The sequence below is a fragment of the Methanobrevibacter oralis genome (genome assembly GCF_001639275.1).
GTDB lineage: Archaea > Methanobacteriota > Methanobacteria > Methanobacteriales > Methanobacteriaceae > Methanocatella > Methanocatella oralis.
In genome coordinates, this window is the sequence record NZ_LWMU01000033.1 from 1 (window position 1) to 51478 (window position 51478).

Here is a 51478-nt window from a genome sequence, read left to right on the forward strand (position 1 = left end):
TCACAACAAGAAAAACAACAACTAATATTTAAATCTTTTCACAAACACAACAGAAAACACAAAAAGAATCAAAGAAAAATAAAAAAAACTAAAAAATATGTCAAAGAGCTAACAAATTGACAGTCCCTAAAAATATGTTACATCTTTCATTTTACTAATTATTTAATAAGGATAAAAGTAAATTAATAAACATGAAGAGCATTAATAAGATGCTTTGTTTGGTTGATGGTGAACATTATTTACCAGTAACACAAGAAGCTATCGATACTTTGAACAATTTAGAACATATTGAAGTAACTGCAGCTGTTTTTATAGGTGGAACAGAAAAACTCAGGGATGATTCAGAAGAATCTTACTCAAAAGTTCTCGGAGTACCTGTTCAATTTGCAAAAGACAAAGAAATACCATATAATCTTATTGTTGAAATGATAAGAAAATATAACATTGACACAGTTATGGATTTAAGTGATGAACCCATTTTAGATTATCCAAAAAGATTTAAAATAGCTTGTAAAGTTTTAAATGAAGAAATACCTTATGAAGGGCCTGATTTTAAATTTGAACCTGTTACTCAATATGAAATAATGGAAAAACCTGCAATTACAATACTTGGAACTGGAAAACGTATAGGAAAAACTGCCGTTTCAGGTTTTGTTTCAAGACTTATAGATAAAAATGGATATGAACCATGTGTAATAGCTATGGGTAGAGGAGGACCTGAAGAACCTGAAATAGTTCACGGTGAAGAATTAGAAATTTCTGCTAAATTCTTACTAGAACAATCAGAAAAAGGGGTTCATGCTGCAAGTGATCATTGGGAAGATGCACTTATGAGTAGAATCTTAACAATAGGTTGTAGACGCTGTGGTGGGGGAATGGCTGGTGAAGTATTTTTAACAAATATGCGCAAAGGTGCTAAATTAGCTAATGAAATTGAGTCCAAATTTGTAATTTTTGAAGGCAGTGGTGCAGCAATACCTCCAATTAAAACAAATAAAAAAATCACTCTTATTGGAGCTAACCAACCACTTGATAATTTAATAAACTATTTTGGACCATACAGGATTGCACTTGGAGATTTAATCATATTAACCATGTGTGAAGAACCAATGTGCGACGAGAAAAAAATTAAAGATATTGAAAATTTTGTAGCTGAAATAAATCCTAATGCAACTATTATATCAACTGTATTTAGACCTAAACCATTAGAAAATATTGAAGGCAAAAAAGTTTTATTTGCAACAACTGCTCCTGATAGTATAAAAGACAAATTAGTTGATTATTTGGAAGAAAATTATAATTGTGAAGTTGTAGGAGTTACATCTCATCTTTCAAATAGACCACTTTTAAAACAAGACATGGAAAAATACATTGATAAAGTAGATGTAATGTTAAGTGAACTTAAAGCAGCAGCTGTTGATGTAGCTACAAAAGATGCAATAAAAGCAGGCTTGAAAGTAGTATACTGTGATAATATACCAGTTAGGATAAATGGAAATTATCCTGATTTAGAAAAATCTGTTTTAAAATTAGTTGATTCAGCAATCGACGATTTTAAAAAATAAACGTGGAAGGATTAACCTTCCACCATAATCAGCTTACCCGTAGATGGATCTTTATACACCTTACCCATTTCAGTATAACCTTGACCAGAACTATTAGAAGTATCTGGAGTTTCATTTAATTCTTTACCTTGATTTACTTCAGTAACTTGTTTTTGCATAGCATCCATTACTGCTTGTTTTTCATCTTGTGACATATCAGAAAAAATAACACTTTGCATATTCCAACTTATGATTACAAAAACTAAAAAACCAACTGCAATAACTAACATTGCATCAACAAGATTAGATGTACCTGCCATCGGGTCTTCCTCTTGACCACCAAAGCGTTTTCTTCTTTGTTTTCTTACCATAAAATCACGAATTATTCATATAACTTAAAACCGCATCACTTAATGCATCTAAATCTGATAGGTAACGTTCATACCAACCTCTTCTTACTTTTGAAACAACATAACATAATGCACCTGAACCAATACCAACAATAGTTGTGTTAAATGCAACAGTTAATGATTCTGCAAGAGTATTCACATCACCAACACCTAAAGCTGCCAAACCTGGACCCATAGGAATTAATGTTCCCATTAAACCTAAAGTTGGTCCAACACGTGTAATTGTATCCGTTTGACTTAATGTTTTATCCATTTTTTCTTCTTCAAATTCTACTAATTTACGAGCTAAAGCTTCTCTTGAAGTTCTATCTAAAGCAGAAGAAGAAGCAATCTCTTTTAAAACCTTTTTTTGAGATTTTGGAATGGCTGAATCTGAAATAATACTTTTCAAATGATCAATAGAATCAGCTGAATTAATTTTATAAATTAAATCTCTAATCGTACTTACAGAAACTTTTTTCCTTGAAGTATACTCTGCAATTACACTACCCACTATAATAATCGAAATAATAACTATAACAAGCAAGATTATCAATACAGGAATTGTTAAACTTTGAGAAATAACATCTAAAGAACCTGTTAAATATTCTCCACCTGGAACGTTTAAACTCATTTAATATCACCTAATTTATTCTAAAATACTTTTGCTACGTTTAGTTAATACAATACCTAAAGCAACTAAAACAATAAATGCTAAAATAAAAGCAAGCATTGCCATAGGAGAACCAATAGAAACTGCTGCATGAGTTTTACCCATAACTGAAGCAATATTAGGAATTACAATAGCTGAAAGTAAGAAATATGCTCCTAATAACAACATAAAATTACCTAATATAATAGGATAAGGTCTATTTATATATTTAACAATAGTATTAGAAGCAAAATAAGTAATTGCAATAACTAATACTAAAGCCGCTGCAGCATACCAACTTAAATTAAATGCAGTTACACCAATTGTTGGAGCTACAATAATAACACTTGCAATAATTGAACCAAAACAACATGGACAAGGAGCAATAATAGCTATTGAAGTTGCAGTACTCGTATTTTTATCATGAACTTTCCACTCTCTTATTGTGAATAAACCAGCCACAATCATGATCGAAGCCATGATAATGTAAAAAATAGAATTATAATTATAAATAACTTGAGTAAGTGGTTCTGCATATAGGGAAGCCATAGCAGAAATCACTAACACTCCACCACCATATCCTAAACAGATAATAGCAAACAATTTTTTTGATAAATTAGCTAAACCAGAAGCTAATCCTATTTTTACACCAAAAACAATGATTGATGCAAAAATACCAAATTGCCACAATACATTCATCATATCCATATTAATTTCTCCATACATAATTTAATTAAATTACATTAATATTTTATACAACCAAATATATAAATATTAAAAGACAAATTAAAAATTAAATAAATAAGCCAAAAATTGATAAAATCTAATTTAGTAATACTTTTTATAATGGATTTTAATGAAAACAAGCATATGTCCTTTTTTAAAAAGAAAAATATGAAAAAAGTAATAATTTAAAAATAATTATCTTATTAAAAAGTTTAAAATTAAAATTTATAAACACAATTATAAAACAGATATATAAAATTAAAAACAAATTCATTAAGTATAATGGGAATTTCTCCCATTATACTAGAAATTTTAGCTCAAAACCTTTTGGAAATTTTAAAATAACCAATAATTGGTATTATGTATTAATCATATATAAATGTTTTGGATAGAAAATTTTATGATTTTTAGAAATACCCACTTTTATATAAATAAATTCTAACATTAACCTAACTACCTAAACACATACAATTTAAATAAATAATCAACAATAAAACAATTTTTCTAAGTTTATAATTAAAATTCATAAGTAAATTATAAAGTTGATAAAAATAAAATAATATACTATTTAAAAAAATGAGGGTAAATCAATGATGTGGAATGAAAAAATTGAAAGTATGCCAAGAGATGAGCTTGAAGAATTACAATTAAAAAAACTTCAAGCCACTATTAAAAGAGCTTTTAATAAAATACCTTATTATAATAAGAGATATACTGAAGCTAAAGTATACCCTGAAGATATTAATACATTAAAAGACATTGAAAAACTACCTTTTTTAACAAAAGATGACTTACGTGAAAGCTATCCTTATGGATTGTTTGCAGTTGATATAAAAGATATTAAAGAAATTCACTCTTCCTCTGGAACTACTGGAAAACCTGTTGTATCTGGATACACTGAAAAAGACTTAGATACTTGGGGTGAAACAATAGCAAGAGGATTAACAATGATGGGTTTTGATGAAACTGACATTATTCAAAATACCCATGGTTATGGATTATTTACAGGAGGATTTGGTGTTCACTATGGAACTCATAAAATAGGTGCTACAATTATTCCTATTTCAACCGGTCAAACAAGAAGACAAATTGAAATTATGAATGATTTTAAAACTACTGGACTCATTTTTACTCCATCATATGGTATTCACTTAGGAGAAGTTGCCCTAGAAGATGGAATTAACCCAAAAAAATTAGGAATTAAAGCTATTGGGTTTGGGGCTGAAATGTGGACAGAAGAAATAAGAAATAAAGTTGAAGATATCTTTGGTTGTAAAGCATACAATATTTATGGATTAACCGAACTTACAGGACCTGGAGTTGGTGTTGAATGTTCTGCACAAAAAGGTTTACATATTGCAGAAGACATTTACTATCCTGAAATAATAGATCCTAACACTTTAGAAACCTTAGGTCCTAATCAAAAAGGAGAATTAGTTTTAACAAACCTTGAAAGAGAAGGTATGCCTATTATAAGATTTAGAACTAAAGATTTAACTCAAATCACATATGATAAATGCAAATGTGGAAGAACACATGGAAGAATAAGTAGAATTACTGGTAGATCTGATGACATGATTAAAGTTAAAGGTGTAGCTATATTCCCATCACAAATTGAAAAAGCATTACTTAAAGTTAGTGATGTAGAACCTCATTACTTAATAATAGTCACAAGACCTGGAACTTTAGACGAAATTGAAATCCAAGTAGAAACATCCCAAAACTTGTTTTTTGATGGTGTAAAAGAAATGATGTCCGTTCAAAAACAAATTGAAAAATCAATTGAAAACGAAACAGGTATACGTGTTAAAGTAACCCTTGTTGAACCAAAAACAATACCTAGATTTGAAGGTAAAGCTAAACGTGTTATTGATAAAAGAGAATTACATTAGGTGATTAAATGAAAATTAAACAATTATCAATATTTTTACAAAATAAAATGGGAAGTATGTATAAACCCTTAAAAATATTAAAAGAAAATAATATTAACATAAGAGCTATGTCTATGGCAGATACTTCTGAATTTGCTATTTTAAGACTTGTTGTTGATAATCCACTAAAAGGAAAAGAAGTACTTGAAAAAAATAATTTTCTTGTTAAAATCATTGACACCATAGCTGTTGAAATGGATGATAAGCCAGGTGGTTTAACTCATGTTTTAGAAGTCATAAAAGATAATTTAATTGATTTAGAATATATTTATGCATTTACACATGAAAAAGAAGGGAAAGCTATTCTGTTATTACACTCTGATAATATGGATGAATTAATTACTGCATTAAGTAAAAGCAATATAACATTGGTATCTGCTAATGAAGTTTATAATCTATAAAACACTCAAAAAGAGTGTTTTTTTAACTATTCTTTATAAATAAATACTTAATTAATAGAAATATTTAAACGAGAATACTACAAAATAGTTGATTTAACATCATTCTACAAAAACTGGGTCAAAGAATATCTAGGTATAAATATTTAGTAATACACTATATATTAAATGAAGAGTTATGAGCTCTTTTTATTGTGCCATCAATTGAATATATGTTCAAAATCAGTTAAAACCTATTATCCAAAATAAGAATAAAAGCCATATTATAAAATCGATAAATTTGTTGAAAACAAACATTATAATCCCATAATTGTCCTATCCACTAGGTTCAATTCCCATTATAAATCATATTTATACAACAATTGGCACTGTCAATTTGTTAGCTCTTTGTCATATTTTTTTAGTTTTTTTCTTTTTCTTTGATTTTTTTTGGTGTTTTATGTTGTGTTTGTGAAAAGATTTAAATATTAGTTGTTGTTTTCTTGTTGTGATGGGTTTTAATATTAGTTTTTTGCGTTTTTTATTTCTTTTTAAATCTTTCTAATTTTTGATTAGCTTATTGATTTTTTTCTTAAATTATTTTTACCATATTTTTGTAATTATATTCTTAATTTGAGCAATAATAAGTTTTATATAGGTTGGAAGACAAATATTTATACATGAATACCAAAAACAAATGCCTTCCATATCTTATTTTTGGATGGCAACCAATATATATTTAACTATTTCGAATGTTGATCTTGTTAGAAAAAATGATGATGAAAGAGTGCAATGTAGTTTTGGTGATGAATACTGTTCAATTTTTTTTGTATATTGATGGTATTCTATGATGAAGATTGCGTTTATTAACAAAGATGGGGTTATTGAGTAATCCATGATCCTCATTGTAAATCATTGTTTTTCTCATGATGTTATTAAAAAATCTTATAATCGGCGTAAAATTTATTTAGAAAATGGAGTTAGTGTTATTATTAAAGTTAAGCGATATATTTTGTAGGAAATGTAGAAATATTATAGTCAAGTAAGGCTTAATAGGAATTTTATGAAGATTTCTGTAATTTTTCAACTAAAATGAAAAACAAGGCAATTGAGTTGCGAAAAAGAGGTTGGGATTCATTAAGAAATCTTTCTTGGACATTTAATGTTTTTAATAGCATTAATATGTCATATGAAACGATATAGAAAATCTCTTTTAACTTTCGATGGATTGTTATTATGTTAACACCGATATGAAATTTTCAGGCTATGCTGCTTATGATGTACAATGGATTAGAATTGAGCAAAAATGGTATTATAGACATATATTATATTGATTTAATTAATCGAATGCCTATTGCAGAGTTAATATAGTGAAAAAAGAATGATTCTGCAACAACAAAAAATTTTATAAAAAACAGCATCAAAGCAACAGAGTCCATTGCAATAGTAACGGATTTAAAACCAGAATATGATAAAATAATGAGAGAAATTGGATTTGATCACCAACACTGCACATTCCACTTATTATTAAATATCAATGAAGAACTTAAAGAAGAACTAAAGCAAATACGCAAAGAATATGAAAGCAATCTAAAAAAAAAACAAAACCCTAAACTCTCAGAAACACAAATCAAAAAACAATCCAAAAACATGGATAAACAACTACAAAATATGAAATCAACGAATATTTAAGCATATTTTACAAATTATTCAAAAAAGAAACCTACGAAGAAGCAATAGAATACATCAATTTCCTAAAAGAAAAATTAATAAACTTATCCACCAATTCTAGCAAAATACTTAAAGAAAAAATTCTTCCCAGAATACAAAAAATACATACACTTCCTTAAAAAAAGACACAAAGGAAAACTAGACTGTACTAACAATCAAATAGAAAATTACATTGGAAATACAATGCCCAAAGCACACAAAAAGAAATTTAGAACATTAAAAGGGATATTCAACCAGATAATGCACCAAAAAGATGGCTGGATCGAAAAACGAAAACAAGAGCTAACAAATTGACAGTCCCCAACAATTATAAACCTAGAATTTTATAAAACTAACTCCACAGAATCAGTAATTTTATTAATACTACCATAAAAAAATTAGTTTTATAATACTTTTAAGTATTAGAAGGAGGATTATCTACATTTGGTATTATACGTTCAATTTTAAAGTAATCCAAAGCATCATCCCACAATAACTGAAGCCATACATAACTTTAAATTCTTCTTCCATTTCCACATCATCCTTTACTAAAAATCATTCAAAATATAACAATTCACTACCATAATAACCAAAACACAAAAATTCAATTCAAAAAAATTATAAAATCAATTATAAATATATATTAATATAAATAGATTTCAATAACTTTAATTAAGAATAATAAATTATTAACAAACAATATAATAAACCAATGAAAATAATAAATAATAATTAAAATTGGTTGGAGTTTAACTATTAGAATTAAAAAAAGAAGAGAAATTCACATGAAAAAAATAATAAATTATAAAAATGAACACTATTTAAAAAATAGTATAAAAACAAGAGAAAAATGAAAAATTAATTAAAACTCAATAATTTCTGCCAACACTCAAGAAAATAAAAAAAATATGTCCAAGAACTAACAAATTGACAGCCCTGAAAATTATTTTTCAATAGTAAACCCATGATTTTGAGCTTTAGTTACTAAAACACGTGATTTATCCCCTACAATTTCTGCTGCTGCATCAACAATATCTTTGTTATCATCATCAAAGAAAGTGTAAAGAGTAGGACCAAATGAACTAATACCTACACCATAAGCTCCAGCTTCTTCAATAGATTTCATAGTAGGCAAAAAACTTGAATCAAGACTGTGTTCTAATTTATTAAATCCAACTTTTTGAAGTTCACTTACCGCCCATCCAAAGTTTTTAATATCTTTTTCTAACATGAATGGAATTAAATTCATTAAAATTAAATGAGAAACCTTTTCAACTTCTTCTTTTGGGATTGGACAATAAGTTTGGAATACATTTACTTCATCATCTCCTTCCATGTGTTTTTGAACATTAGGTTCTACAAGTAAAATGTTCCAATCTTCAGGAAAATCATATCTTGCAATTAAAGTAGCGGGTTTTGCATTTGATGCACCAGATGGTAAAAAACCAGATTTTTCTTCAACACTATGTCCCCCATCAACAATGAAACCACCTAAATCATGAGTATAAGTTCCAATTCCAGAGGTTCCTCCTCTTCCAACAATAGAACTTAATTGCCTACTTTCTACTTTTATTCCCATAGTTTCAGCAATTAAATGTGCAGTTGATACTGCAATTTGAGTTCCAGAGCCAAGTCCAGAATGTGGATGATAAGCTTTGTGAACCTTAAAATGAAAACCAGAATCAATATTAAAATGTTCCAATGTTTTTTGAGCTGCACTAGGTATTTTTTCCTCACACTCAATTATAGCTTCTCTATCATCAAAACCTTTTGCAAATTCAATAGTTATATCACTTTCTGTCTCTTGACTTTCTAATATAAATTGAGGTTCTCTAAGTGCAAGACCAATTCCTCCATCAATTCTTTTATATGATCCATTTAAATCTATAAGGGACATGTGAATTCTTGAAGGTGCTTTAATAATCATAATTTCACTCCATAATTTTAATTAACTTTAAAAATATTTGTTTTTTATAGTATATAAAATAAGACAATTTAAATTGAAAATAATCCCCTAGAACTTCTAGTTTCTTATTAAATGATTTTAAAAAATAAGATATAAAAAAATAAAAAAATGTATGTTTAAAACATACTTAATCTGCAGAAGGAGCACGAGTTGCGAGTTCTTTATTTAACTCGTATATTAATCTATTGTCTCCATCAGCTAATTTAATTTTTGCAAGTAAATCAGATGCATTTTCTTCTTCTTCAACTTGCTCTTCAACAAACCATTGTAAGAAATTATTTGTAGCATGGTCTTTTTCTTCAATAGCTATATTAACTAAATTATTAATAAGACTAGTTACATGTTGTTCATGAGCCAATACATTTTCAAAAGCATCAAGTGAACTATTCCATTTAGTTTGTGGTGCTTTAATAGAAGTTAAAGTTACAGAAGCTCCTCTTCTAATAATATAATCATAAAATTTCATTCCATGATCTAATTCCTCTTGTGCCTGTACTCTCATCCAATTAGCAAATCCAGCTAAGTCTTCATCTTCAAAATAAGCTGCCATAGACAAATATAAATATCCAGAATAGAGTTCTGCATTTAATTGTTCATTTAAAGCTTTTTCCATATTTTCAGAAACCATATTATCACAAAATAATATTTATAAGTTATACAATATAAAAGTTTATACCTACCACATAATAAAAAACCAATTAAAATTCAAATTATTAATAAATATCCTAATATATCAAATTATAAATAAAATAAGAATTTTATAACCTGAATTGGTTGTAAATATTTTAATTTTTAAAAAATAATTAACAAAATTTATAAAAAAAACAACAATTTTAATTAAGCCCAAAAATAAACTAATAAACATGATAGAAAAGTCTCTTTATGAAAATTATGAAATCAATTTTAGCGATTCTTACACAACAGATGATGAATCTTATTATTTTATTTATAATAATGAAAGAGAATTATATTTAACTGAATCTAAAGAACTAATACACTTTAAAAAAGATTTAGATAAATTTAATATTAATTTTATATTATATATAGGAAAATACAAAGATAAAGATGCTTTTGTTGTTAATGTTAAAAGTAATGAAAGTTTTAATACATTATATGACATTTACGAGTTCAACAAAGATTTATATCAAATAGCTTCTAGAGCAGTACTTGTAAATGATTGGTATGATTCATATAGATATTGTGGGCATTGTGGAACTAAAAACATCTTAGATGACAAAGATATGATGATGAAATGTCCTAATTGTGGACAAATGCATTATCCAAGAATAGCTCCTGCAATTATAGTAACCATATCTAAAGGTGATAAATTATTAATGGCTAAACACAGTTATCATAATCTTGATAGTTATACCTTGTTAGCAGGATTTGTAGAACCTGGAGAAAGTATTGAAGATACTGTTAAAAGAGAAATTTTAGAAGAAGTTGGAATTAAAATTAAAAACATCCAATATTTGAAAAGTCAAACTTGGCCATTTCCTAATTCATTAATGCTTGGTTTTAAAGCTGAATATGATTCTGGTGAAATAAAAGTCGATGGTAATGAAATTCTTGATGCTAAATGGTTTAGTAAAGAAGAAATAATAAAGTATTCATCAGACATTAGTATTTCATCATGGTTAATAGATTATTTTATTGAAAATCATTAATGGCAGCTTTTAATTTTTCTAAACCTTTAATTAAAAGTGTTTCAGGACATGCAATGTTCAATCTTAAAAATTGATCTCCATTTTGACCAAATTGAATGCCTGGAGATAAAAATAATCCATAATTTCTTCTTAAAAACTCACAAAATACCTTAGAAGATGAATTTAACATTGAAATATCAATCCATAACAGATAAGTTGCATTTGATGGAACTAATTTTAAAAAAGGAATTTCATTTTCAATAAAATCATTAACAATCCGCTTATTTTTAAATAGAACCTCTTTTAAATTATCTAACCATTCCTCACATTCCCTATAAGCAGCTATGGTAGCTATTGATGAAAATGCATTTGAAGATATGAAAAAATCTTTTACTAATTCCTCTTTAAGTTTATTATAAATCTCTTTATTTTTTGTGTGAATCATTGAACTTTGAAGCCCTGCAATGTTGAAAGTTTTAGTTGGTGATATACATGTAATAGCTTTATTATAATTAGATGAAAGTTCAAATGGATTATAGTTTATTCCAGGATCAGTTAAATCACAATGAATTTCATCAGAAACTATAACAACATCATGTTTTTTACATAAATCCCCAATCTTTTCTAAGTCACTTTTTGACCATATTTTTCCAATAGGATTATGAGGATTACATAAAAGAAATATTTTAACATTAGCTAATTTTTCATCTAAATCATCAAAATCAATAGAATATCTATAATTATCGTATTTTAATTTATTTTCAACAACCACACGATTATTATTTTCTATTACATGAAAAAATGCATGATAAACAGGTGTTTGAATTAAAAAATATTGTCTCCAACATCACTAAAAGTCCTTAAAATACTTGTAATTGAAGGCATTACTCCTATTGAAAACAATAAATCTTCTTTTTGCATTTTAAAATTATAACGTTTATCCCACCAATTAATATAAGCCTCAAATAATTCATCTGGAACTATTGAATATGCAAAAATTGGATGTGCGATTCTTTTTTTAATTGCATCTAAAATTGGAGGTGCAACTTTAAAATCCATATCTGCAACCCACATTGGAAGTTCATCATCAAATAAATCCCATTTTAAAGAATTTGTATTATGGCGATCAATAACACTTTTAAAATCATATTTCATTTAATACTCCTCATAATGTATTCTTGATTCATCAAATTTATCCATGAATCTATTTTCCCAACCATCAGCAGGATAACCTAAGGTAATTACACAAAAAGGAACTTGATTTTCATTATCTAAACCAAATAAACTGGCTACTTTTTCCATTGTTTCCTCAGTAGGAGCAACACCATTCCAAAGCCCACCTAAACCTAAGTTAACAGCTTCTAATAACATATTTTCAGCTGCAGCAGCCATGTCTTGTTGCCAATGAAGTTTATAAAAAGCTCTTTCAATATTAGCTACAAGTAAAATTGCAACGGGTGATGTTTTAACTCTTGGTTTTATTTCAGCAAGCTTAGACAATTTATCTTTATTTTTAATTACTACAAATTCCCATGGTTCACTGTTAAGTCTACTTCCAGGAGCTTGCATGCCTGCTTTTAATATTTTCAAGATATCTTCATCAGATACTTCTTTATTTTTATATTTACGAATACTGCGCCTTGTATTAATTATTGTTTCAAAATCACTCATAATATCACCACTATTTAAATAATAATTTTAATAAAGTATAAATAATTAATGGAGGTGAATAAATGGAGGTAAACAAAATTGGTGGTATATTATCTGTATTACTAGGTTTAATCTTTGTAATTTTTCCAATGTTTAGTGCTTCGGTTGTTTCTATAATTATTGGTTTAAGTTTACTTTTCTTTGGAATAATAATCGTATTTTCAGGAATTAATCTTAAGAATATTATTAATATATTATCATTAATTTTAATTATAATTGGAGTAATCTCTATAATTTTTGGATTTTTATTTATATTCTATATTGATGCAATATCTTTCTTATTTGGAATACAATTTTATATTGTAGGTATAATAATGGTTTTATTTGGTATCTCTGGAATCTTATCAAAATTCGAACGTATAACCCTTACATCAATTATGATTTTAATAATGGGAATTATAACTATTATACTTGGAGCATTTTCAATAAATAATCCTATATATGTAGCAATAATTATTGGAATTTGTTTAATAATAGAAGGAGTAGCTTTAATTTTATCCGATTAAATACTCCTTTTTTTAATTTATAAATCGTAATGAATGTTATGTAATTTATATAAGCATACTGAGCTACTAGATGGAAATGCATAAATCATATAATCAAGTTCTTCTAAAGTGACTTTTTTATTGATTATAAAAGTAAACATATTAACAATATTTTCAGCATCAGCAGCATAAATTTCAGCACCAACAATATTTAACTCATTATCGACAACAACCGTAACTTCAGCTGTTGTGTCATTTTTAAGTTCTAATGAATATGCTCTACCATATTGAAGTCTAAATACTTCATAATCATCACTTTCTAATGCCTTATAAACTGGAACACCAACAGTAGCAATTCTTGGTATTGTATATACAACTGCAGGTACAACAGGATATGTAATTTCACCAGCTTTGCCTAAAATTTCATCTATAAGATATTTAGAATGATGAATTGCAACAGTTACCAATTTTGCAAGACCAGTATCAGCAACATCTCCAGCAGCATAAATATTTGGGATTTTTGTTTGTAAGTGATTATTAACTGGAATACCATCTTTTGTATATTCAAGAGCGATATTTTCAAGGCCAATATCTTCAACATTAGCTTCTCTTCCAATAGCTGCAATAACATAATCTCCATTTAAACTAACACCACTTTCAGTTACAACAGTAAATCCATCTTCGTAAGCTTTATTTTCACTTTTTGCTTCTGGATCTTTAAATTCTTCATCTATGTTTATTCCTTTTTCAACATTTCCAACTTTAACTTGAGAATCAGAAATTCTATCATCGTTTTTAATTACTTCTTTAACATTTTCATTAAAATGGAATCTAATGTTTTTTTCTTCAAGTATTTTAATAATGTTTTGAACATAAGGTTGATGGAAATCTCTTAATGCCATATCAGAACGGATAATAACATCTGCTTCAAGACCTGCTTCAGCAATTATTGATGCAAATTCCATGGCAATAAATCCTCCACCTATAATAATAGTATGTTTAGGAAGTTCACTAATGTCTAAAAAATCATTACTATCATGCAAATATTCTTTTCCTTTAATATTAGGCATGATTGCTTTTAAGCCTGTACAAATTACTATTTTATCGGTATAATATTTTTTATCTTCTACTTGAACAGTGTGTTCATCAAGAATTACACCTTTAGCATTAGCTACATCAATATTATACTCATCAAATTTACCATCTAAAAATTTAGCCATGTTAGCTATACGTTTTTGCTTAAATTTCATTAATGCAGGCCAATCAACGTTGAAATTACCTGCTTTACCAACACCTTCAAAATTATCAATAGCTGCTTTTAATTCATATGGTGCATCTAATAATGCTTTTGAATTACAACCCCTATTTGCACAGGTCCCACCATATAAACCTTCTTCAACAATTAATACTTTAAGACCTTCTTTTACCAAAAACCTAGCACCTTGCCATGCAGCATTTCCACTACCAATATAAATTACATCATATTTGTCCATTGATAAAACCTCTTATTTTTTAGATTCAATTATAGTTTTCCCATCCATATATGGAACTAACACATCAGGAATTTTAATACAACCATCAGCTTGTTGATAATTTTCCAAAATACAACACATACATCTTTCAGTAGCTATTGCAGTACTGTTAAGAGTATGTAATGTCTTAGCATCACCAGAACCTGCTTTTCCAAAACGTGTTTTTGTTTTTCTTGCTTGATAATCTTTACAATTAGTACATGAAACCAATTCACGATATGCTTTAGAACCAGGGAACCAAGCTTCTAAATCGTATTTAATAGCTGCATTATCATTTAATGCAGAAGATACAATAGCTATAATCTGATAAGGGATCCCTAACTTTTTATAAATTCCTTCTGTAACTTCCATTAATTTTTCATGTTCATTTTTAGATTCATCAGGAGTTGTATAAACAAATTGTTCGATTTTTTCAAATTGATGAACTCTGAAAATTCCTAAGGTATCTTTTCCATGAGATCCAGCTTCTTTTCTAAAACAAGTTGAAAGAGCACAATATTTAATTGGTAAATCTTCTGGTTTTATAATTTCGTTTCTGTGAAGTGCAGCTAGTGTTTGCTCAGCTGTTGCAATTAAATACATATCTTCACCTTCAACTTTGTATAAAGTTTCTTTAAATTCACCTAATTCAGATGTTTCTGCAGCTACTTCACCCTTTACAAAAAATGGAGTTTGCATTGGAATATATCCTTGAGATTCAAGTTCATCTAAAGCAAATTGAATTAAGGCTAAATTAAGATGCAAAATATCTCTTTTTAAATAATAAAAACGAGCTCCTGCAATACTTGCTGCAGTTTCTAAATCAGCACCATCAATTTTATTAATCAAATCCACATGATTTAATGGTTCAAAATCAAATTTTGGTTTTTCTCCAACCGTTCTAATAACAACATTATCATCTTCAGTGTCTGAAATTGGAACCTCATCATCAATAATGTTTCCTACTTTATATCTATAATCATCCCTTAATTTAAGATATTCTTGTATTTTAGGACCTAATTCTTTAATTTCATTAGCTACTTCCTTAGATTGACTAATTACTTCATCTAAATTTCCGTTTTCTTTAGCTTTTTTAAAAGATTTAGATAATCTATTTTTTTCAGATCTTAAAAAGTTTAATCTTTTTTCTCCTTCTCTCCATAAAGTATCGTATTCAATGACTTTATTCACATTTTCAAAATCTCTAAATCTTTTCTTTTCAGAGCTTTTAATAATTTCTGGATTTTCTCTGAATAATTTTATATCTAACAAAAATTTGTCCCCTAATTTTTTTTAAAATAATCATTACATTATTTATTTTTACTGTGTTTTAAAGTTAATTGTTGACACAGAAAATCTTTTATAATTACTGAAAAACTCAAATAACAAAATAAATCCAAAAAAATATGCCATAAACCAACTCTATTTCTTGTAATTCACAATTAAAAAGTTTTAATCATTTAAATATATATTTAACTACATAAACAGGAATTAATATAGAATCAATTAAATTAAAAAAAAAGTTGCTAAGTATTATAATGTAGCTAATAACCATAAATAGATTTTAAAAATATTGTAATGAATTATTAAACAAACAATAGAATTAATGGGTTAATGTATGATGGAAGCCAATACTAAGCTGATGAAATGAAAACTATTAAAAAAACAAGTTGGTAAGATTGTTTTTACTAATGTTAGAAATAATAAACTTCTATTTTAAATTAAATAATTTTATTTCTTCAAATACTTTGAATCCTTTATCTAAAGATACTATATAATCTAAATTATAATTATTATAAATAGTAACGTGTGAACAATCAATAAATCCTATTTTAAACTTATTTTTATTATATTTTTTAAAAAGAGAAAATAGGATCATCATATTCAATAATACCTATTACATCATCCAAACTTACTTTTTTTCTAGGTTTAATTATAATTTCATTATTATCACTAATAAACCAATCAATGATAGTATTTTCAATATTTAAATCTTCAAATTTATTATGGATAGCTTTTGGAATGATTGTTAATTATTTCATCACTTTCTCAAGTCTAAAAAAATCACAATATTTTTCTAAAGGCATATCTTCTAGTCTATCCCTTTTTTGATGTGGATCTTTATGTTTTTGATTATAGAATTCAACAATTTTAAAACCACATCGATTAACATAAAAGTGGATATTCCTTCTATCAAAATAGGGCGTATGAGTCTCCCAAGTCTCTGTTTCTGGATGTAATTTTTCAATTGCCATCCAAATTCTTTTACCAACACCACAATTTTGTGAACCTGTTTTTACATAAAGCAGATGAAGTTGATTAAAATGTGTTTTCTTATCAATCGCTATAATTGTACCGCCTACTCGATTTCCATCAATTTCAGCAAAATAGGCTTCAGCTCCTAAAGTATTAAATGATTCCTCAATATCTTCAACAGGTAAAATTGTTTCTTCCCAATCCTCATATTCTTTAATATACGCCTTTTGAAAAGCTTCTTGAATTTCTTGAATAAATTGTTTTTTTTCTTCTAATTTAATTGCTTTTAATTTCAACATGCCCATTGACTTATCTCCACAACAACTAATTAACATTTAAAGTGGAAAATAAAAAAACAGATTATAAAAGTTTTTCTTCCCATTCTTTTACTTTAAATCCAACTAATATGATATTATCTTTTACAATTATTGGGCGTTTTACGAGCATTCCATCTGTTGAGAGTAAATCAAATTGTTCTTCCTCAGACATTTCTGGAATTTTATCTTTTAATTTTAATTCCCTATATTTCATACCACTTGTGTTGAAAAACCTTTTTAAAGGCAAACCACTTCTTTCATACCATTCTTTGATTTCATTAGCTTTAGGATTTTCTTCTACAATATGTCTAGATTCATATTCTATATTATGTTCATCTAACCATTTTTTAGCTTTTTTACATGTTGAACATTTTGGATACTGTACAAATAACATTATATCACCTAATTATTTATTTAGCACACAACATTATTTAATTTACCAACAATTTATATATAATGAAACATATTAAATACTCTGTTATTCATCATCGCTTTTTTAGTGACAAAAACCTTAACAACAGATCCAATAATATAATCATTGGATTAATCTTAAATTTTGTAGTTATACTCCTTATTTTATCTTATTGTGATTATTCAGCTGAAAAATCTTCAAAAGTTTTTAAAAAACCTAAAACTTACAATTATAATAATGATGAAGAAGACAAAGATAACTACACAAATCAAATGACATATTATCCATCATGGGATGATGCATGCTTTGAAAAACATCCTAGTACATAGCATTATGATGACAAGAAAAAAAATAATTATAAAAATGATTTGAAAAATTCTTCAAATTCAACATCATCCATTGGTTCTGGAGTTGTGTAAGAATTTTTATTCATAATATTTGAAGCTAGAGTCCTGTATTCATGAGCTTCATCAGATTCCGGATATTTTTCTACAACGGTTTTTGCATCTAATTCAGATTGTTGTATCAAATTACTTCTATGAATTGTGCTAAGTACATCAGTTCCTATTTTTCTGGCAAACTCGTTAACAATTTTTTCTTCATTATCAACATTACGACAATTACAAACAATACCACTTAAATTTCCCTTAAGCTTTTTAATTCCCCGAACAATATTATTTGCAGCATATAATGCCATATATTCACCAGAGGTAACAATAATAACCTCATCAGCGTATTTTTCACGCAAAGGAACTGAAAAACCTCCACAAACAACATCACCTAATACATCATAAACAACAACGTCTAAATCTTCATCAAAAATACCTACTTTTTCAAGTCTTTTCATAGCTACAATAACCCCACGTCCAGCACAACCCACACCAGGCTCTGGACCTCCACTTTCAACACATAAAATATCTCTATAACCTTTATAAACTAAATCTTCACGAGTAGGGTTTTTATTATTTTTAATGGTACTTACAACAGTTGGAATCCTTGAACCATATAATGTACGGGTAGTATCAGCCTTAGGATCACAACCTATAACTAAACAATTTAAATCATCACAAGCCCAAACAGCAGATAAATTAGCTACTGTAGTACTTTTTCCAATTCCACCCTTTCCATAAAATGCGATTTTTTTAATCATTTAAATCTCTCTTGATTAATTTATAAACAAAATCATTTACACGAAGTTTTATAGGTATAGCTACTCCTACATTTTGACCTTTTTTAGCTATTTCAATAGGCTTTCCATCTATCTGCATTGAATCAATAGTGTGAGTGATAGAACCTGTGGTTTCACCTTGTATAATCAGTTTATCACCAATTTTTAAATCATCCCATATTTTAATTTCGGCTACCCTAACCTTATTATAATAATTTACAATTTTTCCAATGTCTTTTTTTATATACTTCGATTGATTATTTTCACTTGTTTTAAAAGGAGTATTGAAATAAAAAGCAGTGTCAAATCCTCTATTAAATACACTTTTAAGCTTTTCAATCCACTCAGGATTTACTTTATAATCTAAAGGATTAGCTAAATATTCGTCAATAGCTTGCCTATATACTTCAGTTACTGTTGCACCATAATCTGCACTTCTAGATCTCCCTTCGATTTTAAAAGAAGCAACACCAGTATCTATAAGTTCAGGAATATGTTCTATCATACACATATCCCTTGGTGAAAAAAAATTAGTTCTATAACTATCATCATAACTTTTAGATATCATGAAAATCTCATTTTCATTGGATAAGTTACTCACAACATCATTACTGTCATCTTCAAAAGTTAAAGTCCAATTTTTACGACAAGGTTGCAAGCAATCCCCACAATTAGCACTCCTATTATATAAATCATTACTTAGAAAGCACCTACCAGAAATTGCCATGCACACTGCACCATGGATAAAAATCTCAGTTTCAATTGGAGATTTTTGTGTGATTTCTTTAATTTCAGATATTGAAAGCTCACGAGATAAAATTGCCCTTTTAGCACCTAATTTTTTAAGAGTTTTTAAAGCAAATGAGTTAGAAACATTTTCTTGAACACTAATATGAGCTTCAAGACCATTATCTCGAACATCTCTAATTAAACCAACATCTGACAATATAATTCCTGTAATATCTGCAGAAGCTATGTTTTCAAGTTGACCTTTCAATCGAATTGCATTATTTTCATTTAAAATTATATTACTACACAAATAGGTCTTAGCATCATATTCCCTAGCTATTCTTGATACTTTTGCTAAATCATTAATTGAAAAATTTTTAGCATTAGCTCTCATATTATAAGAATCTAAACCAAAGTAAACCTCATCAGCACCACTTTCTAAAACAGAACGAAGTGATATAAAATTCCCGGCTGGAGCTAATAATTTCACCATAATATCTAAGGTTTATAATAAGTTTCTGCTTCAATACCATCAGGAAGTTCAGTTGGGTAACATTCATTTAAACAACCTAAGCACAAATTCTCCTTTGGCATCCCGATAGCTTTAATAAGAGATTCTAATGTAATGTAACCTAATGTATCAACATCTAATTGTTCTCTAATTTCTTCTATAGTATAGTTAGCAGCAATTAATTCTTTTTTAGTTGCCATTGCTACACCATAAAAACATGGTGCTATAACCGGAGGACATCCAACTAAAAAATGGATTTCAGCAGGTTCTGCTTCTTTAACTAAATCAAGTAATTGTTTTGAAGTAGTTCCACGAACAACACTATCATCAATTAAAATAATCTTTTTACCTTTAATCGCTTCTTTAATTGGATTTAATTTCAGTCTAACAGCTAATTCTCTTTCTTCTTGAGTAGGCATGATAAAAGTTCTTCCAACATACCTATTTTTAATTAAACCTTCTCCATAATTAATTCCAGAAGCTCTAGCATATCCAATAGCTGCAGGAATTGAAGAATCAGGAACAGGTATAACTACATCTGCATCAATAGGATATAATTTATACAATTCATGGCCAATATTTAATCTTGTTTGATAAACATTTATCCCATCAATTGTACTATCAGGCCTTGCAAAATAAACATATTCAAACATGCAATGAGAAAGTGAAGTATTATTAACTATTTCTAACATGTGCGAATTAATTTCATCATTTTTAAAGTAAACAACTTCACCAGGTTTAATGTCTCTTATATAGTTAGCATTAATCACATCAAAAGCAACAGTTTCAGAAGCTAAAATATAATCATCTTTTCTTTTAGCAATAGCTAGTGGTTTAATTCCCATAGGATCACGTACACCATATAACTCACCATTAACAAGAATAGTTAATGCATATGATCCTACTAATTTTTTACAAACAGCTTCAATAGATTCAATAATACTTTTATTATAATAATAATACTCTTTTTTAAGCATATAACAAATTACTTCAGAATCAGTATCAGATTTAAAATCATAACCTTCTTTAAGTAATTCTTCTCTTAATAATTCAGAGTTAACTATGTCTCCATTATGAGCCATAGCTATAAATCCATCATCAAAATCTGTGACAAAAGGCTGTGAGTTTTCAAGTTTTGATTGGCCAGTTGTAGAATACCTTACATGTCCAATAGCTATATTTCCTTGAAGATTATGGATTTCATAATCCTTAAAAACATCAGTTATTAACCCCATACCACAATAATAATTCAAACCTTTAGTTGGATTAAAAGTAGCAATTCCTGCTGATTCCTGACCACGATGTTGTAATGCGTACAAACAATAATAAACAAATGATGCGACATCTTTAGAAGTATCCTTTGAGTGAATTCCAACTATACCGCACTTATCTTGCAATTCTCCTTGCATTTATAAACTCCCATAAAATTAAAATTTACAAAACATAGTTATAAATTATCTATTATGAAATGATATCTTTTTCATTATTAAAATAATTTAGGTTGAAAAATAAAATAGTTAGTATTAAATTTCATTAATAAAAAGTAATGCAGTTCTGACAATTTTCAACCATTCACATGCACTTTGTCTTGACTCAGCAGCAATGTAGTCTTGACCTACAATAATATTTTCTGGTTTTGACATTTCACTAGCTTCAATTACTCTATCTAAATCAAAATTTCTCTCATCAAATAATTTAAACCATAAGTCTTTAATTTTAAAAACCTCTAAAATATCCTTGTTGTAAATATTTTCATATTTAACTTTAAACTCATCAAACTCTATTTTGAGATTTTCATGATCTTTTTTAAGTTGTGAATATTCTAATTTTGATTGATTATTATCATTAACTAATTCATTGTAATCATCAAGTAAACTATTATATTTACGAGTGATTTCAACAACTTTACTTTCAAGAGTATGTACATCAATGAGATTTAATGAATAAGATAAAGTGGCTTTTATAATTGCATTAAAAATTTCTTTCTCAGCAAGTTTAACATCAAATGATTCGGTTTCATTAACAATATTATTATAATTAAGTAAAGCTACATGATTAAAATCGTTTTTTAAATCATTATACAAAATACTAAAGTTTTCACTTTCACCGTAATCACCAATCAAAATAATATCTGCACCATTAGCTACTTTTTTAGCTATTTCTAAATCATTAGTTGGTATAATAGATGAAACAATGACATTATAGCTTTCTAAATTTGCATTAATAATTGCTTTTGAAATAACTTCTGAGATGTTTAAATTAGAAACAATTATTCTAACATCCACTTTCAACGAATTATCCATAATTTTTACCCATGAATCTTTTGATGCCATTTCCAAGCAGATTCAACAATTTTTTCAAGATTATATTTAGGTTGCCAACCAAGTTGATTTTTAATTTTACTTGAATCAGCAATTAAAATATCAGGATCTCCTTCTCTTCTAGAATCAATTTTTACTTTAAAATTATTTCCAGTTACTTGTTTACACATATCAATTACTTCACGAACAGAATATCCCTCACCATTTCCTAAGTTAAATATATTAGATTCGTTTTTATCGCATAAATACTCATATGCTTTAATATGTGCATCTGCAAGATCATTTACATGTATATAATCTCGAATGCAAGTTCCATCAGGTGTATTATAATCATTTCCAAAAATAGAAATAGACTCACGCCTTCCACTAGCTGCATCTAAAATTAATGGAATTAAGTGAGTTTCAGGATCATGTAATTCTCCAATTTCACAATCAAAATCACATCCAGCTGCATTAAAGTATCTTAATGATACATAATTAAAGTCACCTTTTTCAGCCTCTCTCTCTAAAGCTTTTTCTGTAATCCATTTTGAATGTCCATAGGGGTTGATTGGTTTTAATTCAAGGTCTTCTTTAATTGGAACTTCTTTAGGATTTCCATAAACTGCAGCTGTAGAGGATAAAATAAATTTATCCACATTAAATTCTCTCATTATTTTTAAAAGGTTCAATGTATTTTTATAATTATTTTTAAAGTATTTTTGTGGTAATTTCATTGATTCAGCAACTGATGAAAAAGCAGCAAAGTGAATTACACCATCAATATCATATTTTTCGAAAACTTCACGTAAGTCTTTACTTCCAAAATCATAGTTTTCAAATTTTCCCCATTTAACAAAGTTTTCATAGCCTTTAACTAAATTATCTACAACAACAGTTTCATAACCTTGACTATTAAGAGCTTTGTTTGTATGAGAACCAATATACCCTGCTCCACCAGTAACTAAAATCATTAAATCACCTTAAATAAATTTACCTAATTTAAGTAATGCTTTTGGAGATATTTTAATTAGTTTTCTAACAATTTCAGTAGTTGAAATCTTCTCAAAGCTTTCATTTTCAAAAGCATGAGCAATACTATCTAATTCTTCATCAGATAATGTTAACAGGTATTCTTGAACTTTTTTATATCTTTTTATTTCATGATCAAGCTCATCATGTGCTAATTTATCATATTGTTTTAAGAATTTTTTAGAACAATCCTCTTTAATAGCTTGTGCTGCTACTTGACCAGCACACATTCCACCAATCATGCCACTGATTATACCTCCACCAGTTAATGGGTTTACTTGGCCTGCTGCATCTCCACAAACCATAATATTATCATCATAAAGTTTTTTGGTCATTCCACCAACAGGATCTCCACCAATATTTAATTCAACTGCCTGAGCATTTCTAGTATATGGGCATTTAGCTATGAATTCATCTAAGTATTCAATAGCTGTTTTTTTAGCTAAGTGAGGAAGAATTGCTAAACCAACATTAGCAATATCATCACCTTTAGGGAAAATCCATACGTATCCTCCTGGTGCAACACTTCCAAAGTAGAATTCAATAACCCCTTGTCTTTCAAATTCCACATTACACATTTCATATTGGACACCAGATTCCATTTCTTTAGCTTTAGCAGCTGGTCTAAGACCTGCCCATCTTGCAATATGACCTTCAGGACCATCGGCAGCAATTAATATTTTACATTTATAGGTTTCTTCTTTTCCCATAGATTCTGTAGAAACAATAAAACCATTATCAATTTTGTCAATACCTGTAACTAAGGTTTTAATTTTTATCTCAGCACCAGCTCTTGCAGCATCCATTGCCATGTACTTATCAAATACTTTTCTCTCTAAAATGTATCCTGCCTCAGGTAACTTAACTTCTTCACTAGTTAACCATACATCAGTTCCATCAGGTGCTTGGAGTCTTACACCTTCAATTTCTTGAGTAACCCAACGTGGATTAGGTTCAATTCCTAGCTTTTCAAGCCCTTGAATTGAAACTCCTTCTGCACATCTTTTTGGAGAACCAATTTCTGATTTTTTATCTATTAAAATAACATTTGCTCCACCTAAAGCAGCATGTTTTGCTGCAGATGAACCAGCAGGTCCTGCACCAACAACTATAACATCAGCTTCTATCATAAGATCAATCCTCTTTTTCTAATGCATTTATTGGACATGCTTTTATACATGTATCACAATCTCTACATTCATCATCATTAAAAACCAAATTATATTCCCTAACTTGAATTAAATTTCTTGGACATACACCAGCACATTCTCCACAGAATGAGCACCAATCTTTTACTATCATACATATCTCCTTTAATAAAAATAATTTATGTTAAGAGTACTAAGTTTTTTATAATATTTAAAAGTATAGGAAAAAATTCGATTATGAAAAATAAAAATAATGAATAAAAATTTTTTATTCAGACAACAAAAACTTAAAAACAAAAAAACGAACTATCTAACTAACAAAACTGGAACATCACAAGTTCTAAGTAATCTTTCAGAAACAGAACCTATTTGATTTTCACCAATTTTATTATTGTCAAAAGAAACAAATCTATTATTATCAGAACCAAATGCATGAATTACAACTAAATCTGCATTAGTTTGCTGAATTATAAATTTCATATCTCTTAATGCATCAGCAGTGAGTAAATGCTCCACCACTTCAACACCTACATCATTAGCTTTTTTAGTAATTTTAGCTAAAATTTCATCTCCAGAGTCTTCTTGAGAATCAAAACTGTTAAAGGAAAATTCTTCTAAAACATGAACTGCAGCTATTTTAGAATTAAACTTTTGAGCTATTTCAATAGCTATATCACTAGCTACATCACCATATTTTGATCCATCAACAGGAACTGCAATAATATCAAACATTTAATTATCCCCTTTTAAGTAATCAGCATGACAATAATCAATAAAACTAGCAACAATTTCATCTATATTTTCACTATCATCAATTATTTTACCATCATCCATAAATAGTGCCCTATTACTTAATTCTTTAATAAAATCAGTATTATGAGAAATCATTACAATAGTAATACCATATTCTTTAGAAATTTTTTTAAGGGCATTAGCTACATCTCTTAAAGTAATTGGATCTAAATCTCCAAATGGTTCATCTAAAAATAAAAATTTAGGTTTTGAAACTAAAATTAATGCAAGCATTACCCTTACTTTTTGACCACCAGATAACTCATAAGATTTTCTATATAATATATCTAAATCTAAATCCAAACTTTCAAAAATATCACTAACAGCTTCACGAGTAGCAGATTCTGGAAATTTTGGGAACAAATCATTTAATATCTCTGGAGCAAGTCCAACTTGTTCTAATCTATCTTTAGCTTCGGATTCTTGTAAATCAGTTAATAAATAAAAGGAATCTAATAATTTTTCATTAATACCTAATCTTTCAGCTCTTGCTCTAGCTTCTTTTACAACATCTTGATTTTTATAACCTAAACGAGTAGCTAGTTGATCAATTACGGTTGCATAATGGTTTAATGCAAATTCTTGATGCATAAATCCTAATTTAGATCTTATTTTCATACGATTAAGACCAGGTACTTCTATATCACTCCACTTTCCATCAACTAAATATTTAACATCACCATTATCAGGATTATCTAAACCAGCCAATATTCGAAGTAATATAGTTTTACCAGCACCACTTGGTCCAACAATACTTAAAATATTTTCTTTTTGAACTTTAAAATTAATATCTTCAATTTTTAAGACTTCACCACCATGTAATAAGTAAAATCTTTTATTAACATTATTAATATTAATTAAATCTTCATCACCAGACATGTTCTCAATATCAAATATATCATCCATACCTTCCATAAATTTATCAGTAATTTCTTCAGGACTACCTTCTTGTTTAATTTCACCATCTTCTAATAAAATAACTCTATCTGCTAAATATTTTTGAACATCAGGTAAATGAGAGACAAAAACAATAGTTATATTTAATTCTTGATTAATTTTTTTAACTGCATCAAGAATTTCTTGTTTAGTTTTAGGACATGCCATTGTTGCAGGTTCATCAAGAAGTAAAATATTAGGTTGTTTTGCAAGCTGACGAGCAATAATAAGTCTTTGTTTTTCACCACCACTTAAAACAGCAGCATAATGATCCTCTTTATGGTCAAGAGAAACTAACTTTAAAAGTTCATCTGCTTCTTTGCCAAATTCACTCTCCGCGATTTCAAAATCGGTACTTCCTTCATCAAAATATCTACGTGCATATAATTTTCTTAAAACATTTTGACGAACAGTTTCAGGCCATAAACCAAAAGATCTTTGAAGATGTATTGCAGTTACTTTTTTAAGTTCATTATAATAGAATTGAGATGATTGGGAATTAATACTCCTATCTCCAACAGTGATGCTTCCTTCATCAATATGTTCAACTCCCCTTAAAGCTCTTAAAAGTGTAGTTTTACCAGATCCACTTCTACCCATGATACCAAGAATTTCACCTTCTTTAACTTCAAAACTAACATTTTTAAGCGCACTTACAACACTAGCATCATCTAATTTGTATTCTTTACTAACATTTTCAACTTTAATCATGATTAATGCCCCAATTATTAATGATAATTTATATTAATAAGACTATTTATATTTTAATAAATTTAATACATACTACAACAATTTTTAAGTATCCAAAATATTTAAAAAAAGGTTTAATTTTCTTTTAAGAGAACATATAAATTTAATTATAATTAAAAAAATAAAATAAAAAGTATTTCAAGAGAAATACTTATTTTTGTTTAACTTTCGCTTCTACTTCTTATAAAACCATATCCAACAATAATACCTAAAATTATCATGAATATAATTACAGGAATGATATTATTAGAATCTTCTTTTTTATTTATTGATTTAGAAACTTCATAAGATTTTCCATCATTTGATCCATCACCACCTACTGCAAAACCATCATTACTAGCAATAGGATTTGTAGAAATACCAATGTTTGGATTAGTTCCACTTTGCAATGAATTATGGTTATTTTTTGAAGATGAACTACCATTACTGCTTAAACGAGTTTTATTAGAGTTTCCATGTTGAATATTAGTTTTCGGCTGGTTATTACTATTTACATATGTTCCATTAGTTTTTCCATCATTGTTATTTGGAAGAGTATCCGGTAAACTTCTAATATAATTTAATACATTAACTCCGTTCTTATCAGACTTTCCAGAAATAATTCTGTCATAATCTGCTTTAGTAATTGGTTTAGTAACTTCAAAGCTTAATGTTGGTCTAGATATAACATTACTTGAAGTATAATCTCCTTTTACAAATCTCATCCATTCAGCATATTCATCAGCCCCATCTTTAAGAATTGGATAACCAAATCGAATAATTGTTGCAGTTCCAGTATTAGTTTTTGAATTCCACTTAATAATAATATTAGAATCAGCAGTCCATAATTTTCCTGCATTCACATCTTCATTAGAATAAGCTAAATTATAATAGTTACCCATACCTGGAGATACAGCAAGTAATCTTGATAACATGTCATCTTTACAGTAAGTGTAAGTTGAAACTAAAACATAACTTTCATTTTCACTTAATGGTAACTCATCAAATATTTTATCTGCTATTAACATTCCTGGAGAACTGCCAGTACAAACATGATTATGGAATAACCATCCAATTAAAGCATCATATGGAGGGTCATACCTTAATGCACGATCTTGAATGTTATACTGCTGCAAACATTCATGAAGTTGGCCACTAGTTGAATTATATTTTAAACTATAAGTAATTGATTTATAAATATCAGACGTATTTAACCAATAAAATTCAATTATTAAATCTTTCCATAATGCAGTATGAACGGGTAATAAATTAGCTCTACTTAATCTAGCACCTAATACTTCTTCTATACCGTCAAATACCATTGATGTTGCAGTATCATTAATACGTACAAATCCAGCTCCAGTTAAAACATAGAAATTAGACATGTCCTTTTCTATAGTGACATTAATACTCTTAAAATAGTCTATAGCTTTTAAAGAAGCATTAATTCCAATTTGTTTTAATTGAGATTGTGACAAATGAGTATAATTAATGTTTTCAATTTCAGTTCCAGCATTTGGTAAATTTAAACTATTAATATACTCTAAATCTAATCCCCTAGCTGTTTTGTTTTGTGCAGCCCATAATTGATTACCAATTAATTCATTTTTCTGTTCTGCTGTAAGATCTTTATAAGCTGCCTCAATAGTAACTAAAGATTCGGGATTGTTCATTAAAGTAGTGACTAACCAATTTTGATATTTTAAATCTTCTGTAACACTATTATCGGGATTAATATTAGGATATAAATTTTTAAATGTCTTTTTTATCTTTGTTTCATCATAAGACATTATAACTAAAATTCCAGAATTTGATGAAGTGTTCCATCTAATAAATCCATTCATGTTTTTATTTTTCATTGAGTCGATACCAATATATGCCATTTTACCAGGAGTAACATCCATTGTCCATGCGAATGCATCATCATCAGAACCTCCTGGAACTCCCAAAACATAATAAGCAGTATTTTCAAGAGGTTGAGCACCAGTTTCACCACGAGGAGGATAATACTTCATTAAAGTATTAACCATAGCTTGACCACTAATTAAACCAGTGCAAACATGCCCATGATAAGAAGCTAAAGTTAATATATCAGGATATAGTCCTGCATTCCATGCATTAGCTATACTTACATAAGCATATGCTTCATCTGAGCCTAGTAATTCTCTTAATTGTTTCCATTTATTTGTATTTAACCCGATTCCTCCAATTCCAGAATATATTGGTGTTGTAGATCCATTTTTATAAAATGCCATTGTTAATGAATTTCCATTTTTAACAAAAAATGCAAAATTAGTAGGATCTGTTCTTATTGCAGACAATGTTAAAAGATTACCTTTTCCATAAGTAATATATCCATCAGCAGCATTATAAATACCATCTAATGCATTTTCTGTAGTAATATCATTGATTCTTGTCATCCCAGCTGTTGTAATGACTAAAACATCATCTGCCGATGAAAAGTGAAGTAAATTATCTGCAGATTTTGTAACATCATAACCTATCTTATAAATATCAGTAGCTTTAAGATTAAAAATAATATTAGCAGTTAATTGAGGGTTAATAGTTACATTTTGAATTTGTGTTATATAACCCCAAGCTGAAACTGAAATAGAATATTTTTCTCCAACATGCGAGTTATTTATATTAATTTTATAATTATTTGGCTGAACAATCTCTTTTTTATAACTTATATTGTTGTTATTATTCGATATTAATATTTCAGGATTAATTTCATCGTTATATTCATAATTAATTTCCAAATTTATATTTGTTGAATTTTCAGCTGATACAGCATTGATAAATGTAAAAATTATTAAAACACTTATAATGAAAACAGCTTTTTTATTCATCTGGTTTCCTCCTTTTTAATTAATCATTACCATTTTACAATCCCAATCATATGGAATTATATCATTATCAATTGGATTTACTCTTCTTTCATCTACATCATTTATATCATAAAATAAAGAAGGCATACCAATAACTATTGATACTCTCATCACTAAACATAGGTAATTTTTTAATAACAACTCCATCAATTAGCTTTTTTCCATAAAAACCAGGTATTTCTTGAACTCGAGGTCTCTCTAATCTTTCAAAATCATTTATATTATCAATCTTCATAATCTTCACCTTCATACATCCATTCTAAAGGATCTTTTCCATCTGGAAACATTGCACCAAATGTTTCAAATTTATCAATATCTTCAATAGTACAAAAATGCATTCCCTTATCTGATTCAAGCATCATTAAAGGTTTTACCTTATTTAAATCTAAAACACCAAATTTTTTATCTAAACAATCATCCTCCACTTCAAGATTCACTACTTCTCCAATTATTAGTAAGTAAGGAATTCCAATTGGATCTTTGTCCTTATAAATTTTTCTTAGCTTACATTCAATTTTAGAATAAGCACCTTTAATACCTGGTGCATTAATCTCTTTTGATTGAGTAGCTTCTAAATTTGCTAAATCATATTCATCTATATCAAAAGCAACATGAGATGAAGTTGGTATAACTTTATCAACCATATCTGTTGATATCATATTAATAACAAATTCACCAGTTTCTTCAATATTTACAAATGTATCCCTCATCATTGCAGAAGCTATACAAACAAGATTTGTAGGTCTTAATATAGTTACTACACATGAATAAGGAGCAATATTTCTGATTCCATCTTTACTAGCTGTGGAGATTAAAGTCACAGGAAGAGGAATCATATTTTCTCTTTTAAAATTTTTTAATTTCATAATTTCACCAACTATCTATAAAATTTATAATTTCATCAAATTTATCAATAGAAATGGGTTTCAATGAATTTCCTTCAAGATTTAACATGGTTATATCTGGAGAATATTCAATAGTTCCTAAAATATCAATATCAGAATTTAATTTACTTTTTAATAAAGTTTCTACTGTTTTATCAGTTTTATTTAGAATAACACCAAATTTTTTATTGTTTTCACAAGCCAATTCAAATGATTTATTAGCCAATAGTATTGCATCTTCAGAAGGATCAACAATAGTGATAATAATGTCAACACCTTCTAAAACACCTCTTCCAAAATGTTCAATGCCTGCCTCTGTATCAACTAAAATCCATTCACCTTTCTTAATTTTAATATGATTTAAAAAATCCCTTGATAGTGCCCCCATCGGACATGCACATCCTTCCATTGCATGTTCAATTTTGCCAATTTCTAAAAATCCTAAATTTTCATCCCAACAAACATATTCACTAGATAACTCATCTAATGACATTTCATCAAAAATATTAAGATTAGTTTCACCTTTCTGTACGATTTCCATTAATTTATCCCTAACAGCTATTTTACCTCCTAAATTACTCATTAATGTCTCTTTTGATTTTTTTATGCCTAAAATCTTATTTAAACCTAAATTTGATTCATCACTATCAACAACTAAAATTTTCCTTCCATTTTTTTTAAGTTTTTGAGCTAATAATGAAACAAAAGTACTTTTGCCACTACCCCCTCTTCCACTAACTAATATTTTTGGTATTATAAAAACCTCCTTCATAATTAATTATAACATGCTTAAAACATGTATTAAATTATTATAAAAAATAATAACACTAAATAGTTATGTTATTATTAATTGCTCAAAAAAGAAGAAATATTAATACTGCCAAATTTATCTTTGTTAAATTGATTTAAATAAAATAATAAAAATGTTTTTTGTTCAATATAATGATTGTTATATAAAAAATGTATTACTTTAATAAAATTAAAATTCAAGCTAGAAATGAAAAATAAACAAATGAAACGATACTAATTAAACAAAATAATGAGAGTATTACTAATTAAGTTAGTAATACTAAAAAAAATCAACTAGGTAAAATCAGAAATTATTAGAAAAAATTTTAAAATTAACATGATTCTAATGAAAAAAGTAAATTAAATTCAATGCAATTTATCATTAAAATTAGTGAAAATTTAATTTATATATAAATAAAAATGAAAACCATAATCATCATTATTTAACAAAATAAAACATCTACAATTTTTAATTATTACTTCCTGATTAAAGTCAAAAAATAATTATTCATTTAATATCCCTATTTTTAAAACTGCTTGATTAATTGCTTCATCAATTTTAAAAATTGCTACCTCTACACTTGTAGCACCATATAATGCCAATAAAAATCTCATTTATTGACTAATTTAACTGAAGAATTTTTAGCTTCATCAGTTATAATATTCTGTAATTTCATTATTGATTTCACCAGATTTAATAAATGGAGTTTTACCAACATAATATTCTCTTTTCGATAGAAAGAGTTCCTCCAGAATATGTTTTACCAATATCCTCTATTTATATAATTCCCAATTATCATCAAATCTTGTAAATCACAATTCTACTTAATTAAATAAAAAATAAAGAACATTAAACTATAATAAATAAAATTATCGATTATTCGATAAATTTAGAATAGAGTTAACTTTAATTCATAGAAATGATAATCTATATAAATTTTAATGATATGAATATAAGAAAAATTAATAATATTTAAAAAACATAAACTTAAATTGAATATATAACTTATTACTTCGATATTAGGTGATTTTATGATTTATACTATTGAAGAAATTAAAGAAAAAACTATCCCCATCGCTAAAAAGTATGGTATAGATAGTATGAGCCTTTTTGGATCTTATGCTCGTGGAGAAGCAACTGAAAATAGTGATGTTGACTTTTATATAGACAAAGGAGACATTAAAGGATTATTAGATTATATAGGATTTGTACAAGACTTAGAAGACATCTTTAATTGTCATGTAGACGTTGTATCAACAGGAATTCAAGATAAAACATTTTTAGCATTAATAAAAAAAGATGGAGTCCTTATTTATGAAAAACAATGATTATAAATTTGTTCAAAGAATTATCGAATATTGTGATATTATAAATGATTTGGTTGATAAACCTCTTTTGGAGCAAAGCTTTTTTCAAATTTTCTATTTCACCAATTGATTTTAATCATGATAATTATTTTATCAACTTCTGTATTCATGGAGAATTTGATTTTTATATTTTAAAAAGTAACAATATTGAAAATAATTATTTAATGAAACTATTTATATTTTAACTATAATAATTTAAAAATAGTGATTAGAATGGCTAGTGAAAATAAAATTCAAGAATATTTAAATGCATTAGAAGAAGAAAAACTTATGATTGAAACTCACTTTGTAAATATTGAAAAAATACTTAAAGATAATAAATCATTAGATAAAGAAAAAGTATTTGCACTACTTTCTAACTACAATACATTGAATATTCAATATGATCAATTATGTAATGATTTAATTACTTTTATTAAAATATTTAAAGGAAAAGATCAGGAAATCAGAATATATAAAACCGATGAACTACTTGTATTACTTGAAGATAAAGTAAAACAGGTTAGCTAATTGTATTCAATTGACACACTACCAAATACTTCTGAAGTTGTATTTTCAGCTACAACTTTCCCGTCCCTTAATATTTGAACTGTAAGATTACCTTCACCATAATCTTCTTTTTGAGCAAAAACACTAACTTTATCCCATGATGCACAATCAAGTGTAAATGATTGAGTTTGCCAACCACTTTTACTTACAAGATAATTTGGATCACCCATTTTAGAATACCAACTACCATCGTAGATGATTTTTGCTTTATAAGGATAAGCTGAACTTTGAAGATTAGACCCATCATCACTTACAACATTAAGAGTATCATTTTTAGAAGGTTGACTATGTTCATAAACAAAAGAGAATAATAAAAATGCAATAACAATAATTCCAATTACAACAATTATTTTTTTACCAATACTCATATTCCAACTATTATTTCTCTTTTTCATAGTAGTTTTAACATTATTTTCAGGATCTTTTAAGAGATAAGTGCATTTAGCGCAATATAAAGATTCTGAATCATTTTCATATCCGCATCGTGGACATTTAACCATAAATAATATTTCCTTTTCAATTATTATAAAGACTTTATTAAAATACTTATATTTAAATTTAATTGAAAAATAGGCTTTTTTTAAGAAAAATTAGTTATAATAATCAAATACATTTTGAGCAACTTTTTTATTCATGCCTTTAATTTCTGCTAAATCTTTAACAGAAGCCTTTTTAATATTTTCAATTGTTCCAAATGCCTTTAAAAGATTAATTTTACGTTTTTTACCAATTCCAGAAATATCATCTAATGAAGACCCACTAATATTCTTACTGCGAAGTTTTCTATGGTAAGTTATAGCAAATCTATGAGATTCATCACGAACTTGTTGAAGTAAGTGTAACGCTTTATTATTTTTAGGAATGACAATTGGTCGTTGTGTATTTGGAAGATATATTTCTTCAAATTCTTTAGCTAGTCCAATTATTGGAATATGAGTTAAATTAAACTTTTCTAAAACACCACAAGCCATACCTAATTGTCCCTTACCACCATCAATTACAATCAAATCAGGTTCCTCATCCGAATCAATCATTTTAAGTCTACGAGTCAGCAATTCTTCCATCATTGCAAAATCATTAGGTCCTGGAGTTTCCATCTTAAAATGTTTATATCCCTTTTTATTTGGTTTTCCATCTTTAAATGAAACTTTAGAACCAACAGCAAACTTACCTGAAATATTACTTATATCATAACCTTCAATGATTCTCGGTAATTTATCTAGTTTGAGATATTTTTTAAGTTCAATTAAAGAATTTTCCATTTTCTTTTTTTGATGTTTAATTATCTCAGCATTTTTTTGAGCCATATTAACTAAACGCAATTTAACTCCTTTTTGAGGTACCTTAATGTGAACTTTATTCCCTCTTAAATCAGATAGCCAGTCTTGTAGTAATTCTTTTTCATTAATATCTTCAGCTAAAAGGATTTGTTTTGGAATATGGCGATTATAATCATAATATTGTTGAATAAATGCAAATAATATTTCTGAATTAGAATCATATTCAGATGTGCTCATTAAAAAATCATCACGCCCAACAATTTTACCTTTTCTTATAGGCATTATAATAACTACAACCTCATTTTCACTAGGAGCAATAGCTATTACATCTTGGTCTAAATCATCGTCAATTAACTCAACAAATTGTTTTTCCATAATTTCTTCAATAGATGCAATCTGATCTCTAATAACTGCTGCTTTTTCATATTCCTGATTGTCAGATGCATCAATCATTTCTTTTTTAAGATTTTTAACAATTACAGAGTATTTACCTTGGAAAAATAAGTCAATTTTGTTTATAATTTTTGCATATTCTTCCTCTGAAATTTTTCCCTCACATGGAGCATAACATAAATCAATTTGTGAATTTAAACAAGGCCCATTCATATTTCGACAAGTTCTAATTTTAAATAATGATTTTAAAAACTTAACTGTTTGTTTAACAGAACCCACATCGGTAAAGGGACCATAATAAACACCATTTTTCACAATATTGCGTGTAATAACTACTCTTGGGAATTTTTCATTAGTAATTTTAACATAAGGATATCTTTTATCATCTTTTAGTTGGACATTATATCTTGGACGATGCTTTTTAATTAAAGTAGCTTCTAATATAAGTGCTTCTTTTTCAGAATTAGTTAAAATATACTCCAATGAATCAAAATGACTCATTAAAACTTGAGTTTTTGGCCTATCTAACTTTTCACGAAAATAAGATTGAACTCTATTTTTAAGATTTTTAGCTTTACCAATGTATATTATAGTATTCTCTACATCTTTCATGATGTAAACACCAGGTTTACTTGGTAAATTCTCTGGAGATTTTAATTTATTTGACATAAAAACACTATTTAAGTTCAACAAAGTCCTTTTCTAATTTAATTTTATTATCAGCAATCATTAAATCTAAAACACTATTAATCTTATTAGCAGTTTTTTTAGATGTAGATTTAAATCCAAAATTACGTGATGCCTCTTTAGCTAACTCTTTTGTTGAAAGATTATGTTTATGAATTAATAATAATTCAATGTTTTTAGCTATTTCTTCATTAGAAATTAGCTCTATGTCTGGTTTATCTCTTTTTCTTACAATAACATTATTATTTGAAGCATCATATAAAAAATCTCCAATTCTAATAATACTTCCTTTATTTTCTGCTTCATCAATGGCTGAATTAATAGCTTTTTTCAAATTAGAACCTGCTCTTTTAATATTACAACTATCCTTAACTCTCTTAACCACCTCTTTAACATGAATTGGTCCTTCAATATCTACAATATTATTAATTGATTTAGCTACTTCAGAGGGCGGTTGCTCGTAAATATCTTTCTGAGAATTTAAACCAAAATCAATAGCTTCAACATAGTCAATAATCTTATCTTCAATTTTAACTTTACCTGGAAGTTTATTATCATCAAATGCTTTGAGTTTATTATTTTGTTGGAATCTTTCTTTTTCTATTTCTTTATAATCCTCATCTGCATTTTGAATAATATTTTCAAGAGCTTGATCTTTAATATTTTGCCTTCTTTCTTCTTCATGAACTGGAATTATAACATTTTCATCATCAGCTATTTCTTTTTTAAGAGCTTCCATCATTAACTCATCTTCATATCTTTTCTCTTCTCTCTCAGCAAAGGTTAATTCTTCATTTTCATTTATATATTCTTCCTGATTGTTTTCATCTTCTGAAGTTAAATAATCATTAGGATCATATTCTTCAGTTCTATCTACAACAGAAACATATTCTGCAGGAGTTGGATTTTGAATTTCATTTAAAGAATCATTTATGTAGCGAATATCTTTTTTTAGATTTTTAAATGAACTTTTAACAGATTTATCTTTATGATCTTCATAGTAAACATTATTCTTTTTAAGAGGGTTACTAATATCACTAACTCCCTCATAATATCCAATTTCCTTAGCTGATGTAGATTCATCAACTTTTTTATCATTGGTTTCATTTATATTTTGAGTATTCTCAATTGATGATGCTTCATTTACAATACTTTCAGAATTACTTTCATTATTTTTTAGCTGAATATCATTATCTTGCATTGTTTCTTTGTTTGTATTATTCTTATTGTCACTTTTGAAAACATCATCTAAAACTTCATCAACTGAATTTTTATTATCACCTACAAATTCGGCTTCAACAACAAATTCATCTTTTGGAGCAGGCCTATGTAATGGTTCACCTTCATCAATGTATTCTCCCTTAACAATTTTAATTTCTTCAGGTTTTAATTGTGGATCTGCACGAATAGCTTCAGATAATGAATCCATAATCTTACTACGAGAATTACGACCTTTTTCAATGATTTTTTCTTTAATAGGTTTTGCTTTAACTTCTTTTAATTCACTTAAATTATTATCTTTCGAAGAATTATCATTTTCATTAGTCTCATCATCACCATGATCAACATAAACATAATCCTCATCAGAACCTAAATCAACCCTATCCTCACCATCACCATGATCAACATAAACATAATCCTCATCAGAACCTAAATCAACCCTATCCTCACCATCACCATGATCAACATAAACATAATCCTCATCAGAACCTAAATCAACTCTATCGTCTTTTGTATTTTTATATGAATCATTTTTGGCATTATTAGGTTTTAGATTTGTTTTATTCTTAGAAGTCTTTTTAGTTTTCTTTTTTCTTGGTTTAGATTTTGGAAATTTATCCTCACCATTATTCATTGTTACTGAACTACCGAAAACTACATCTTCCGTAGCATCTATTGAATCATCCATTTTTTCAGATTTGTCTTTAACTTCATTAATTACATCCTCAACAATATCATTTACTAAATTGTCTTCTAATTCATCATCCAATTTTTTTGTGAATTTTAAAGATTCAAAAATTGTTTTTTTATCATTATCATCATTTTTCGGTTTTAAATGTGATTTAATCCCGTCTTTTGTTGAATTTGAATTTTCATCTGGTGTATTTTCATTTGTATCTTCCCAAATCTCTGCATTGTCATTGAAATCATCATTATCATCTTCTAATTCCCATACCTCTTTTTCTTCAAATGAATCATCCTTTTGAGCATCTGGCTTAATTACTTCAAAATCCAAATCATTAATAGGAGTTTCAGCATCAACAAAATTATCATCAATACGACCTTTACTATTATCGTTGAAATTTAAATTAGATGTATTATTATCATATTCTACTTCAACAAAATCTTCTGGACCAATGTTTTCAGGCATATCAAATGATTCTTCATTTTCCTCTTTTTGTTTTTCTTCAGCCAACTCTCTTTCACGAGCTAAACGCAACTCTTCAGCTTTTTTTTCAGCTTCTCTTTGCCTTTCTTCGGCTAATTTCTTAGCTTCTTCGGATTTACGTTTTTCTTCGGCCCGATAATCTTTAATTGTTCTTTCAACAAAGTCTAATAATTTTTTACGACATAAATCCCTGTTTCTATACCAATCAGTAGACCATAAATGATAAAGTTTCCACCCTAAACCAGTTAATACTTGTTCACGAAGTCTATCACGGTCACGAGCTACTTTACTCGAAGAATACATTTTTCCATCAGTTGTAATTCCCAAAATATATTTTCCAGGATTTTCTTCATCAACGATTGCTAAATCTACTCTAAATCCTGCACATCCAATTTGTTTATCAACTTGATAGTCATTTTCAACTAAGAAATTATAAATTGCATCTTCAAATGGTTCTTTTGTTTGTTGTTCTTTAATTTCAGTTCCTAATGTTAAATTTTCAGCATAACTTAAAAATTCTTTTAAAGCTTTTACACCAAAAGGAGGATTAGCTGTTAAATGCATATCATATGCTTTAAAGTTAGAAAATACTACACATTTCTCTCTTGCACGTGTAATTAACACATTTAATCTTCGTTCTCCACCATCTTGATTTAATGGACCAAAGTTTAAAGACATCTTTCTATCATTATCAAATCCATATCCAATACTAATTAGTATAACATCCCTTTCATCCCCTTGTATTGTTTCAAGGTTTTTAACAAAGAAATGTTCATCTTTATTATCAGAGAATAACGGTTCAAGTTCGGGACGTTCTTTTCTTCTTAATTCTAGCTCTTCCAATATAGCATTTTTTTGAGCAACTGAAAATGTTCCAACTCCTAAACTTTTTGTATCTCCAAACTTATCAAAGTGATTAAATATTTCATCGACAACATCTTTTGCTTCAAGTAGGTTTGCAGATGATGAACCTCTATCATATGCAGTATTTGGATTGTAAATAAATTTTAAACCAAGTTCTGGATCATTATGAGAAGGTGAAGGATAAACTAATAAATCATTATCATAAAATTCTTTATTTGAAACTGAAATTAAAGACTCGTGGCGACTTCTATAATGCCATTTAAGCATTTTAACTGGAAATGATAATTTACATAAATGCAAGATACTTTCCATATCAAGCGATGTTGCAACTTCTTCTTCACTTTCTCCTGTTGACATTTGATCAAAAAATGAAGTTGGAGGTAATTGTTGAGTATCACCCATTACTACAGCTGTTTTTCCTCTCATAAATGCACCTAATGCATCTTCAGGTTTGACTTGGCTTGCTTCATCGAAAATTACTACATCAAATTGTAGCTCCTCATTAGTTGGATCTAGATATTGTGCAACAGATAATGGACTCATCATAAAACAAGGTTTAATCTGTTTTATTAATCCACCAGCTTTTTCAAGTAGTTTTCTAACAGGCATATGCCCACTCTTTCTTGTAAATTCACCAGCTAATATTTTTACTTGTGGGTTTTCAGTGTGACCAAATATTTGTGGAATACTACTATTTAATTTATAAAATATTCGTTTTCTATTAAGTAAAAGTATTTTTTTGTCTAAATCTTTAAATTCATCTATTCTATTTTCATGAAGTTCACCAATAAAAGTAGCTAATTCTTGATTTTCTACAAATAATATATTAAGTAATGAATCTGCAAAGTTACCCTCAACTAATGCTTTAACATCATCTTTTTTAACATTCCTTTTTTCAATAGATTCAATAAACATCTCTGCATAAGAACCTTTTAGAGCGTTTTTTGTATTTAAATACTGAGACCATAAATGAAGACTTGAAAGTTGTCCTCTCCAATTGTATAATTGTTCTCTCCAATCTTCAAATGCAACATCTCCTGTTTCTCTTTTAAAAATTAATTTACTTCGAGGATTTAATTTAGATTTTAAATTTGACAATACTTTTACAAATTCTTCGCCAGAATCAATATACTCAGCTAAATCCCTTTCAGGTTTAATATCATACAAATCCTTAGATAATATGTCAATAGTATTTTGTGAAAATGTTCCTTCATGAACTAAAGCTTTAAATTCACTCATCCAATTAGCTATTGCTTTTAAATCATTTATATTTGCTCCCACATGCCAATAAACACCATAATAACTTTTACCTAATGAATTATTAGTTTCTAAATCTTTTCTTAACTTAATAACATCTTTAACTTCATTTAAATCATTAATAATATCCTCAATACTTCCAGGAATATTGGCTCTGTAAAACCTCTCAACAAGCTCAATATGTTGTTTGTTATTAAAAAACCTGAATTTTTTATTATATAACTGTCTTAATTGATTTATTAACTTATCAATATCAACATGATAAATACTGTTGTTAAATTTATTTAAAATAACTGAATTCTTTTGATATTGTTCTAATTGTGAAATCAATTTAAAAGCGTCATTATTGTTATTGTCCCATGCTCCTGATTTTAAGATATTTCCATCAATTAACTCAGCACTTTGTGATTTTATAATTTCAAAAGCTGAAAGTGAGTTTTGAAACTCATTTAATGTATCTGGCTTTTTAATACCATAAGTATCGTAAACTCGTCCTCTTTCAACTAAAAAGTTATCTAATGATAATAATGTATCATTAATTAACATTTCAATTTCCCTTAAGTCAGCAGGAAGTAAACTTTTTGGAGCACATTTACTCCAAGGATTCTCTTTTGAAATAGTTTGATGTAATTCGGCTAAATTTTCAAGAGATAAAGTTAAGTCATCTAAATCTTTTAAAGTTACATTTTCAGGATTTGAAAATCTAACCAAAGGCATTATACTACCTTTACGTGAAAAATGATCATCTGCCCCTTCTTTCATACCATACAATTGAAAAGGAGACAAATTAACACTGAAAGACGGTTTATGGATAATTTGAGAATAATCATCAAGTTGACGGCGTAAAGTTTCTAATTTTCTAATTGTTTGGTCTATATTTAATGGTTCTTGAGACCTTACATTAGTAGCTTTTTCCAAATCTTTTAAAAACTTTTTACGCCTTGTTTTATGGGAATGTAATTCTAAAATAAACTTGCCTAATCCCACACCAGTCAACCTATCTTTAACAACATCAAGTGCAGCCATTTTTTCTGAAACAAATAAAACTGATTTTCCCTCAGCTAAAAGTTCAGCTATTAAGTTCACAATAGTCTGAGACTTACCCGTGCCTGGCGGCCCTTCAACAACAAGATTCCTACCTGCTTTAACATCTTCAATAGCTGCAATTTGTGAAGAATCAGCATCAAGAACCTGATACATATTTGCATATTCTAATCTTGAATCAATATCTTCCTCTCTAAATGCCTCTTGAGTATTTTTGCTTGGATTAAAAATTGCTTGAATTAATTCATTTTTAGTCAAATCAACATTGTCCGGCCATGCTTCAGGATTTAAATCATTATACATTACAAACTTAGTGAAACTAAAAAAGCCAAGTGCAACATCATTATTTACCTTCCAGTTAGGCATTCTATCAGTTGCATGTTTAATTTTAGCAATATAATGATCAACAACCTCACCATATTTTTTAAACTCAAAATCAGGAATTTCAATACCCGCTTCTAATAATTTAGCCTTAAGAGAAATATTGGTTTGAATATCTTCACCTGTCCATTCTAAATTAAATGATTCACCTATCTTTTTTCTCTCAATAGAAACAGGAATTAAAACTAAAGGAGCTTTATTTACTTGTTTTGGTTTAGTTTTATCAACCCATTCTAAAAATCCAATAGCCAAATACAAAATATTATATCCTTGCTCTTGAAGCATTGTTTTAGCTTGATTATTAATATAATACAATCTTTTCTGGAGTTCTTTTGGAGTTAAATCAGTAGCTAATTTTTTATCCCCCTCAGTAAACTTTGAAAAATCAAAAGAAATATGATCCCAAACGGAATTAGATTTATCAGATTTCTTATCTTTTTTATTAGCTACAAAATACATTTTATTTTCTTGTAAAACTAATGTCTGATAAAGGTTGATTGGAGATTGATTAACTATAGTAATAGTTCTAGCTCTAGATTTAAAATTTAAAAGCTGATTTCTTAAAGTTAAATCCAATAACTCTTTACGTAAGTTTTCAAACTCTTTTTCGATTATATTAGAAGATTTAGATAACATGATGCCCCTTTATTATATGAAAAAATTTAGAAATTATATATTAGTATTAAACTATACATTAATAAATATTTCTAAAAACTATTAAAAACTTATAATATTGACCTAAATTAAAAATAAAAAGAAAGTTAAAATTAAAATGTTAATATTAGGTTAATAATTGCAAATTTATTAAATCATCACAATATAACAAAAATAATTTAAGAATTCTATAAATATAAGAATCATAAAAGAAAATAAAAGTGTAATATGACTAATTATCATAAATTGCTAATAATTTTTTTTAATTTTGATTTGTTTCTTTTACCTGTTATTCTTTTTATATAAAATTTAGCTCCAGAATTATCTGGATCATTTTCTAAAACTTCATTAAAACATTCTATCGCATCATCGTATTTATTTTGAAGATATAATATATTTCCTTTTTTAAATAATAAAATATTGTAATCATAATTAGAATCTAAAAGTAATTCATTAATCCTATTTAATAAAGTATCCAAATCATTAAAATGATCATATAAAATAATCAAATATGTTAAAACATGAAAAATTTCATAATTTTTACTTAATAAATAATCATATATTTCTAAAGATTTTTTATAGTTTCCTTTTTCTAATTGATTAAATGCTTTATTATACATTTTTAAGTAATTAATTTTAATAATAATTTAAAACACCTCTTCGATTAAATTGTCTTTTGCTTCTTGAATGTTCCCTTTTAGAAAATTATAATTATCTAAATATTCATCATGAATTTTTATTGCTTCGTCATATTTACCCATTACCTCTAAGGCATGGTCATAGGAAAGATAATAAATATTAAATACTTTTACATTATCATGTTTGATTTTTGAAATTCTTTCAAACCCCTTTAAACTTACCTCAAAATGTCCCAAATCAGCTAGAAGAGAATATTTATAAATCAAAAAAGGAAAAGAATCATCTATTTTAATATATTTATTAATTTCAATTAGAGCATTGGAATAATCTTCTTTTTCCATGTTAAAACAATATTTACTTAGAATAGTAAATGAATTATCTGTATCGATGTTTAATGCTTTATCCAAATACTCTAAAGCAAGATCCATATCACCCATATATAAATAACAATTCCCAACATGTGTTAATAAATCAGTATTTTCTGGTTTTTCTTTTAAAAGCTTATTAAAATAGTGAAATGCACAGTCATAATCACGAGAATAATAATAATAATAATAATAACCTAAAGAAATTTCAAATAATTTTTCAGAATCATCATAATGATAGTCTAAAACTCTATTAAAACAATCTAATGCCAAATCATAATCCATTAAATATATGCATTTTTTTGCTTTTTGAAAATAAAATCTATACTTTGCAATTTTTTTAAAAACTAAGTCATAACATTTAAAAGAATTTTCCTTATCAAAAAGACAAGAATAAAAAAGACCTTTAGAGGATAATGCATCAACATTATCTTTATCAAATATTAATATTTTATTAATCGTTTCAATAGCCTTTTTATTTTTAAATACCCTATAGTAATTCAATGATTTATTCACATAATAATCAACAATCCTATCCTTAATATACATGCAAAATCATCCCTTTCTTATGAGTCTTATTTAGAAATTAATTTGACTATTTTTTCTTTTTCTTCTTGAATTTTTTCTTTTGGGAAATTGTAATTATTTAAATATTCATCATAAACTTTAATAGCATCTTCATATTTTCCCATCAATCCTAAAGCATGACCATAATGAAAATAATATAAATGAATTATAGCCCAGTCATCAAATTCTTTTATTGGGATTTGTTCAAAACCATTTAAACTATCTTCATATCTTCCCAAATCAGCAAGAAGAGAATATTTATGAATTAAACTTGGTAAAATTGATTCTAATTCAATACATTTATTAATAATTTAAAGTGCACTTGAATAATCGTTATTTTCCATATAAATATGAAATTTTCTTGCAAGTCCCAATAGATTATCAGGATTCTTGTCTAATGCTTTATCAGCATATTCCATTGCAAGATCAAAATCACCCAATTCTAAATAACAACCACTTATATTAATTAATACTTCAACATTATCCGGTTGGATTTTTAAAAGATTATTAAAATAATGATATGCTTTATCATAATTTTCAGAGAAATAGTAACACAATCCAATTTCATTTAATGTGTCAAAATTTTCACAATTATAGTCTAAAACTTTATTAAGGTAATCTAGTGCCAAATCATATTCATCTAAATTCATGCAAGCTCTTGCCTTTTGAAAATAAACATGATATTTAAGTCCATTTTTAAAAGCTAAATCAAAACACTTAAAAGAAGTTTCCTTATCAAAAAGACAGGAATAAAAAAAACCCCTAGTTATTAATGCTTCAACATTATTTTTATCTAACCACAATGCCTTATTAACCGTTTCAATTGCTTTTTTAATTTTAAATATTCTACAATAAGCAAGAGACTTATCTAAATAAAAATCAACAATTTTATCCTTAAACATGCAAAATCATCCCATTTTATAGATCTTCTTTAGAAAGTTCAAATATACATATATTCACCGAAAACTCAACTACCTCCATAGTTTCAAATTTTAGAAATAATACAATTAATTCCAATGAATAATGAGCTTTAGCAAATTCCAATTTTTTACCTTCAGCTTTTACAACCTTATATCCATCATTATAGAAATATATCTAGTAAATTTACCTAAATACTATTGTATGGTCATTGAGTATGTGTTTAATTTTAACTAATCGCTAATGATATATAAAATACCCCATATTGTTTTAAATTTGTCACACCCCCATGTAATAAAAGTAAGGGAAGATTATAAAAATTTAATATAGATTAATAACAATGCATTAATAATATTAAACCTCCTACAAATAAACTAAAAGATATAATAAAAAATTTTAACAAACCATCTGTGGTTTTAAGATCAAATGGTAAGATTTTATTTGCAATATCTGGAGATAAACTAAAACAAACAATTAATAATGAAATTATAAAAATCAATAAATTGTTATTTAAAAAGTTATTATTTAGAAAAATACTTTCAAACAAATGCATTAAAGATATGCCTATTAAATGAGTGCTAAGTGAAATACCTAATAAAAAATAAGGAATAGGCATATATCCCGAATCTTCATCATTAAAATTATTTTCCATAGTTATTTTTTCACTAAACACATTTAATCTTAAAAGCATGAAAATTGCAGGAAATGCTGCTGAAAGACTAAATGAAAAAGCACCATAAATATTCCCTTGAATTAATGCTGTAGGAAATATGAAAAAAGGCAGTACAATAGATATAGAAACCATGAATATTAAAATTCCTTGATATGAAATTCTATAAAATATTCCATTTTTATAATAAAAAAATCCAAATTTATTATCAAACCAATCTCTTTTATAAGATATAATTGAAAAATATAAGGAAAATAATGTAGATCCTAAAATAAAAAATAAAATAGACCAAAAAACATTAAGAATAGAGTAAACTACAAATGAGAAAATCAATCCGAAAAATTCACCCATAAAAAAGCATTTAATTGCCAACCTTTTAAGTTCAATTTGACTCATATATTTCCAATTATTTCTACTCCAATAATCATTATCCATGACGACCAATTCCATAAACAGTATATATTTGATTAATAATCACCAATTAAATTAAGAAAAAAATAATTTCAATTGAATAATAATATAACTAATACTTAAATATTAATACAATTTCAAAAGTTTTAAATGATAATTATTTTTTTAGATAATATTAAAATTAGGAAATCAAAAAAGGACCCGATTTTTCAAGTTTACAACTTGATATTTTTGAAGCAAAATCCCCTGATTCTTTAATATTTCCACCTTTTAATCTTTTAGAAATATATGCAGCCATATATGTATCTCCACAACCTGTAGAATCTGCAACTTGACTGCATTCAACAGCTTTTATTTTTATTTCATTTCCTGAAATAATCCTAGACCCTTTACTTCCATTTGTAATTACTATTTCTGATGCTTCAACATCTCCTAAAATAGCTGCTTCATCTTCATCTAGAAATATCCCATTTATCCCTGAGAGGATATTATCTAAATCATCAAAGCGTTTTAACTTAATTGTATAATAATCATTAAATTTTTCATGAGGACAACGTAAAAATCCCTGAATTGACAAATATATTGGTACATTAAATGATTTTAAATATTCAATTGTATCCTTAGGAAAATCATAGCGATTTAGTGGATTTAACACAATAGCATCAATTTTAAGGTTTTTTAAAATATTTTCTAAATCCTTTTTTAAAATTGGAATTTTGGCGAAATTACTTAATTGATGTCTTAAGTCCAAATTGTCCCTTTTAGGATAATGATTTATAAAATAATGAGTATCTTCTTTTAAAAGCACTTTTACTTTAGATATATCTGGAAATTCATTAATTAACTCTTTTGAAGAGGTATTTACAATAGCCAAATAATCATTAAAATACTCTTCAAAAACAAAACTTTGAAAATAAGTTGCTCCTCCAACCTTAAATGATTTTTCACTGCCAACGATGATTAAATCTTTAGTTACAGGACCAATACAAATAAGTGTCATATAAAAAAAAAGTAAAAGGAGTTTAAATTCCCCTATCTTGCATCCTATCAGCTTCTGTTAAATTTGACATTTCTAAACCTTTCATAGCTTCGCCTAATCCTTTGGATACTTCAGCTAATACATCTGCTTTGTCATAATTTGCAGTTGCTTCAACTATGGCTTTTGCAAATGCTTGTGGATTATTAGATTTAAAGATTCCTGAACCTACAAATATTCCATCTGAACCTAATTGCATCATAAGTGACGCATCAGCAGGAGTAGCTATACCTCCAGCTGCAAAGTTTACTACAGGTAATTTACCTAATTCTGCAGTTTTTTTAACAAGTTCAATTGGTGCTTCAATATCTCTTGCATATTTCCAAAGCTCTTCCTCTTCTAAACCTTGAATGGTTCTAATTTCACCCATTACTATTCTCATATGGCGAACTGCTTCTACAATATTTCCTGTACCAGGTTCGCCTTTAGTACGAATCATAGCTGCACCTTCATCAATTCTCCTTAATGCTTCTCCTAAATTACGTGCACCACATACAAATGGAATAGTAAATTCTTTTTTGTTTATGTGGAATTGTTCATCAGCAGGCGTAAGTACTTCACTTTCATCAATCATATCTACACCTAATGTTTCTAAAATTTGTGCTTCTGCAATATGACCAATTCTAGCTTTAGCCATCACAGGAATAGAAACTGCATCTACAACTTCTTCAACAATAGTAGGATCAGCCATTCTAGCTACTCCTCCAGCAGCCCGAATATCTGCAGGCACTTTCTCCAAAGCCATTACAGCAACAGCTCCAGCATCTTCAGCAATTCCTGCTTGTTCTGCATTTACTACATCCATAATAACTCCGCCTTTTGTCATTTTAGCGAAGCCTTCTTTTAAAACATCAGTTCCTTTTACCATGAAAACTCTCCATTTTACCAATTTGTAAATTATAACAATTGTATTAATTAGTACTATATATTCTAATATTTGGAATACATAATATAAATTATTTATTTGAATTTAAAAGTTTATATAATTTAATAATCTTATAAATAATGTAGTGATTTATTATGGCAGTAGTTGGAACAACAATATTTTCCCACATCTTACCGGTAATTTTTGGATTTTTTTCATTCTTATTAGTGATATCTGGAATATTAGATGACAATAAACCAAAATTAGGTTTAGGTATTGCATTATTTATAATTGCATGCATATTCCCTTATATTGTATTAAGAGCCTTCATCTAAGACTTACTTCACCAGAATGTAAACTAGTACCTATCAATACTTTTTTTATTCCTAATTCTTCAAGTTCTTCTAATGAATCTTTATTCAATCCACCAGCTATTATTAATTTGTCTTTTAAACCTCCAAATTTATCTAATAATTCTTTATTATATCCCTTCTCACTACCAACACTAGAAATATCTAATAAAATAACTTCAGATGGATCTAATTCTAATAATATATCTTTAAAATCTTCAATAGAAATGTTAAGGTTTTTAGAGAATAATTCATTGTTTTTAACATCAACACTAATTACAATTCTATCTTTAGGATATTTTTCAAATATTTTATATATCTCATCAATGCTTTCGATAGTTTCAGTTGGAACAATTATTTTATAAGCATAATCAAGGAAAAATTCAAATGAATCAATATTTTTAACACCAGCATCTAATATAACTGGTAAAATTGTGTTAATCATTTTAATTTCATTTATATTATGACCTTTTGAATCTATTAAATCTAAATCTGCAACATATATTTCTAAAGCTCCATTTAATTTAAGTCCACTAGCTATTTCAATAGGATTGGAAGAATGGGCATAAATAGTATTTAATGAAGTGTAACTTTCCCTTTGACCAGATTTACCACTTACAGCTTGACCATTTTTTAAATCTAATACTGGTACTTTATTAATCATATTAATCACTTAATATAAAATTTGACAAAAGTCTTATTAAAAATTTGTTAAAAAATGGCACTTTCAAAAACTTAAGTGATAAATTATTTTTTGATTAATTTATGCACTTAAATTATTTCACAATAAACGGTTTATTAGCTTTAAATTATAAAAATAAAGCCAAATATCAGGAAAAAGTTTTTAGTAAAAGACTTGTTTAAAGTGAAATCACCTAAGTTTTTGAAAGTGCCTCTTAGATTTGAATTTGATTTTTCGTAAGTTTTTTTTATATGATTTGCAGGATGGGACATGATTCTCATTAATTTTTAAAATTTTTTTCGTTTATTTTTCCTTTAATTTTATATATTATGAAGTATAATCTTTTATTATAGATATTAATATTTATGGTTGTTTTATTTATGGTTTTAAAAGATGATACTATTAATCAGACTATGTTGGTGCCTATGGACTTGAGTAATTTGATTCCTGAAGGTCATCCGTGTTATTTTATTAAAAATGTTGTTGATCAAATTGATTGTTCCGAAGCTAACAAGGAGTTTTTCGTGATAAGCCTGGTGAACCTGCTTATCCTCGTGAAATGTTGCTTAGGATTGGTTTGGATGAGTGTTATTTGATGGTGGATTGTCTTCTCCTAATTGAGAGAAGAACAAGAACTGAATATTGCTTATATGTACTTTAGCAGGCATGCAAAAGCCAGTTTATAGGGACAATTTTTAAAGATTCAAATTGGATTATACTTGATTTAATTGATGAAGCTTTTAAAACAACTTTTAAAGATTTGCAAAAGAATAAAATCCACCATTTAATTTTTAGATGGAACTAAAGTAAAAACATCTTTAAAAAATATAACTGATGAACAACAATTAAAAAATAATCATGGAAAGAACACTTTGGAAGAAAAGTATTATTATTGGATCAAGAAGAAGATTTGGAATTGGGCGATGAATCTGGAAAAATTAGTGTTCCTGAATCATATTAACAAACAAAGAAAAATTCCAAGAAACAGTAAGAGAAAATCAATAAAAAAAATCCTTTGAAAAAATGATGGAGACCAAAGATAAATTGAGAGCTTCAAGTAAAAACCTCTTAAAACAATCAGAAGAAAAAATCCTGGAAAAAATTTATAAAAAAGCTTGAAACACTTGAAGAAAAGCTTAAAGAATCCTGGAAAAAATGATGTAATTAAGTGTAAGTGATCCAGATTCAAGATTTTTATGATTAATAAAAAAAAGAGGTAAAATGGGGAATTTGGATTACAATGGAGAGATTGCTGTAGACTCACATAAAGGAATAATCCTAGCATCATACATAACAATACAATCCAACAGACCATTACGAACTTGTTCCATTAATAGGAACAAGTACAATCAAATTTAACAGGAATATAACGATGAAAATGCCTGTTAATTACCAAGTAAGTGCAGATAATGACTATTCAACAGATGAAAACACAGAATATCTTGAAAGAACATGGACCTTGACGGTTACATATCCTCACGAAAACTCTCAAGAAAAAAGAAAAAAAATAGTAAATAATTGTCCAAAAAACCATTTTTCCAAAAGATAAATTATCAACTATGATCACGAAAATGATGACCTATATCTGCCTATTGGTCAACCACTATAGAAAAAAAGCGAATACCAATACAAAAACAAAACAAGAATCACACATTGGATCCAAGAATGCAAAAACTGCCCAGTACAAAAAATATTGCAGTAAAAACACAACGATACAGAATAATCAGTGACTATGGAAAACATTTCCCAAAAAAAAAATAAAAATGCAAAGAAAAATAGAAAACCACAAAAGCCCCACCAAAAAAAATCTACAAAAATACGCTCAAAAAAAACAGCAGAAACTACCATTTACAAACATGAAACAAAACATAAACCTAACAAAATTCACAACAACAGACTTAAAACAACTAAATACAGAATTTAAACTATACACAATAAGACACAACTTAAAAAGAGAATATACAACGAAATAAACAATAGAAAACAACTGAAAAATAAAATTATTGCAAAAAATTTTTAAAATAAAAAAATTCTATGAAAAATTAAAAAATTTCATGTCCCATCCTGCTTTGAAAAAATGATGGAGACCAAAGATAAATTGAGAGCTTTAAGTAAAAAAAAACCTCTTAAAAATAATCCAGAAGAAAAATCCTGAAAAAAAAATTTACAAAAAAGTTTGAAACACTCGAAGAAAAGCTTAAAGAATTCTGGAAAAAATGATGTAATTAAGTGTAAATGATCCAGATTCAAGATTTTTATGATGGGTGTTCGCCAAAAGTAATTTTTTTGATTCAAATTTTTCTTTGTTTTTGAATTATAGTTAATTACTAAACTTTTGATATAAATGTTTCACACCAATGTATTGTAATATTGTTCTTTTCAATATTTTCATTGAAGGTTTTTTTGACTAGTTCTTTTAGATGTTCTCTGGATTTTAGGTTTTCATTGCGAATTATATTTTTCATTATTCTCCAAAGCTGTTCTATGGGATTTAAGTGTGGAGAATAAGGTGGGAGATTAATTAACTCAATATTAAGAATTTTAGCTATTTTTTTAATAAATGCAGAT

The 51478-nt window shown here is 27.4% G+C and carries 48 protein-coding genes; 11 read left to right on the forward strand and 37 right to left on the reverse strand.

The features are described 5' to 3' along the window. Positions 1-191 precede the first annotated feature (191 nt). Positions 192-1565: a P-loop NTPase family protein gene (locus MBORA_RS00665; RefSeq protein WP_042694344.1), complete on the forward strand. Its 1374-nt coding sequence runs from the start codon at positions 192-194 to the stop codon at positions 1563-1565. A gap of 11 nt (positions 1566-1576) precedes the next feature. Here the strand turns inward: MBORA_RS00665 and MBORA_RS00670 are convergent, their stop codons facing one another. The 3 genes from MBORA_RS00670 to MBORA_RS00680 are packed head-to-tail and all read right to left on the reverse strand — an operon-like array spanning position 1577 to position 3293. Next, complete coding sequence (locus MBORA_RS00670; protein ID WP_042694341.1) at positions 1577-1915, reverse strand: DUF2149 domain-containing protein; 339 nt, start codon at positions 1913-1915, stop codon at positions 1577-1579. Between the two features lie 4 nt (positions 1916-1919). After that, on the reverse strand, positions 1920-2567 hold the full coding sequence (locus MBORA_RS00675) for a MotA/TolQ/ExbB proton channel family protein (protein WP_042694339.1): 648 nt from the start codon (positions 2565-2567) through the stop codon (positions 1920-1922). A 15-nt stretch (positions 2568-2582) separates the two neighbouring features. Beyond that, positions 2583-3293: a DUF2162 domain-containing protein gene (locus tag MBORA_RS00680; protein WP_052331853.1), complete on the reverse strand. Its 711-nt coding sequence runs from the start codon at positions 3291-3293 to the stop codon at positions 2583-2585. 608 nt (positions 3294-3901) lie between these two features. Between MBORA_RS00680 and MBORA_RS00685 the strand changes: the two genes are divergently transcribed. From MBORA_RS00685 to MBORA_RS00695, 3 genes are all read left to right on the forward strand, one after another. Continuing rightward, complete coding sequence (locus tag MBORA_RS00685) at positions 3902-5203, forward strand: phenylacetate--CoA ligase family protein (protein WP_063720087.1); 1302 nt, start codon at positions 3902-3904, stop codon at positions 5201-5203. Between the two features lie 8 nt (positions 5204-5211). After that, on the forward strand, positions 5212-5643 hold the full coding sequence (locus MBORA_RS00690) for an acetolactate synthase (protein WP_042694338.1): 432 nt from the start codon (positions 5212-5214) through the stop codon (positions 5641-5643). Between the two features lie 1455 nt (positions 5644-7098). Then, entirely contained in the window at positions 7099-7311 is a 213-nt protein-coding gene (locus MBORA_RS00695; protein WP_063720088.1) for a hypothetical protein, read from the forward strand. A gap of 961 nt (positions 7312-8272) precedes the next feature. Here the strand turns inward: MBORA_RS00695 and MBORA_RS00700 are convergent. Beyond that, positions 8273-9256 (reverse strand): beta-ribofuranosylaminobenzene 5'-phosphate synthase, encoded by a 984-nt coding sequence (locus tag MBORA_RS00700; protein ID WP_042694335.1) that lies wholly within the window; start codon positions 9254-9256, stop codon positions 8273-8275. A gap of 166 nt (positions 9257-9422) precedes the next feature. Continuing rightward, positions 9423-9923, reverse strand: coding sequence for a ferritin (locus MBORA_RS00705; RefSeq protein ID WP_042694332.1), 501 nt, complete (start codon positions 9921-9923; stop codon positions 9423-9425). Between the two features lie 235 nt (positions 9924-10158). Between MBORA_RS00705 and nudC the strand changes: the two genes are divergently transcribed. After that, entirely contained in the window at positions 10159-10962 is an 804-nt protein-coding gene (nudC, locus tag MBORA_RS00710) for an NAD(+) diphosphatase (RefSeq protein ID WP_042694330.1), read from the forward strand. On the opposite strand, the gene MBORA_RS00715 is transcribed toward nudC, so the two are convergent. Genes MBORA_RS00715 through MBORA_RS00720 form a run of 3 tightly spaced genes read right to left on the reverse strand, consistent with a single transcriptional unit; the run spans position 10946 to position 12612 of the window. Then, on the reverse strand, positions 10946-11767 hold the full coding sequence (locus MBORA_RS00715) for a MalY/PatB family protein (protein WP_346172388.1): 822 nt from the start codon (positions 11765-11767) through the stop codon (positions 10946-10948). The genes nudC and MBORA_RS00715 overlap by 17 nt on opposite strands. Beyond that, on the reverse strand, positions 11767-12096 hold the full coding sequence (locus MBORA_RS11030) for a beta C-S lyase family protein (RefSeq protein ID WP_231476015.1): 330 nt from the start codon (positions 12094-12096) through the stop codon (positions 11767-11769). Before MBORA_RS11030 ends, MBORA_RS00715 begins: the two co-directional genes overlap by 1 nt. Next, the gene (locus MBORA_RS00720; protein ID WP_042694329.1) at positions 12097-12612 is read right to left on the reverse strand and encodes a nitroreductase family protein; all 516 of its coding nucleotides are present in this window, start codon (positions 12610-12612) and stop codon (positions 12097-12099) included. 62 nt (positions 12613-12674) lie between these two features. Between MBORA_RS00720 and MBORA_RS00725 the strand changes: the two genes are divergently transcribed. After that, positions 12675-13157 (forward strand): DUF308 domain-containing protein, encoded by a 483-nt coding sequence (locus MBORA_RS00725; protein ID WP_042694328.1) that lies wholly within the window; start codon positions 12675-12677, stop codon positions 13155-13157. A gap of 17 nt (positions 13158-13174) precedes the next feature. Here MBORA_RS00725 and MBORA_RS00730 read toward each other — a convergent pair whose 3' ends face one another. From MBORA_RS00730 to MBORA_RS00745, 4 genes are all read right to left on the reverse strand, one after another. Continuing rightward, complete coding sequence (locus tag MBORA_RS00730; protein WP_042694327.1) at positions 13175-14629, reverse strand: dihydrolipoyl dehydrogenase family protein; 1455 nt, start codon at positions 14627-14629, stop codon at positions 13175-13177. Between the two features lie 12 nt (positions 14630-14641). Then, positions 14642-15919, reverse strand: coding sequence for a serine--tRNA ligase (gene serS, locus MBORA_RS00735; protein WP_063720089.1), 1278 nt, complete (start codon positions 15917-15919; stop codon positions 14642-14644). A 761-nt stretch (positions 15920-16680) separates the two neighbouring features. Continuing rightward, positions 16681-17238, reverse strand: coding sequence for a GNAT family N-acetyltransferase (locus tag MBORA_RS00740; protein ID WP_248845826.1), 558 nt, complete (start codon positions 17236-17238; stop codon positions 16681-16683). A gap of 25 nt (positions 17239-17263) precedes the next feature. Then, positions 17264-17614: an arsenate reductase family protein gene (locus MBORA_RS00745; RefSeq protein ID WP_042694322.1), complete on the reverse strand. Its 351-nt coding sequence runs from the start codon at positions 17612-17614 to the stop codon at positions 17264-17266. A 62-nt stretch (positions 17615-17676) separates the two neighbouring features. Here MBORA_RS00745 and MBORA_RS00750 point away from each other — a divergent pair, with 62 nt between their 5' ends. After that, positions 17677-17961 (forward strand): hypothetical protein, encoded by a 285-nt coding sequence (locus tag MBORA_RS00750; protein ID WP_063720090.1) that lies wholly within the window; start codon positions 17677-17679, stop codon positions 17959-17961. Between the two features lie 26 nt (positions 17962-17987). On the opposite strand, the gene cfbC is transcribed toward MBORA_RS00750, so the two are convergent. The 13 genes from cfbC to MBORA_RS00810 form a co-directional block, all read right to left on the reverse strand. After that, entirely contained in the window at positions 17988-18782 is a 795-nt protein-coding gene (cfbC, locus tag MBORA_RS00755; RefSeq protein WP_042694320.1) for a Ni-sirohydrochlorin a,c-diamide reductive cyclase ATP-dependent reductase subunit, read from the reverse strand. Next, positions 18775-20022 (reverse strand): U32 family peptidase, encoded by a 1248-nt coding sequence (locus tag MBORA_RS00760; protein WP_063720091.1) that lies wholly within the window; start codon positions 20020-20022, stop codon positions 18775-18777. The genes cfbC and MBORA_RS00760 overlap by 8 nt, the downstream gene beginning before the upstream one ends. A gap of 5 nt (positions 20023-20027) precedes the next feature. Beyond that, positions 20028-21449: an amidophosphoribosyltransferase gene (gene purF, locus MBORA_RS00765; RefSeq protein WP_081738407.1), complete on the reverse strand. Its 1422-nt coding sequence runs from the start codon at positions 21447-21449 to the stop codon at positions 20028-20030. A 114-nt stretch (positions 21450-21563) separates the two neighbouring features. Then, positions 21564-22343, reverse strand: a complete 780-nt coding sequence (locus tag MBORA_RS00770; RefSeq protein ID WP_042694449.1) for a hypothetical protein — start codon at positions 22341-22343, stop codon at positions 21564-21566. A 5-nt stretch (positions 22344-22348) separates the two neighbouring features. After that, a complete protein-coding gene (galE, locus tag MBORA_RS00775) occupies positions 22349-23314 on the reverse strand; it encodes a UDP-glucose 4-epimerase GalE (protein WP_042694318.1) in 966 nt (321 codons plus the stop codon). A gap of 9 nt (positions 23315-23323) precedes the next feature. After that, on the reverse strand, positions 23324-24502 hold the full coding sequence (locus MBORA_RS00780; protein ID WP_042694317.1) for an NAD(P)/FAD-dependent oxidoreductase: 1179 nt from the start codon (positions 24500-24502) through the stop codon (positions 23324-23326). Between the two features lie 4 nt (positions 24503-24506). Then, positions 24507-24674: a 4Fe-4S binding protein gene (locus tag MBORA_RS00785; protein WP_042694315.1), complete on the reverse strand. Its 168-nt coding sequence runs from the start codon at positions 24672-24674 to the stop codon at positions 24507-24509. Positions 24675-24826: 152 nt separating this feature from the next. Further along, the gene (locus MBORA_RS00790; RefSeq protein ID WP_042694313.1) at positions 24827-25252 is read right to left on the reverse strand and encodes a universal stress protein; all 426 of its coding nucleotides are present in this window, start codon (positions 25250-25252) and stop codon (positions 24827-24829) included. Then, the gene (locus MBORA_RS00795; RefSeq protein WP_042694311.1) at positions 25253-26959 is read right to left on the reverse strand and encodes an ATP-binding cassette domain-containing protein; all 1707 of its coding nucleotides are present in this window, start codon (positions 26957-26959) and stop codon (positions 25253-25255) included. A 200-nt stretch (positions 26960-27159) separates the two neighbouring features. Next, a complete protein-coding gene (locus MBORA_RS00800) occupies positions 27160-29829 on the reverse strand; it encodes an FmdE family protein (RefSeq protein WP_063720092.1) in 2670 nt (889 codons plus the stop codon). A gap of 106 nt (positions 29830-29935) precedes the next feature. Next, positions 29936-30103: a hypothetical protein gene (locus tag MBORA_RS10930; RefSeq protein WP_197017442.1), complete on the reverse strand. Its 168-nt coding sequence runs from the start codon at positions 30101-30103 to the stop codon at positions 29936-29938. Further along, a complete protein-coding gene (locus MBORA_RS00805) occupies positions 30093-30734 on the reverse strand; it encodes a flavin reductase family protein (RefSeq protein ID WP_063720093.1) in 642 nt (213 codons plus the stop codon). Before MBORA_RS00805 ends, MBORA_RS10930 begins: the two co-directional genes overlap by 11 nt. A 4-nt stretch (positions 30735-30738) precedes the next feature. Beyond that, entirely contained in the window at positions 30739-31524 is a 786-nt protein-coding gene (locus MBORA_RS00810; RefSeq protein WP_082853368.1) for an ATP-binding protein, read from the reverse strand. 1049 nt (positions 31525-32573) lie between these two features. Between MBORA_RS00810 and MBORA_RS00815 the strand changes: the two genes are divergently transcribed. Next, positions 32574-32870: a nucleotidyltransferase family protein gene (locus MBORA_RS00815; protein ID WP_063720094.1), complete on the forward strand. Its 297-nt coding sequence runs from the start codon at positions 32574-32576 to the stop codon at positions 32868-32870. Positions 32871-33122: 252 nt separating this feature from the next. After that, positions 33123-33419, forward strand: a complete 297-nt coding sequence (locus MBORA_RS00820; protein WP_042694307.1) for a hypothetical protein — start codon at positions 33123-33125, stop codon at positions 33417-33419. On the opposite strand, the gene MBORA_RS00825 is transcribed toward MBORA_RS00820, so the two are convergent. From MBORA_RS00825 to pdxS, 10 genes are all read right to left on the reverse strand, one after another. After that, positions 33416-33958: a zinc ribbon domain-containing protein gene (locus MBORA_RS00825; protein ID WP_042694306.1), complete on the reverse strand. Its 543-nt coding sequence runs from the start codon at positions 33956-33958 to the stop codon at positions 33416-33418. The two genes, MBORA_RS00820 and MBORA_RS00825, sit on opposite strands and share 4 nt — an antisense overlap. 90 nt (positions 33959-34048) lie before the next feature. Further along, positions 34049-35800 (reverse strand): excinuclease ABC subunit UvrC, encoded by a 1752-nt coding sequence (uvrC, locus tag MBORA_RS00830; RefSeq protein ID WP_042694447.1) that lies wholly within the window; start codon positions 35798-35800, stop codon positions 34049-34051. Positions 35801-35807: 7 nt separating this feature from the next. Beyond that, positions 35808-42389 (reverse strand): DUF3320 domain-containing protein, encoded by a 6582-nt coding sequence (locus tag MBORA_RS00835; protein WP_063720095.1) that lies wholly within the window; start codon positions 42387-42389, stop codon positions 35808-35810. A 257-nt stretch (positions 42390-42646) separates the two neighbouring features. Continuing rightward, entirely contained in the window at positions 42647-43027 is a 381-nt protein-coding gene (locus MBORA_RS00840; RefSeq protein WP_042694301.1) for a tetratricopeptide repeat protein, read from the reverse strand. 27 nt (positions 43028-43054) lie between these two features. Continuing rightward, complete coding sequence (locus MBORA_RS00845) at positions 43055-43960, reverse strand: tetratricopeptide repeat protein (RefSeq protein ID WP_042694299.1); 906 nt, start codon at positions 43958-43960, stop codon at positions 43055-43057. Between the two features lie 26 nt (positions 43961-43986). Then, a complete protein-coding gene (locus MBORA_RS00850; protein WP_042694297.1) occupies positions 43987-44217 on the reverse strand; it encodes a tetratricopeptide repeat protein in 231 nt (76 codons plus the stop codon). 72 nt (positions 44218-44289) lie between these two features. Continuing rightward, positions 44290-44880, reverse strand: a complete 591-nt coding sequence (locus MBORA_RS00855) for a tetratricopeptide repeat protein (RefSeq protein WP_063720096.1) — start codon at positions 44878-44880, stop codon at positions 44290-44292. A 347-nt stretch (positions 44881-45227) separates the two neighbouring features. Next, positions 45228-46001: a hypothetical protein gene (locus tag MBORA_RS00860; RefSeq protein ID WP_063720097.1), complete on the reverse strand. Its 774-nt coding sequence runs from the start codon at positions 45999-46001 to the stop codon at positions 45228-45230. A 157-nt stretch (positions 46002-46158) separates the two neighbouring features. Further along, a complete protein-coding gene (locus MBORA_RS00865; protein WP_042694289.1) occupies positions 46159-46977 on the reverse strand; it encodes a PfkB family carbohydrate kinase in 819 nt (272 codons plus the stop codon). A gap of 22 nt (positions 46978-46999) precedes the next feature. Continuing rightward, positions 47000-47881: a pyridoxal 5'-phosphate synthase lyase subunit PdxS gene (gene pdxS / locus MBORA_RS00870; RefSeq protein ID WP_063720098.1), complete on the reverse strand. Its 882-nt coding sequence runs from the start codon at positions 47879-47881 to the stop codon at positions 47000-47002. A gap of 152 nt (positions 47882-48033) precedes the next feature. On the opposite strand from pdxS, the gene MBORA_RS10130 reads away from it, so the two are divergent. After that, a complete protein-coding gene (locus MBORA_RS10130; protein WP_081738406.1) occupies positions 48034-48213 on the forward strand; it encodes a hypothetical protein in 180 nt (59 codons plus the stop codon). On the opposite strand, the gene MBORA_RS00880 is transcribed toward MBORA_RS10130, so the two are convergent. Further along, positions 48206-48892, reverse strand: coding sequence for a HisA/HisF family protein (locus tag MBORA_RS00880; RefSeq protein WP_042694286.1), 687 nt, complete (start codon positions 48890-48892; stop codon positions 48206-48208). The genes MBORA_RS10130 and MBORA_RS00880 overlap by 8 nt on opposite strands. A 1390-nt stretch (positions 48893-50282) precedes the next feature. Between MBORA_RS00880 and MBORA_RS11035 the strand changes: the two genes are divergently transcribed. Beyond that, positions 50283-50459, forward strand: a complete 177-nt coding sequence (locus tag MBORA_RS11035; RefSeq protein WP_248845827.1) for a hypothetical protein — start codon at positions 50283-50285, stop codon at positions 50457-50459. A gap of 778 nt (positions 50460-51237) precedes the next feature. On the opposite strand, the gene MBORA_RS11410 is transcribed toward MBORA_RS11035, so the two are convergent. Beyond that, positions 51238-51478 (reverse strand): transposase (locus tag MBORA_RS11410; protein ID WP_211258395.1); only part of this gene is annotated, 241 nt, incomplete at its 5' end.

Bases quoted from the DNA above. Each gene is read 5' to 3' on its own strand.
- MBORA_RS00665 (WP_042694344.1), top strand. From the start codon at position 192: ATGAAGAGCATTAATAAGATGCTTTGTTTGGTTGATGGTGAACATTAT.
- MBORA_RS00670 (WP_042694341.1), bottom strand. From the start codon at position 1,915: ATGGTAAGAAAACAAAGAAGAAAACGCTTTGGTGGTCAAGAGGAAGAC.
- MBORA_RS00675 (WP_042694339.1), bottom strand. From the start codon at position 2,567: ATGAGTTTAAACGTTCCAGGTGGAGAATATTTAACAGGTTCTTTAGAT.
- MBORA_RS00680 (WP_052331853.1), bottom strand. From the start codon at position 3,293: ATGGATATGATGAATGTATTGTGGCAATTTGGTATTTTTGCATCAATC.
- MBORA_RS00685 (WP_063720087.1), top strand. From the start codon at position 3,902: ATGATGTGGAATGAAAAAATTGAAAGTATGCCAAGAGATGAGCTTGAA.
- MBORA_RS00690 (WP_042694338.1), top strand. From the start codon at position 5,212: ATGAAAATTAAACAATTATCAATATTTTTACAAAATAAAATGGGAAGT.
- MBORA_RS00695 (WP_063720088.1), top strand. From the start codon at position 7,099: ATGAGAGAAATTGGATTTGATCACCAACACTGCACATTCCACTTATTA.
- MBORA_RS00700 (WP_042694335.1), bottom strand. From the start codon at position 9,256: ATGATTATTAAAGCACCTTCAAGAATTCACATGTCCCTTATAGATTTA.
- MBORA_RS00705 (WP_042694332.1), bottom strand. From the start codon at position 9,923: ATGGTTTCTGAAAATATGGAAAAAGCTTTAAATGAACAATTAAATGCA.
- nudC (WP_042694330.1), top strand. From the start codon at position 10,159: ATGATAGAAAAGTCTCTTTATGAAAATTATGAAATCAATTTTAGCGAT.
- MBORA_RS11030 (WP_231476015.1), bottom strand. From the start codon at position 12,096: ATGAAATATGATTTTAAAAGTGTTATTGATCGCCATAATACAAATTCT.
- MBORA_RS00720 (WP_042694329.1), bottom strand. From the start codon at position 12,612: ATGAGTGATTTTGAAACAATAATTAATACAAGGCGCAGTATTCGTAAA.
- MBORA_RS00725 (WP_042694328.1), top strand. From the start codon at position 12,675: ATGGAGGTAAACAAAATTGGTGGTATATTATCTGTATTACTAGGTTTA.
- MBORA_RS00730 (WP_042694327.1), bottom strand. From the start codon at position 14,629: ATGGACAAATATGATGTAATTTATATTGGTAGTGGAAATGCTGCATGG.
- MBORA_RS00740 (WP_248845826.1), bottom strand. From the start codon at position 17,238: ATGTTAATTAGTTGTTGTGGAGATAAGTCAATGGGCATGTTGAAATTA.
- MBORA_RS00745 (WP_042694322.1), bottom strand. From the start codon at position 17,614: ATGTTATTTGTACAGTATCCAAAATGTTCAACATGTAAAAAAGCTAAA.
- MBORA_RS00750 (WP_063720090.1), top strand. From the start codon at position 17,677: ATGAAACATATTAAATACTCTGTTATTCATCATCGCTTTTTTAGTGAC.
- cfbC (WP_042694320.1), bottom strand. From the start codon at position 18,782: ATGATTAAAAAAATCGCATTTTATGGAAAGGGTGGAATTGGAAAAAGT.
- MBORA_RS00760 (WP_063720091.1), bottom strand. From the start codon at position 20,022: ATGGTGAAATTATTAGCTCCAGCCGGGAATTTTATATCACTTCGTTCT.
- purF (WP_081738407.1), bottom strand. From the start codon at position 21,449: ATGCAAGGAGAATTGCAAGATAAGTGCGGTATAGTTGGAATTCACTCA.
- MBORA_RS00770 (WP_042694449.1), bottom strand. From the start codon at position 22,343: ATGGATAATTCGTTGAAAGTGGATGTTAGAATAATTGTTTCTAATTTA.
- galE (WP_042694318.1), bottom strand. From the start codon at position 23,314: ATGATTTTAGTTACTGGTGGAGCAGGGTATATTGGTTCTCATACAAAC.
- MBORA_RS00780 (WP_042694317.1), bottom strand. From the start codon at position 24,502: ATGATAGAAGCTGATGTTATAGTTGTTGGTGCAGGACCTGCTGGTTCA.
- MBORA_RS00785 (WP_042694315.1), bottom strand. From the start codon at position 24,674: ATGATAGTAAAAGATTGGTGCTCATTCTGTGGAGAATGTGCTGGTGTA.
- MBORA_RS00790 (WP_042694313.1), bottom strand. From the start codon at position 25,252: ATGTTTGATATTATTGCAGTTCCTGTTGATGGATCAAAATATGGTGAT.
- MBORA_RS00795 (WP_042694311.1), bottom strand. From the start codon at position 26,959: ATGATTAAAGTTGAAAATGTTAGTAAAGAATACAAATTAGATGATGCT.
- MBORA_RS00800 (WP_063720092.1), bottom strand. From the start codon at position 29,829: ATGAATAAAAAAGCTGTTTTCATTATAAGTGTTTTAATAATTTTTACA.
- MBORA_RS10930 (WP_197017442.1), bottom strand. From the start codon at position 30,103: ATGAAGATTGATAATATAAATGATTTTGAAAGATTAGAGAGACCTCGA.
- MBORA_RS00805 (WP_063720093.1), bottom strand. From the start codon at position 30,734: ATGAAATTAAAAAATTTTAAAAGAGAAAATATGATTCCTCTTCCTGTG.
- MBORA_RS00810 (WP_082853368.1), bottom strand. From the start codon at position 31,524: ATGAAGGAGGTTTTTATAATACCAAAAATATTAGTTAGTGGAAGAGGG.
- MBORA_RS00815 (WP_063720094.1), top strand. From the start codon at position 32,574: ATGATTTATACTATTGAAGAAATTAAAGAAAAAACTATCCCCATCGCT.
- MBORA_RS00820 (WP_042694307.1), top strand. From the start codon at position 33,123: ATGGCTAGTGAAAATAAAATTCAAGAATATTTAAATGCATTAGAAGAA.
- MBORA_RS00825 (WP_042694306.1), bottom strand. From the start codon at position 33,958: ATGGTTAAATGTCCACGATGCGGATATGAAAATGATTCAGAATCTTTA.
- uvrC (WP_042694447.1), bottom strand. From the start codon at position 35,800: ATGTCAAATAAATTAAAATCTCCAGAGAATTTACCAAGTAAACCTGGT.
- MBORA_RS00835 (WP_063720095.1), bottom strand. From the start codon at position 42,389: ATGTTATCTAAATCTTCTAATATAATCGAAAAAGAGTTTGAAAACTTA.
- MBORA_RS00840 (WP_042694301.1), bottom strand. From the start codon at position 43,027: ATGTATAATAAAGCATTTAATCAATTAGAAAAAGGAAACTATAAAAAA.
- MBORA_RS00845 (WP_042694299.1), bottom strand. From the start codon at position 43,960: ATGTATATTAAGGATAGGATTGTTGATTATTATGTGAATAAATCATTG.
- MBORA_RS00855 (WP_063720096.1), bottom strand. From the start codon at position 44,880: ATGTTTAAGGATAAAATTGTTGATTTTTATTTAGATAAGTCTCTTGCT.
- MBORA_RS00860 (WP_063720097.1), bottom strand. From the start codon at position 46,001: ATGGATAATGATTATTGGAGTAGAAATAATTGGAAATATATGAGTCAA.
- MBORA_RS00865 (WP_042694289.1), bottom strand. From the start codon at position 46,977: ATGACACTTATTTGTATTGGTCCTGTAACTAAAGATTTAATCATCGTT.
- pdxS (WP_063720098.1), bottom strand. From the start codon at position 47,881: ATGGTAAAAGGAACTGATGTTTTAAAAGAAGGCTTCGCTAAAATGACA.
- MBORA_RS10130 (WP_081738406.1), top strand. From the start codon at position 48,034: ATGGCAGTAGTTGGAACAACAATATTTTCCCACATCTTACCGGTAATT.
- MBORA_RS00880 (WP_042694286.1), bottom strand. From the start codon at position 48,892: ATGATTAATAAAGTACCAGTATTAGATTTAAAAAATGGTCAAGCTGTA.
- MBORA_RS11035 (WP_248845827.1), top strand. From the start codon at position 50,283: ATGAAAATGCCTGTTAATTACCAAGTAAGTGCAGATAATGACTATTCA.